The following is a 54,586-nucleotide window of genomic DNA, read 5'->3' as shown; positions in this document are numbered from 1 at the left end:
TCACCGGCACGCCGATCGAGCCGGTGATCGGGCCCTACGAAGTCTATACCGATACGCTCTACGGCACCAAGACGGCGTTCGAGGCCTACATTACCGTGCAGGACCCGCAGGCCAGCGGCGCGCTCGCCAAGTACAAGCAGCTCCTCCCCGACATGGAGCGGAACCTTCCGGTCGAGGAGCGCTACAAGAATTTCAACCGGCCCTTCACCTCGCCGATCCTGGTCGCGGACCAGGTGCGGGGCGGCGGCGACAATGTGCCGGGCGTCCAGACCATCGCCTTCAACCTTCCCAACGACGAGCGCGTCCGCGAGCAGAAGGGCGCGAAGAAGGTGATCCTCGCCAACGTGCTCGGCGCCAAATATGACCGCATCCTGGCGCCGATGGCGGAGTTCGTGCTGGTGCCGGAGCAGGCCCGGCTGGTCACGAAAAAGTATATGACCAACGAGACGCTCTTCCACGAGCTGTCGCACAGCCTCGGGCCGGGGACGATCACGCTCAACGGCCGTCAGACGACGGTGAACGCAGAGCTGAAGGACGTCTATTCGGCCTCCGAAGAAGCCAAGGCCGACGTCATGGGCGTTCACAACATCCTCTACATGATGGATCGTGGCGAGCTCCCTGCCGCGGAGCGCGAGCAGGCGCTCGCCACCTATGTTGCCGGTATCTTCCGCGCCGTCCGCTTCGGCATCGACGAGGCGCACGGCCGCGGCGCCGCGCTCCAGTATAGCTATCTGAAGGAGAAAGGCGCATTCGCATGGGTGCCCGCGCAGCGGCGCTTCCGGATCGATTATGCGCGTCTCGCAAGCGGCATTCGCGACCTCACCGCCGAGCTCGTCCGGCTGCAGGGCAATGGCGATTATGCCGGCACCAAGGCTTTCTTCGACCGCTATGCGAAGCTGGACGAAGAGGCGCGGACGGTGCTCGCCGCCACCGCCCACATCCCGACCGACATCCAGCCCGATTATCCGGAGCGCATCTAAATTCCGGTCCGCTCCTGAAACAACCGCGCCCGTCAACCATTGGGGCGGCAGGAGGGCCTGAATGGATTATCAAGCCATTGTCGACGAGGCGCTGAGCGCGGCCGAAACCTATCGTGGCCACGGCGACGTTGCGAGCCACATTCCGGCGCTTGCGACGGTCAATCCGAAGAAGCTGGGGCTGGCGCTCGTGCTCCGCGACGGCACCACCTACTGCGCGGGTGACGCGGACGAAGCCTTTTCGATCCAGAGCATCTCCACCGTCTTCACCCTTTCATTGGCGCTGCAGCATGTCGGCGGCGCGCTCTGGAATCATGTCGGACGGGAGGCGTCGGGTTCGCCACTCAACTCGCTCGTTCAGCTCGAAAGCGACAAGGGAAAGCCGCGCAACCCGTTCATGAACGCGGGTGCGATGGTGGTCTGCGACCAGCTGATCGGCAGCGACGACGCCGAGACCGCGATGCAGGAGCTTCTCGATTTCCTCCGCGAACGCGCGGGTGAGGACGGCATCATGGTCGATGAGCGTGTCGCCATGTCGGAATCGAAGGCGGGGGCGCTGAACCGCAGCCTTGCCCACTATGTCTCCTCGTTCGGCAACCTCCGGAACCCGGTGGACGAAGTCGTCTCCGTCTACTTCCGCCAATGCTCGATCGCGATGAGCTGCCGGCAGCTTGCCACTGCCGCTCTCTACCTTGCCTGCGACGGCACCGACTGCCGCACGGGGACGCCGGTGCTCGGGCCGGAGCGGACGCGGCGCATACTCGCGCTGATGCTGACCTGCGGCCACTATGACAATTCGGGCGACTTCGCCTTCCGCATCGGCCTTCCGGGCAAGAGCGGAAGCGGCGGCGGCATCCTTGCTGTAATCCCGGGTGTCGGCGCCGCCTGCGTCTGGTCGCCCGGCCTCAATGCGGCGAGGACATCACTGGCGGGCGCGGTCGCGCTCGAGCGGCTGGTCCAGAGAACGGGCTGGTCGGTCTTCGTCTGACGCGAAAAGGCCCCGTCGGCGAAAGGGAGAAACGCCCAGACGGAGCCTAATAACTCGGAGGCTGCCCCCCAGCTTCGAGTCCCCTGGATCATACCGTAAAGACCGCGAAAATGCGAACGATCTTGATGGTTAATGCGACGAGTTGCAGCGCCTGCAATCGCGCCGCAAAGCTTAGCAGGTGAACTTGTTCGGCCTCTGCGTTAAGGCGCCTTTCCGTGACCGACGCTGAAACGGCATTGCTGCTCGCGCGCATCCAGTTCGCCTTCACCGTCTCGTTCCATTTCATCTTCCCGGCCTTCTCGATCGGCCTCGCTTCCTATCTGGCGGTGCTGGAGGGGCTGTGGCTGAAGACGGGGAAGGAGCATTACCTCACCCTCTTCCGCTACTGGCTGAAAATCTTCGCCATCGCCTTCGGCATGGGCGTCGTTTCCGGCATAGTGATGTCATACCAGTTCGGGACCAACTGGTCGGTCTTCTCCGACAAGGCGGGGCCGGTGATCGGGCCGCTCATGGCCTATGAGGTGCTGACCGCCTTCTTCCTCGAAGCGGGCTTCCTCGGCGTGATGCTGTTCGGAATGGAGAAGGTCGGAAAAGGACTGCACTTCACGGCAACTCTGATGGTCGCGATCGGCACCGCTATCTCCGCTCTCTGGATACTGAGCGTCAACAGCTGGATGCAGACGCCGACCGGCTGGGCGCTGAACGAGGTCGGCCAGTTCGTGCCGGCAGGAAGCTGGTGGGACATCGTCTTCAACCCGAGTTTTCCCTACCGCCTCGTCCACACGGTGATCGCCGCTTATCTGACCACGGCGCTGGTGGTCGGCGGCGTGGGGGCATGGCACCTGCTGAAGGGCGCCCGCGATAACCCGGCCGTCCGCACCAGCTTTTCGATGGCGATGTGGATGGCCGCGCTCGTCGCCCTGGTGCAGATTTTCGTCGGCGATCTTCACGGCCTTAACACGATGGAGCATCAGCCCGCCAAGGTGATGGCGATGGAAGGCCATTTCGAGAGCCATCCAGATGGCGCGCCCCTCATTCTGTTCGGCCTTCCGGACGACGAGGCAGAAAAGACGCATGTGCTGCTCGAAATACCAAAAGCCTCGTCGCTGATCCTGAAGCACGATCCCGATGCACCGCTCGAGGGGCTGAAGACTTTCCCGAAGGAAGACCGCCCGCCGGTCGAGATCGTCTTCTGGTCCTTCCGCATCATGGTGGGGCTTGGCTTCCTGATGTTTGCGCTTGGCCTGTGGAGCCTTCTCGCACGAACGCGGAAGCGCCTCTACGATTGGCCCCTCCTCCAACGCTTCGCGCTTCTGATGGGGCCGTCCGGCTTCGTCGCGGTGATCGCCGGCTGGGTGACGACGGAGGTTGGGCGGCAGCCCTGGGTCATCTACGGCCTGCTGCGGACGAAAGACGCCGTCGCGCCGATCGCCACGCCCGCCGTCGCGACCTCGCTCCTCGCCTTCGTTATCGTCTACTTCATCGTCTTCGGCCTCGGCACCTGGTACATCCTCCGCCTGATGAGCCGCCCGCCGCACCCGGGCGAGCCGCAGCCCGCCGACGCGCCGATCCGCACCGCCGGCATCACGCCCGCGCCTTCGCTCGGCCGCCGCGGCGCTGATCCCACGCCGGATGCCAGCGAGGAGGCGGGCTGATGGACCTCACGATCGTCTGGGCCTTCCTCATCGCATTCGCGGTAGCCGCTTATGTGGTGATGGACGGGTTCGACCTCGGCATCGGCATCCTCTTTCCGGGCTTCAGGGTCGGCAAGGAGCGCGACCAGGCGATGAATGCCATTGCGCCGGTCTGGGACGGCAACGAGACCTGGCTGGTGCTGGGCGGCGGCGGCCTGCTGGCGGCGTTCCCGCTCGCCTACGCGATCGTTCTTCCCGCGCTCTACGCGCCGCTCATTGCGATGCTGCTCGGCCTTGTCTTCCGCGGCGTCGCTTTCGAATTCCGCTGGCGCGATCCCGCGCATCGTCCGGCCTGGGACGCCGCCTTCTGCATTGGATCGGTGGTAGCGACCTTCGCGCAGGGAGTGACGCTCGGCGCGCTTCTTCAAGGGATCACGGTCGAAGGTCGCGCTTATGCGGGCGGCTGGTGGGAATGGCTTTCGCTCTTCAGCCTCCTTACCGGGATCAGCCTCGTCATTGGCTATGCCTTGCTCGGCGCCTGCTGGCTGATCTGGAAGACAAGCGGCGCACTTCAGGAAGATGCCCGCCGCTATGCCAAACGCGCGCTCCTGATGCTGATCGGCGCGATTGCGCTGGTGAGCCTCGCCACGCCGTTCCTGGAAGAGAAATATTACGAGCGCTGGTTCGACTGGCCGGGCCTGCTCGTCGCGGTCCCGATGCCATTACTCGTCGCGGGCGCAGGCTACATGCTCTGGCGCAGCCTTCGGCGGGACGTCGACTGGCATCCCTTTGCCTGGGCGCTCAGTCTCTTCCTGCTGTCGATGATGGGCCTCGCCGTCTCAATGTGGCCCGACGTGATCCCCGGCCGCGTGTCGATCTGGGAAGCCGCCGCGCCGGAAAGCAGCCAGGCCTTCATGCTGGTCGGCGCCGCGATCCTCATCCCGGTGATCCTCGCCTACACCGCCTGGGCCTATTGGGTCTTCCGCGGCAAAGTTGACGAAGAAGGTTATCATTGATGCGCGCAAAGCAGCTCGCCTGGTTCGTCGGGCTATGGGCGGGCGGCGTCCTGATGGTCGCCAGCGTCGCCTATGCACTCCGCTGGTGGCTGAACTGATCGCGGCACCCAGACCCGCAAAACAGCCTTAACTTGATGTTTAGAGCTGTCGTTTCATTTCCCCGCTGCAACGAAAAAGTTTGCTCTTTGGGGGGAACATGATTGGCAGCAACGGTAATCCGGCCGTGAAAGCGGCTTTGATCCTGTCGGTCTGTGTCGCGGCTCTGGCCGTGCAGGGCTGCGGCGGTGGTAGCGGAGCTGGTCCCCAGCCTAACCCGCCCGCGCCCCCTGCGCCCCCTCCTCCTCCGCCGCCTCCTCCGCCTCCTCCGCCACCTCCGCCGCCGCCTCCTCCGCCTCCTCCGCCTCCTCCGCCGCCGCCTTTGCCACCGGCGAACTTTGAGCACGAGGCGGCGCGCTCCAGAGGGTCAAACTCGTCAAAAGCAACAGCGGCTTATCAAGCTGGTGCCACCGGCAAGGGTGTTAAAGTCGCGGTCGTCGACACTGGTATCGATCCCAATCATCCAGAGTTCGCCGGACGCATTGATCCGGCGAGCCGTGACGTGGCCGGCAACAGGGGCCTGTGGAACCCGGATCTTGACCATGGGCTTCTTGTTGCTGGTGCGCTGGCCGCCGCAAAAGATGGCCAGGCGGTATACGGCGTTGCCTATGAAGCGACCATACTTGCGTTGAGGACCGACTGGATTTGCGTACCCGGCGGAAGGCCCTGCAACGGTCTATCCGATAATGATGACGTAGCTCGCGCCATCGATATCGCGCGCGAGCAGGGTGCTAGGGTGATTAATCTCTCGGTAGCAAACGGAAACAGCGACACTGAACTTATGGGCGCGATTTCGCGGGCCGCTGCAGCCGGAATCGTCATGGTATTGTCGGCGGGCAATGAAGGCCTGCCTTACGCTGACAGTTACGTGAGCCAGAATCTCGCGGCCGGTGATGGGCTCCTCATCGTTGCCGGTGCTAATGACGAACAGGGGCAAATCGCCTCCTTTTCGAACCGAGCGGGGTCAACGGCGGCATCGTACCTAAGCGCGCTTGGCGTATATGTTCTCACACCGAACGAAACCCCTGGAAGTTACAGCTCCGTGAGCGGAACTTCTGTTTCGGCGCCGCTCATCAGCGGCGCTGCAGCCTTGTTGGCCGGTGCTTTTCCGAACCTGACCGGGCGACAAATTGTAGAAATTCTCCTGAACAGTGCCGACGACGCCGGCGCTTCTGGTACGGATGAAGTCTACGGTCGCGGAATCCTCAACATCGAAAGAGCATTCCAACCCATGGGAAAGAGCTCGTTGGCAGGAGCCGCTGTGGGCGTTTCTTCGCTCGCTGAAGTAGAGGCATCGCCCGCCATGGGAGACGCCAGCGGAGCCCTAAAAGGGGCGATCATTCTAGATGGCTATTCCCGTGCCTTCACGATGAATTTGGAAAAAACGCTTTCGGCGGCGGCGGCGGAGCAGCCGCTCGGCCAGTCGATAAACAGCTACGATTATTCGACCGGCGGCACCGACCTCGGCGGCATCGCAGTCTCGATCACGACCAGGAACGATCTTCAGGGCCGTCCCGAAATCGCAGTGTCGCAGGCCGGGCTTACCTATGAGGACGTCCGGAAAGCGAAGGCCGTGGCCGGTCTGGCATTAAGCCGGCTTTCGCCGAAAACGGCGCTTGCGCTCGGCTTTTCCGAGAGTGGCAAGGCCCTCGCCCAGAGGCTTGCGGGCCAGAGCGGCGCGTCCTTCCTTGCTGCGCGCGATCCGATGACGCGGACGGGCTTTCAGGCAACGGGCAACAGCAGCCTTGCCATCCGGCACTCGATTGCTGGTCTTGGCTTCACTATGACGGCGGAGCGCGGCGCGGTCGGGCGACCGGGCGCCGCGCGCTTTGACGACGAAGCCTATACGATCAGTTCGCTCACGGCAGACGGAAGGCTCGGTCCCGCCCAGTGGAGCCTCGGCATCTCCCGTCTCAGGGAGGAAAAGACCGTTCTCGGCGGGCGCTTCTCGGAGGCCTATTCAGCAGGCGGATCGACGAGCAACTTCGCGGACGCAAGCCTCCAGCTGCCGCTCGGCGCGGGCTGGGATGCGCTTGCCAGCTACCGCTTCGGGCGTACGGCGATGGGGGGCACAGGCGCGCTTTCAAAGGGCGGGCGCCTCTCCTCAGACGCCTTCTCGTTCGACCTTGTTCGGCGAGGCGCTTTCGATCCCACCGATCAGCTGGCCTTCCGCGTGACGCAGCCGCTTCGGGTCCGCTCGGGCGGATATGCGCTCAATGTGCCGGTTTCCTACGATTACGCGACCGGCGCGGTCGGCTATGAAGCACGGCTCCTGTCGCTCGCGCCGACGGGCCGCGAGATCGATTATGAAGTCGCCTACGGCGTCGCTTTCCTCAATGGCTATCTCGGTCTTAACGCCTTCCTCCGCACCGAGCCCGGTCACGTCGACGCGAACAAGGACGATAAGGGCGCGGCAGTGAAGGTCAGGTTGAGCTTCTAGTCTTCCGGTATCGTGGCTTCCATCCAGACGTCGGGCCGGCGCGCCGCTTCCCATTCGTGCTGGCCAATGACGGTCTCGGGCACGGCTCGTCCGGACGGATCAAGCGCGGGGCGGTAGCGGAAGCGCCGTTCGATCAGGCGGCAGGTGGTGGTGTCGAGGTCGCGGTTGCCGCTCGACCGGGTGACGCGGCAATTGCTCACGCGGCCGTTCGGCTGCACGACAAAGCGCAGGTAAACGGTGCCGCCGATGCCGCGCGCGAATGGGCCCGGCGGATAGTCGCCATCGTAAATGCCGCCCGCTATGTGCCGGGCCCGCGATGCTCGTCCGCCGCCGCCGCCGCCGGTGCCGTTGCCGAAAAGGCCGCTGCCGAGGCCGGTGCCGATCCCGCCGCTTCCGGTCCCCGGCCCCGGGACATTAGCCGCGCCCGCGGCGGGCGCATTGCCTTGCCCCGCAGCCGGCGCCGCAACTACGGGCGGCGGGATGGGAATGACGATCTTCGGTTTCGGCGCCATGATCGGCGACGGCGTGTCTTTGAGGTTCGCGGGCGAGGCAGCGCCTTCCGGATCCTTGGTCTGGCGCTTTTCGGAAGGCGCTTCGTCGGCGGGCGGAGGCTCGGCGGGCGGCGGCGGCGGCTCTTCCGTCACATCGAACATCTTCATCCGTTCCGTCACTTCCGCCGGAAGCTGAAAGCCGAAGCTCGTGATCAGCACATAGCCGAGCGCCGCGTGGAAGAGCCCCACGGCGGTCGCCGAAACCATTCGGTCGCGATTTTGCCGACTGATCTGCATCTGCACCCTTTGCAGCGGCATTTACGCGCCCGAACCTGACTCTAGCCTGTCCGCCTGCCTTGCCCCTGCCGCATTGTCCGGTTAAGGGCGCGGCGACATTTCCCTCATCCTCGAGAGTTTAATCCCATGAGCCTCCGCAACGTGGCGATCATTGCGCACGTCGATCACGGCAAGACGACCTTGGTCGACCAGCTGTTCCGCCAGTCCGGCACCTTCCGCGACAACCAGCGCGTGGAAGAAAGAGCCATGGATTCCAATGACTTGGAGAAAGAGCGGGGAATCACGATCCTGGCCAAGTGCACGTCCGTTGAATGGAACGACACGCGGATCAACATCGTCGACACGCCGGGCCACGCGGACTTCGGCGCGGAGGTGGAACGCATTCTCAGCATGGTCGACGGCGTCATCCTGCTGGTGGACGCGGCCGAAGGGCCGATGCCGCAGACCAAGTTCGTGACCGGCAAGGCGCTCGCGCTCGGCCTTCGCCCCATCGTCGTCGTCAACAAGATCGACCGCCCCGACGCGCGCCCCGCCGAAGTGCTGGACGAATGTTTCGAACTGTTCCTCAGCCTCGATGCGAATGACGACCAGCTCGACTTCCCGGTTCTCTACGCGTCCGGCCGCGCCGGCTATGCGGGCGAGACGGACGACGTCCGCTCGGGCGACCTGACGCCGCTGTTCCAGAAGATCGTCGATCACGTGCCGGAGCCCGGCCTCGACACGTCGGGCGAGTTCAAGATGCTCGCCACCCTGCTCGACCGCGACCCGTTCCTCGGCCGCATCCTCACCGGCCGCGTCGAAAGCGGCAAGCTCGACGTCAACATGCCGATCGCCGCGATCGACGTGGATGGAAATCCCGTGGAATCCGGCCGCGCCACCAAGGTTTTCGCCTTCCGCGGCCTGGAGCGCGTGCCCGTGGACAGCGCGGAGGCGGGCGACATCATCGCCATTGCCGGCCTCACCAAGGCGACCGTGTCCAACACCATCGCCGCGCCCGGCGTCACCGAGCCCGTCGCATCGCGCCCGATCGACCCGCCGACGCTGGCGATGAGCTTCGCGGTCAACGACTCTCCGTACGCGGGCAAGGACGGCGACAAGGTGCAGAGCCGCGTCATCCGCGACCGGCTTGAGCGCGAGGCGGAAACCAATGTCGCGATCCGCGTCACCTCCGCGCACGACAATGACGCGTTCGAAGTGGCCGGCCGCGGCGAATTGCAGCTCGGCGTCCTCATTGAGACGATGCGCCGCGAAGGCTTCGAGCTGTCGATCAGCCGCCCCCGCGTCCTCTTCCGCGACGGCCCCAACGGCCGCGAGGAGCCTTATGAAACGGTCGTCGTCGACGTGGACGACGAATTTTCGGGCACGGTCGTGGAGAAGATGAGCCTCCGCAAGGCCGAGATGACGGACATGCGCCCGTCCGGCGGCGGCAAGACCCGCCTCACCTTCTCCGCGCCCTCACGCGGCCTCATCGGCTATCATGGCGAGTTCCTGTCCGACACGCGCGGCACCGGCATCATGAACCGGCTGTTCGAGAAATACGGCCCCTATAAGGGCCCGATCCAGGGCCGTCAGAACGGCGTCCTCATCTCGATGGAGCAGGGCGAGGCGGTCGCCTATGCCCTCAATGCCCTGGAAGAGCGCGGCATCCTCTTCATCTCGCCCGGCGACAAGCTCTACGAAGGCATGATCATCGGCGAGAATGCGAAGCCCCAGGACCTTGAGGTCAACCCGCTGAAATCGAAGCAGCTCACCAACTTCCGCGCCAGCGGCAAGGACGAAGGCATCCGCCTCACCCCGCCGCGCCGAATGACCCTGGAACAGGCCATCGCCTACATCCAGGACGACGAGCTGGTGGAAGTGACGCCGAAGGTGATCAGGCTGCGGAAGCGGTATTTGGATCCCCATGAGCGAAAGCGGCAAAGCCGCAAGAGCGAGGCCGCGTAGAGACTTTCATCGCTAACGAGAGCGCCCCCTAGCGCGCCTTGATGCGAGTCCTAGCTGTCCGGGGTGGCAACGGCGCGCCTGCTTCGACCCAGGGCAGCTCGTCGAAGGAAGGCTTGTAGCCGCGCCAGCGGTAGAGCTTTTCGCTGATGTTGAACGCGATGCTGCGGTCGTTAACGAAAGCCGTGTGGGTGTGGCCGTCGGCGCCGCGCAGCCGATATTCGCCGGTTCCGTCCATGTTTGTTTCCTCGTTGCGCAGTGCCGCAGCCGAAAGGCCGTGCACGCTTTCCAATCAGGCGGGCCGGATCATCCGGCCGCCGCGTCAATCCGTGCTTTGACCGCTTATGCTCCGGCTCCTGACCCCGTCCTGCAGCAAGGCGGCGAGCTGGTCCGGTGCGTAGGGCTTAGGAAGAAAAGCCCCGTGGTCGGGGATATCCTCCTCCGCCAGGGTCTGGGCACCGGAGGTGATGATCAACTCTACTTCCGGCCGGACTTCGTGGACGAGCTGGGCAAGAGCCAGTCCGTCCATGGTGCCCGGCATGTTGATGTCGGTGAAGAGAATGTTCACCTGCGGATGTTCCTCGAGCACGTCCAGCGCCTCAGCGGCATCGCCCGCCTCGAAGCTTTCGAAGCCGAGATCGGTGACGGTGTCCACCGCCGCCATCCGGGTGAAGGCTTCGTCCTCGACGATGAGAACAGACCGGGCATTGGGCTGGGGTGTCATGGCGGGTCAACATAGGCTAGAGTAGTTCGTTCCACTGCACCTCGGCGGATGGGGTAGGCAGAGGCTGCACGGCAGTCAGGCCAACCCGGACTCTCCCTTGAGAACGCTGGACGCGCAACCAGGCAGACCAGCCTGTGCGCAAGAGGGCCTCACCTTGAACAATTTCGAAGAGAATCTCGCCGACACGCCGGCCCGCACCAGATCCGAGCTCCGGATCGACAATGTGCGGGAGCAAGGCGGCTTTTTCGTCGACGCGGTACGGATCACGCGCATGCCGATGATCGTCACCGACGCCACCCTGCCCGGCAATCCGATCATCTTCGCCAACGAAGCCTTCATCAAGCTGTCCGGGTACACGCCGGAGGAGCTGAACGGGCAGGACCCGCATTTCATGAACGGGGACGGCACCGATCCCGCCTCGATCCGCCAATATGAAGCGGCGATGGAGGCGGGGCGGGACGAAACGCTGGAGCTCGTCCAGTACAAGAAGGACGGCACGCCGTTTCACGCGATGCTGTTCGCCAGTCCCTTGGACGACGGGCAGGGCAAGGTCCTTCACCATTTCATGTCCTATCTCGACATCACCCGCCGGTTCGAGGCGGAAGAGGATCTGCGCCTGCTCACGCGCGAGCTGGAGCACAAGGTCGAGGAGAGGACGCGGGAGCTGCAGCGCGCGAACGATGTGCTGACCCGCCTGGTCGGGGAGAAGGAGATGCTGCTGGCGGAGGTCAATCACCGGGCCAAGAACAGCCTCTCCATCGCCTCATCGCTGCTGGGAATTCAGGGGCGCCGCCAGCAGGACCCTTCCGTCAAGGCTCTGTTCGAAGAAGCGCAGGACCGGCTGATGGCGATGGCGCGCGTCCACGACCTTCTGAGCAAATCCGAAACGTCGCAGCGCGTGGATCTCGCCACCTACCTCGGCGATCTCTGCGAGGCGTTGCGGCCGATCACCGAGCATGACGATTGCATTGAGCTGCGCACGCAGTTGGAGGAAAATATCCTGGTCCATGCCGACGTCGCCATACCGCTCGGGATTGTCGCCACGGAGCTCATCACAAATGCGGTGAAGTACGCCTTCCCACATCCCGATTGTGGCACGATCCTCGTAGAGGCTGCTCGGGAAGGCACATCGCAGGTCCGGATGACGATCTCAGACGATGGAAAAGGGATGTCGGGCGTACGCGAAGGATCGCTTGGCTTTGGCATAGTCGAAGCCCTGGTGCGTCAGATTAGGGGCAAGATGAATGTGGAGAATGATCCTGGCGTGACGGTGACGATCCTGTTCCCCTTGCCTGGGGAACACGCCGCCCAGAATTAGGGGTGGTCGTAATCCAGGACGGAGTTCCTATATTGAGGATATCACCTGATCCCTCAGCAAGCATCTCGTGACAGAGAGACACTCATGTGCTCCCGCTTGCACATCTAAGGTGATTTCCATGGAAAAGGCATTTTGGCTCCGCAGGCAGCAGGAGTCGCTGGATATGGCGCAGGACGCAAGCAGCGCCGAGGCGCGTCTGGTCCACCTCGAGCTGGCCGGCCGCTACAGCATCGAAGCAGCAGCTGGCGGCGGTCATTCGAAAGGTCCGGAGCAAGGACCGGCCCGAGAGCCTGGCGTCGAAGGGGAGCCCCGGCGATGAGATCCTGGTCCAAGACGCGGATTTCAGCTCCACCTCTTTCGCTCGACGAGAAGGTGCGGCAGGGTAAGGCGGTTCGTTCCGCTCAGCTCGCTCTTACATCCACCGACGCGGTTCGCGCTTTCCTCAACACGCACCAGAAGCTCCTTGGCGGAAGGCCTATCGACCTGGCGATTGAAAGCGCTGCAGGGCTGATCCGTGTGGAGCAGTTCCTTGAGGGGCAGGCGGAGATCGAACGAGCCGGTCTGCTAAAATACGTCCACCAGCCGGAAGCTAACGCACCTGCTCAAGCAATGGGAGAACCGAGATGATCACATCGTTTAGTAACTCCCGCCGCAGCGCCGATGAAAGTCCCGAGGCCCACGCGGACCGCATGACGAGCAACTTTTCGGAGCGGGCCTCGGACGGATCATTCTGCGGGCGCCGCGGTCTTTTCGAGCATCATGCTCGAGTGCTTCGGCAGGCACGTGCCGAGCTAGGAGGTACCGCGCAATGACCTCCTCCACCCACGCGCAGCCCAGCGACACTTCGCCGGCCGAGATGGATGCGCAGATGAAGAAGCATGGCATCATACGAGTGCCCGCCGACTACTTCGAATATGGCGGCTACCGCTACACCAACCTCAAGGACGCAGTCGCGGAGGCTCTCCGGCGGCACGCAAAGACCACCTGAGCAGATGCTTCTTTTGACAAGCGCTTTAGCTTCCGCGCTTCCTGTATCCCCGTTCGTTGAACAGCCGTCTCTCGCGGCGGCGATACCAACCTAAGCCGAGGAGAATGGCGGCCACGGCAATGATGGCCGCTATAAGCGAGTAGGCGACGATGAGTCTGGTTTCCATTCCCCCGCAACGTATGTCCGTCCAGAATGGGCCCGCTGAGACGGGACGGTCGGAGGAAGATGCCGTCACGAAGTAATTTCCTGACGTTGGCCGGTTCGGCTAAAGCCAACGCTAGCCGAAACGCCTGCTCTCTCTCTTCGCCCTGCTTCGGCGGCTGCGTTGCAGCCGGGGCGCTGCGCTTGGGCAGCCTTATTTCGGCCTGCCGCTATACCCCGCCGCCTTCCGCAACTCGTCGCCGTCCATCACATAGCCGTCGCTGACCACAGTGAGGACGCGGCGGAGGGCGCCGATTTCCTTTGAGGGGTCGCCGTCCACCAGCACCATGTCGGCTTCCTTGCCGACCGCGATCGATCCGGTGCGCTTGTCGGCGCCGACGACGCGGGCGGGGAGGATGGTGACGCTCTGTAGCGCCTCGGCGGGGGTGAAGCCGGCCTGTTGGTAGATTTCAAGCTCGCGGATCAGCTCGATGCCCCAGCCGTCGGTGCCGCCGAGGATCGGGACCCCGGCCTTGTGCAGCTTGCCGACCAGCTGGACCATCTTCGCATAGCTTGCGCGGTAATCGTCGCGGGTGAAGCCATCGACGAGCGGATAGCCGCCGGAGGTGAATTGCGAGCGCTCCAGAACCGGCGAGATGATGCCCATATAGGGCGCGTAGGCCGGGTGGGGCTTGCCGCCATCCTGCGTCAGGAAGCCTTCGAAGATGACGAGCGTCGGATCGACCAGCGTCTTACGGCGGGCGAGATCCGCGATGAAGTTCGTCATCAGCGGCCCGTCGAGGTCGACGTCCTTGAACAGGCGCGCGGGCCCTTCCATCCGCTGCCGGGTGTTCGCCTTGTCGATCACCTCCTTCGGCATCGATTCCATGACGACGAAATTGAGGTGCGTCAGCTCGTCATAGCCGGCGGCGACGGCTTCGCTGGGCTTCATCGTCGCCGGCACGTGGCCGTGGACGTGGAGGCCCAAGCGATGCGCCTCGGCCGCAGCGGGGGCGATCCAGGCGGGATTCATCGAGGTGTAGAATTTGACGCCCCAGAGGCCCGCATCCTTGATCCTGCGGACGGTGGCGATCGCTTCCTCCTGGCTGCTGACCACTTCCGCGCCCTGGGCGGCGAGCGGGTCCTTCTTGTCGATGATGACCGAGATGAAGGGTTCGCCCATCAGGAGGTCGCCGGAGGCGCGGCGCTTGGTCGCCTCGACAGCGCGGTCGAAGGTGGTGCCGGGGCTCCGGAAGCTGGTGATGCCGTTGGCGACGTTCGACAGCACGCTCCAGTCGTCGCCGATATGAAGGTGGCTGTCCCAGATGCCGGGGACGAGCGTCTTGCCCCGGCCGTCGATGGTGCGCGCCCCGGCCGGCGCCTTCAGCGAGCCCGCGGCGCCGATCGCGGCGATCTTGCCATCCTGCGCGAGCACGGCGCGCGCGGCGAGGAAGACCCCCTTGTCGGCGTCGAACAATTGCACGTTGTCGAACAGCACCGGCGCCTTGGCGGCGGTGGTGAGGAAGCGGGAAGCGACCGATTTCACTTCGGCGGCCGTCGCACGATCCTGCGCGTCGCGAAGCTGCTTCAGAGCGTCCTCGTAGCCGGCAGGGATCGTCGAGATGTAATCGATGCTGGCGAAATAGCGCTTGTTCTCGTCGAGCCAGACCGGGATCGGCGAAGGCAGGATGCCGCGCATGAAGGCAAGCTGGAGCTTCTTCGGCCCGCTGGGTCCCTGAACGGTGACCGTCTCGCCGAAGCTCATCCGCCCCTTGCCGCTGGGCAGGAAGTCGACGCCCGCGTCGCCCGCCGCGGCGAGCTTCTCGATCAACGGCGCATTGGCGATGCCGACGCCGCCCGCGGGGATGTACCAGCCGCCGGCCGACGCTTCGCCGCTGTCGGTCGCCGTCTTCCAGGTCGCGCGGCCGTTTTCGACGCGGAAGGTCTCGGCGGCGTCGCCGGAGAGCGTGACGCCGCGGACTTCGAGCGCCTGAACCGTCCCATCCGGCGCGAGCGTCTGCACCTGGTCCATCTCGGTGATCCAGCCGCGTAGCTCCTGCGACCAGCGATAGGCGGTGCGGCCGTCGGGAAGCTGCCAGCGCCACTGGTCGCCATGCTTCCCCGCCTCGGACACCACCACATAGTGATCGGCGTCGGCGGGCGGCTTCAGCAGTTGCTCCTTAGGGACCGGACTCGATCGGGCGGCAGGCGCCTGCGCCTCATGCGCCTGCACGGCAAGTGGAGCGACAGCGGCAAACATCGCGGCAAGCAGGATCGAGCGCATGGAACATTCCCCCTTTGAAACGGCTTAGTGTGACGAGCCGACATGGAGATAGCAACCCGTATTGAGGCGGGCGGACCATTGGTCTTTCCGATGGGCGCGCGCTGTGGCACGAACTCAAAATTACTTGGAATAGCTTGGATATTGGGGCATTCTCGCCGCGCTATAGGAGGATTATCGATGAGGATGTTGCTCGGTTTCGTCGCATCTGGAGCTTTGCTCGCTCCAAGCCTCCCTCTTCCCGCAGCCGCGGCAGAGACTGGCTCGTCGAATAAGGCAAAGGATCCGAACAAGGTGATCTGCGAAAATCAGACGGTCATCGGTTCGAGATTGGCTGTTAAGAGGAAGTGCCTCACAAGGGCGCAGTGGGAGGAGCATCGCTTAGCTACGAAGGATGCGGTTGACTCCCTACAGCGCGGAGGCAGCACCTGCACTCTTGAGAAGAAGTGTTGAATTGACAATGGAGCCCTAGAAATAATCCCTTTGCAGTTATCTGGCCCGTCAAATCGGACGAAAATGCTTGGAGTAGAGTTTTTAGAAGAATGGGCCGGCAGCCGGAACGGAAGGAGTTTTCATTGAAGAGTGCCCTCCACTTTTTGACGCGTACAGCCTTGCTCACACATGTCCTCACCATGCCCGCCAACGCGGACGAGCCGAAATCTTCTGAGAAAAAGAGCGATGGTGACAAAATCATCTGCGAAAATCAGACTGTTATCGGGTCCCGGCTGGCGACGAAGAGGAAATGTATGACCAAGGCGCAATGGGCCGAGCACCGCCTCTTGACCAAGGATGCAATCGAGGCGGCGCAGCGCACCGGTTTGAAACCTGTACAATAAGGAGAGATTGGCTTCCTTAGCCTGCGGGGCGGGCCGTCGAACGGCAGCGCGCAGGTGCAATCTGGGCCGCGACTAGCGGCTCAGTTCTTTTCGCTGGCGAGTGAGAGTATCTTCTTCCACTCCTCATCCCGCACCAGTGACACTGATAGGCGGGATTGGCGGATGAGCTCCATCCCGGCGAGCTTTGGTTCGGCCTTGATCTCGGCTAACGTGACGGGGCGGGGAAGCGGGCGGACGGGTTCGACGGGGACTTTCACCCAGGCGCCCTCAGGGCCATCGGGTTTGCCCTCGCCCGCGATGCGCATGATGCCGACCACCGCCTTTCCTTCGTTGCTGTGGTAGAAGAAGGCTTCGTCGCCCGGCTTCATCGCGCGGAGGTGGAGGCGGGCGGCATTGTTGCGGACGCCGTCCCAATCGGTGGCGCCGTCGCGGACGAGATCGTCCCAGCTATATTTGTGCGGTTCCGACTTCATCAGCCAATAGGCCATCTTGAGTACGCGCCTTTCGCTTAAGGGTGACGCGGAATGGCTAGGCTGGATTTTGGCAGCCGCGCAAGCCAGAGTGAGGTTATGCGCAGCGCCATCCTCCTCGCCCCCCTCCTTGCCGCCGCCTGCGGCGAGACCGTTCAGGACAATCACTTCGCCGACGACATCAAGGAGGAAAGGCCTGTCTCCGGCCCGGTCCGAAGCGCGGCCGTGCCGGTGCGCGTGGGCGAGCTCGGGCCGAGCTTCCCGGCCTGCGGCGCGGCAGGAACGACGCGGAACGTGCCGGCGGGCGCAGGGCTTCCGGTCCGGGCCGCTCCCTTCGACACGGCCGACGAGGCGGGGTCGGTTCCTGCCGGCAGCCGCTTCTTCATCTGCACGCGAAGCCACGACCAGAAATGGTTCGGCATTGTCTACGACGCGGCGGGCGCGAGCCAGAGCTGCGGCGTTTCCGAGCCTGCCTCCAGCCGCCGCAACTATCAGGGACCCTGCTCCTCCGGCTGGGTCTCGAGCGCCTTCGTACGGCTTACCGCCGGAGTAGATCAGGCGGCTCCTCAGGTGGCCGAAAGTGACGCTGGAAACGCTTCTTAGCCACAGATTCTACAGCATTTATCCACAAGCGAAGTGGTTGAGTTTACTTAGAAAACGCTAAGTTCCATGGATTTTGGAACGTTCATCTCAGGATGCGAACGGCTCATCGACGGACGGGGTGCATTTGCTTGCGTCGAATCGGTGAAAAGGTCATTAACCATGCATCCCAAGAGCGGGGGCCACCCGGGGACTGAAGAGCAGGGTGGCCGCAAAGTCCGGGGGCGATCAGGCGCGGTTCTCGCGCCCTAGAAGATCAGCCGAAGGCATAGACAAGAGAGAGCTGGATGATCAAATTCGCCCGTGCCGGCGGCATTGCCGCGGCTGTGCTTGCCCTTGGCCTGACGACAGGCTTCGCCGGACCTTCCCAAGCCTCCCGTATCGATGTCGCGCCGCAGGGCGCCAGCTACCTCGACCACGCTTCTGCGACGATGGGCGAAGGCGCCCTCAACGAAGCCGGCGACATCGAGGCGATCACCAAGACCGTCATGCAGGCCGCCGAGGCCGCCGTGCCGCGTCCCCGTGCCCTTCCCGAGCTGGTCAGCGCCTATGAGGCGACCGACGTCTCCGACCAGGAGCAGGATTGCCTCGCCAGCGCCGTTTACTTCGAAGCGCGCGGCGAACAGATCGAGGGTCAGCTCGCGGTCGCCGAAGTGGTCCTGAACCGCGTCGCTTCCAAGAAATATCCCGACACCATCTGCGAAGTCGTCGAGCAGCCCTGGCAGTTCTCCTTCGTCAACGAGACGGGCCGCATTCCGGAAGCGAACCGCGCCTCCAAGGCCTGGAAGAAGGCCGTCGCCATCTCCGAAATCGCGCTCAAGAAGGCCGCTGCCGAAGTGAGCGAGGATGTCCTCTGGTACCATGCCGATTACGTCGCGCCGGTATGGCGGAAGAACCTCGACCGCGAAAAGAAGGTCGGCGTTCACATTTTCTACAGCTAAGCCTGAGCGGCATAGCAGGGGCAAGGGACCGGGTCGGGGGCGATCCGGTCCCTTTTCCATGTCGCGATGACGCATATTACCGGACTAAAGGCTTCAATGAAGAAGCTTTTGAACCTTTGGCGCCTCCGGTCGTTAGATAGCCGCGGGACCGTGAAGGTTGCCGCCGCTTCATCTTGGCCGCAGGAAATCTCATGACTAATCAAGAACTCTACCTCGCCCGTGCTGCAGAAGCCCGTGCCGAGGCCGAGATCGCTTCGCTCACCAACGTCCGCGACCGCTGCCTCCGGGCCGAGGCTGCGTGGCTCAGCATGGCCGCCCGCGCCGAGCGTACCGACCGGATGCGCGCCCGGCTGGAAACGGAAAAAGCCGCCAAGGCCGAGCCGCAGCCCCAGCCCGTACTCGCCTAAGCTTCTCTAGGCGCGGCCTTCACCGCCGGGGCTTGCGATCCCGGCCGGCCCCGTGCCGCTGCCGCCGCCGCCAAGGTCGCCTTTGTCACCGGGCGTTCCCGAACCCGTCTCACCGCGGCGCGCGCCCTGTCCGATCGCCTCCGCCCCGGTGGGGCCGCCGCTCAGCCGTTCGGCGCCGCCCTCGCGCTCCGCCGCGTCGGCAAGGCTGCCATGGGCGGTGCCGAGCGCCGCCGCTTCCGCCGCAATGCCGCCGCCGTCGAGCCCCGCCAGCGCGCCGGCGCCCGCGCCCATCGGCGTTTCGCCGCCCAGCATGTCGCCAGGCACGCCGCCTTCCGTTCCGCCGGTGCCGCCAGTCGTGCCGCCGGAGGGCTCGCCGCTGCCGGCGATCGTGCCGCCGCCGCTGGATCCGCCAGCGCCGCCCAGATCTTCCTTCTCCGTGTCCGCGAGCGCGGCTTCGTTGATGCCGCCGCCCTGGTTCTGCTGTGCCATTGCCTCTTTCCTTCCGGCGCTATCAACGCCGGAGGAAAGAGCGCGGTTCAGCGGTCTGTCGGGCCCTCGGCCCCTTTCGCCTTCCTGCCGTCGTCACCCTGGCCGCCGCTTTCGCCGCCTTGGGGCTCGCTGCGGCTGAGCCTCTTTTCGCCGCTATCGTCGTCATAGCGTTCGAGAAGTTCGCGCGCCGCGTCGATCAGCACCTTCTTTACCGCCTTGCCGATGGCCGCGCCCGCAGCCTTCGTGTCTTCGGCGACGTCGCTGGCCTCGCCCCGGACGGCGTTCCGAACCTTGCGGTTGGTGAGGGAAGCTGCGGCAGCCATCAGTGCTGCGGCGACGGCTTCGGCCACGACCGGCTGCTCGGCCAGCTTCTGCGCGGCCTTACCGGCCGTCTTTCCGGCGTCCTTGACCTTCCCGGAAATCTTCGAGCGGCGCTTGCCGCCGCGTCCGGATGTGTTGGCGCCTTCCGCGCCCTCATTCGCTGTTCCTGCCTTCTTTGCCTTTGCCATTCCTGAAAAGCTCCTGCGATTGCGGTCCAGGGGACCTGTTTCGGGCTAGCAACGTGAGCCCAGGCAGAATGTTTCGGCGGCACCCTCAGGTAAAATCGTTTCGCAGCCTCATCTTCGCACCATCTCCTTGCGAAAACTGCTATAATCGCTTCCGACGAACGGCGACTCGCCTCCGGAAGCCCACCCCGATGCGCCTGTCGCCAGCCCCGGCAGGGGAGGCCGGGGCCCCGTCCATCCTAAAGCTTTTCGAGCAGCTCGGCTGCGAACAGCGACAATGTGTCGTCGCGCGCGCCCATGACGATGATGCGGTCGCCGGGCCGGGCAAGTTCGGCAAGCCGCTCGCCGCAGGCCGCGCGTTCGGGAATATGCTCGGCCTGCCGCCCGGCCGCCCTGACGCCTTCGATGATCTGGGCGCTGCCGACGCTCCGGTCCACGGTGCCGCCATAATAGACCGGATCGGGCATCAACAGCACGTCCTCGGCCTTCATCCGCTCCGCAAAGCAGGCGACAAGCTCCCGTCCCATCGTCTTCAGCGGGCCGTAGCCGTGCGGCTGGAACAGGATGAGGAGCCGGCCCGGAAAGGCGTTGAGCGTGTCGAGCGTCGCGGCGATCTTGTCGGGATTGTGCCCGAAATCGTCGATGACGCTGATCCCGCCCTTGGTGCCCACCACTTCGAAGCGGCGGCGAAGTCCCTTGAAGCCGGAGAGGGCCGCGGACGCGGTGGCGAGATCAACGCCGGCTGCGGACGCAGCGGCAAGGGCACCTAGGGCGTTTGAAGCATTGTGCCGCCCCGGCACCTGCAGCCGCACCTCGATCGCTTCACCCGTCGCGCGCCTCGTGGCGGAAAAGGAGATCGCGAGCGGCTCTTCCGTCACGTTGCCGCCGAGAAGGTCCGCCTCCTCGTCCGAGAAGCTGTAGGTCATCAGCCGCTGGGGATCGACCTCTCCGGCTAGCCGCCGCGTCTCCTCATCGTCGAGGTTCAGAACCGCGGTTTCGGCCTTGCCGATGAAGCCGCGGAAGAGGCCGCGAAGCTCGTCCATGCTCTTATGGTCCAGCGTGACATTGCCGAGCACGGCGATGCGCGGCCGGTAAAGCGCGATCGAGCCGTCGCTCTCGTCCACCTCGCTTACGAACGCATCGCCCTTGCCGACGAGGGCGCTTGCGAACGGCGTGTCGGGGGTCACGAAATTCTTCATCACGGCCCCGTTCATGACGATCGGGTCGCGACCGGCTTCGTGCAGGATCCAGCCGATCATCCCGGTCGTAGTCGATTTGCCGCTGGTCCCTCCGCAGGCGATGCTGAGTGGCGCCGCGTTAAACAGTTGGGCGAGCAGCTCCGGCCGCGTCACGCGGCTTGCGCCGACGCGGTTCGCCGCCTGCACGTCCGGCACCGTTTCCTCGATGGCTGCGGAGGTGACGAGCAACTGGTCGGGGCTGGTGACGCCGCTGCCGTCCTGCGGAAACAGGCGGATGCCCTGCCGCTCCAGAAAAGCGAACTTGTCCGCGACGCGCCCCTGGTCGAGCGACCGGTCTGAGCCGGCGACGTCGGCACCCTGCCCGCGCACGATGCAGGCGAGCGGCAACATGCCGCTGCCGCCGATGCCGCAAAAGAAATAGGATTTGGCGCGATTCATGCCGATGCCCTAGGGAGAAGCCTCGGCCATTTCAAAGGCTTTGAGGGGAGCGGACATGCGGATCGGAGTGGTTGCGCCGTCGACGCCGATCACGCGCGACGTGGCGGAGCGGGTTACCGCCCTCGCCGCCGCTCAATTTCCATCCGCCGAGATCGTCTTCCACGCGCAATGTTTCGAGGTGCACAACCACTTCGCCGGCACCGATGCAGTGCGGGCGAAGGCTTTCCTCGAGGTCGCCAACGATCCTGCCTTCGACGCGCTCTGGTTCGCGCGCGGCGGCTACGGCTCCTGCCGCATTGCGGAGGAGGTGCTCGGCCGGCTCGCCCCTGCGGCGCGAGAGAAGCAATATCTCGGCTATAGCGATGCCGGCTATGTGCTCGCCGGCCTCTATGCGGCGGGCTTCGAACGGGTGGCGCATGGGCCGATGCCGAAGGACATCCTCCGTGACGGCGGCGATGCTGCAGTGCTTCGGGCGCTGGCCTGGCTGGTTGAAGCAGATTCCTCCTCGCTAGAGCCGAACCTGTCCGGAACGGACAAGACTGTCGCCTTCAACATCACCGTCTTCAGCCAGCTGCTCGGAACCCCGCTCCAACCGGACGTGACGGACCATGTGCTGATGATCGAGGACGTGTCCGAACATATGTACCGGACCGACCGGTCGATGTTCCACATTACCAGCAATCCCGGCGTCCGGCGCGCGGCGGGCATCCGCCTTGGCCGCTGCACCGACGTTCCGGAAAATGACGTCGACTTCGGCGAGACCGAGGAAGAGGTGGTCCGCCATTGGTGCGAGCGGGCGGGAATAACCTATGTTGGAAGGGCCGATATCGGCCACGATGCGGCCAACAAGGTCGTTCCCTTCGGTCTTACCCACAAATTCTTACGGTAAATGGCGCTGGAAGCCCCTTGCGCGAGGAACGGCTTTGCGCTCTACCGGTAACAAATTTTCAGAGGAGGGCCCAAATGGCAAAAGGAAATAACGCGCTGCAGCAGCCGCTGAAGCCGTCGAACGAACTGGCGGCTGTCACGGGTTCGGGCAACATCGCCCGCGCCGAAGTGGTCAGCAAGATGTGGGACTACATCAAGAAGAACAATCTTCAGAACCCGCAGAACAAGCGCGAAATCATGGCCGACGACAAGCTGAAGCCGATCTTCGGCGGCAAGGACAAGGTCAGCATGTTCGAAATGAACAAGCACCTGTCGAACCACCTCAGCAAGCCCTGAGCTTCCTGAAGGAATGAGATCAAAGGGCCCGGAGGCGATGCTTCCGGGCCCTTTTCATTTGTCTCCAGGGGCGCGGCGGGGATAGGTCAGGTACGATGCTGAAGACCTATCACGGAAGCTGCCACTGCCGCGCCTTGAAGTTCGAAGCGGAGATCGACCTTTCCGAAGGTATCCGCCGCTGCAATTGCAGCTTCTGCCTGAAGACCGGCTACAAAAAGGCGCTGATCCCCTTCGACCGGCTCCGCTTCACCGGAGGCGAGGACGACCTTCGCGATTACAAGGCGCGGCCGTCCGCCTGGCCGCCGGGCGACATCAACCATTATCGCTGCGCCCGCTGCGGCTGTCACACTTTCTCGCGCGGCTATCTCGACAAGATGGGCGGCAATTTCTGGGCCGTGAACGTCTCCTGCCTGGACGATGCCAGCGAAGAAGAACTGGCCGCCGCCCCGATCATCTACGAAGACGGCAAGAACGACCGCCAGGACCGGGCCCCGGCGGTGACGCGGCACCTGTAACGCCTTGCTTTTGAGGGCTCCCGCACCCATCTCCGATGGGCTGCGCCGACTCTGTCAGCCGCACTTGCCACAATAGAACAAATCTGGAACAACTCAGGCTATGCTGACTCATCTTAGCGTCCGCGGCGCGCGCGAGCATAATTTGAAGGGCGTCGACATCGACATCCCGCGCGAGACGCTGACCGTCATCACTGGCCTGTCCGGTTCAGGCAAGTCGTCGCTCGCCTTCGATACCATCTATGCCGAGGGGCAGCGCCGCTACGTGGAGTCGCTCAGCGCCTATGCGCGGCAGTTCCTCGAGATGATGCAGAAGCCCGATGTTGACCACATCGAGGGCCTGTCGCCTGCCATTTCGATCGAGCAGAAGACGACCAGCCGCAATCCGCGCTCCACGGTCGCGACGGTCACTGAGATCTACGATTATATGCGCCTGCTCTGGGCGCGCGTCGGCGTGCCCTATAGCCCCGCCACAGGCCTTCCGATCAGCGCGCAGACGGTCAGCCAGATGGTCGACCGCGTCATGGCGCTCCCGGAAGGCACGCGCCTTTACCTGCTCGCGCCGGTCGTGCGCGGCCGCAAGGGCGAGTATCGTAAGGAGCTGGCCGAGTGGCAGAAGGGCGGCTTCACCCGCGTCCGCATCGACGGCCAGTTCTATGACATCGAAGACGCGCCGGCGCTCGACAAGAAGTACAAGCAAGACATCGAGGTGGTCGTGGACCGCCTCGTCGTCCGCGAAGGCATCGAGACGCGCCTCGCCGACAGCTTAGAGACCGCGCTGAAGCTTGCCGAGGGCCTCGTCTATCTCGATCCCGCCGATGCCGGCGCTCTGACCGACCAGCCGGAGGGCAAGGTCGTGCTCGGCGACAACGCGCCTGAAGGCCGCATCGTCTTCTCCGAGAAATTCGCCTGCCCCGTCTCCGGCTTCACCATTGCCGAGATCGAGCCGCGGCTCTTCTCGTTCAACGCTCCGCAGGGCGCCTGCCCGGCCTGCGACGGCCTTGGCGAAAAGCTGCTGTTCGATCCTGAGCTGGTCGTTCCAAACGAGAATCTGTCAATCAAGAAGGGCGCGGTCGTTCCCTGGGCCAAGTCGAACCCGCCCAGCCCTTATTACATGCAGGTCCTGTCCAGCCTCGCCCGCGAATTCGACTTCAGCCTCGAAACGCCGTGGAACGAACTCTCCGACGAGGTCCGCCGCATCATCCTGTTCGGCACCGAAGGCCGCCCGGTCACGCTCCGCTTCATCGACGGCCGCAAGTCCTACGAGGTGAAGAAGCCGTTCGAAGGCGTTATCGGCAATTTGAACCGCCGCATGCTCCAGACCGAAAGCGCCTGGATGCGCGAGGAGCTCGCCAAATATCAGAGCGCCGCGCCCTGCGAGACCTGCAAGGGCGCCCGCCTCCGCCCGGAGGCACTCAGCGTCAAGATCGCCGGCGAGGACATTTCGATGTCCACCCGCCGCTCCGTCCGCCATGCGCTGGAATGGTTCTCGACACTGGAGGAAAAGCTCTCCCCTCAGCAGCGCGAAATCGCCCGCGCCATCCTGAAGGAGATCAACGAGCGGCTCGGCTTCCTCAACAATGTCGGCCTCGATTACCTGAACCTCGACCGCACCTCCGGCACCCTGTCGGGCGGCGAGAGCCAGCGCATCCGCCTCGCCAGCCAGATCGGCTCCGGCCTTTCCGGCGTCCTCTACGTGCTCGACGAACCCTCGATCGGCCTCCACCAGCGCGATAACGACCGGCTGCTCGTCACGCTGAAGCGCCTCCGCGATCTCGGCAACACCGTGCTGGTCGTCGAGCATGACGAGGACGCGATCCGCAGCGCCGATTACGTCATCGACATGGGCCCCGGCGCCGGCGTCCACGGCGGCGAAGTCGTGGCCCACGGGTCGCTGAGCGACGTCCTTAGTAATGAAGCGTCACTGACTGCGGACTATCTCACAGGCCGCAGAGCCGTTCCCCTCCCTTCCAGTCGCCGCAAGGGGACTGGAAAGAAGCTTACCGTCCGCGGCGCCCGCGCCAACAATCTGAAGCAGGTCAGCGCCTCGATCCCGCTCGGCACCTTCACCTGCATCACCGGCGTGTCGGGCTCGGGCAAGTCGAGCTTCACCATCGACACCCTCTATGCCGGCGCCGCCCGCGCGCTGAACGGTGCCCGCCTCGTCTGCGGCCCGTGCGAGAAGATCGACGGCCTCCAATATCTCGACAAGGTGATCGACATCGATCAGTCGCCGATCGGCCGCACGCCGCGCTCCAACCCCGCCACCTATACCGGCGCCTTCACCAACATCCGCGACTGGTTCGCGGGGCTGCCGGAGGCGCAGGCGCGCGGCTACAAGCCCGGCCGCTTCTCGTTCAACGTCAAGGGCGGCCGGTGCGAGGCGTGCGCGGGCGACGGCCTGATCAAGATCGAGATGCACTTCCTCCCCGACGTCTACGTCACCTGCGACGTCTGCCATGGGCAGCGCTACAATCGCGAGACTTTGGAGGTGAAGTTCAAGGGCAAGTCGATCGCCGACGTGCTCGACATGACGGTCGAGGACGCGGTCGAATTCTTCAAGGCGGTGCCGCCGATCCGCGAGAAGATGGCAATGCTTGCCGAGGTTGGCCTAGGCTACGTCAAGGTCGGCCAGCAGGCAACGACCCTGTCCGGCGGCGAGGCGCAGCGCGTGAAGCTCGCCAAGGAACTCTGCCGCCGCGCCACCGGCCAGACCCTCTACATCCTCGACGAGCCCACCACCGGCCTTCATTTCGAGGATGTGCGAAAGCTCCTGGAGGTTCTTCACGCCCTCGTCGAACAGGGCAACAGCGTCGTCGTGATCGAACACAATCTCGAGGTCATCAAGACCGCCGACTGGATCATTGATTTAGGTCCGGAGGGTGGTGACAAAGGCGGCGAAATTGTCGCTGAGGGCACACCGGAGCAAGTCGCTCAGGAACCCCGCTCATATACCGGCCACTATCTCGCGCCGCTGCTTCAGGGCACGCGAGCGGAGGTGGTTGCGGCGCCGGTCAGGAAGAAGCGGGCGAAGGCGTCAGTGCGGGAGCGTGAGGCGGCGGAGTGATGCCCCTTCGCATGTTGCGAAGTCAGATAAGCTCGCGGATTGCGGCCCGGAGATTCCGCACGTACTGTGCTGTCTATGGACGAACAATCCGAGCCATCTCTAAGCTCTGAAGCGGACGCCGTACGCCTTGAGGCTTTTTCAATTGTTGGATTGCACAAGGCGCAGACGGTCCAACTCATCTTTGCACCGGATCATTCGATCTTCATTGCCGATAACGGTGCGGGTAAAACGACAGCCCTTTTTGTTCTACAGAGTATCCTCGCCGATAATTGGAAGGGCATACTTCGCTATCACTTCGATAAGATAATTCTCCAGTTCTCTTCTGGAGACACCTTTTCGGTTCCACGTCGGGATATTGCAGATCAGCCAAGCTTAGGGCTCTTTCGTCGGCTGGCCGGGGAAGGTCTGCTAACCGAGGGCGAAATCGCCTATCTGGCCAGACGTTCTCGACATACGTCCCTATCCGAGCTTCGGAATGACGCATTATTCCAGCAGATTTACCGACGTAGCAGGATGCCGACGTCGAAATTATACGAACTTCTGGTGCGATATGCGTCATATTATGATGACGACGTTCCCCTATTAGGCTCCGGAATCGACTCAGATTTGAGCCGCCTTAGAGCCTTTCTCAAGGCGGCCTTTCGACATTCCGTTATTTATCTCCCCACTTATCGGCGGGTCGAGCAAGAACTACGCATGCTCATTGAAAAGGCCGATAACGAAGACGTATTTGCCGACGCTATTCGCTTTGGCATGAAAGACGTCGAGAAGCGGATCGAAGCTCTCGGAAAGCGTATCAGGGACCACTTGGCTGTCACGTATGGCAAGGTTAGTGGCGAGATGCTCCACCAACTTGCGCGCTCCACTGATCTGTCCAAAGAGATGCAGAGGGTCCTAGGAAATCGGGACGATATTGCTGCCGTTCTAACTAGATTATCGGATTACGTCTCTGCAGAGGATCGCGATCACATTCTCTCGTTATGCGACGACGGACTGCTGATTGAAAATCAGCACCTAGCATTCTTCTTATACAATCTCATCGCTGCATATGAAGAAATCAGGCATTTGGAGAGGTCGCTTCAGTCTTTTGGAGCCAAGTGCAATCAATACCTGATTCGGAAGGAATTTCGATATGATGCGGCGACTGCTTCGTTAAAACTTTTCCACAGGGCATCTGAAGCTGAGCCACTCAGCCTGAATGCGCTCTCATCAGGAGAAAAGCAGATAGTCGGTGTACTATCCCAGGTATACCTTGGAAAGGAAGCCAGCTATGTCGTGATCTTCGACGAGCCGGAACTATCTCTATCTGTTGAATGGCAACGTAAGATTTTGCCGGACATCATTGCTTCCGATAAATGTTTTTCTCTTATCGCAGCAACGCATTCTCCTTTCATTTTCGACAATGATCTTGACAGCCGCGCTAGAAGCCTGACGAACCTGGAATACAGCTCCGAGCCCGAAGCGAACGATGGCTTCAAATCCTGACGCTTTGCGAGAATTACGAGGCGCGTACGTTGTAACCTACAGGGAGGTGATCAATGTATATGCACGTGACCCAACTACCCTCATCTGCCTAGTCGAAGGGAAGGACGCTGGGTATTATCGCCCAAGAGTTTCACAGTGGATGGTGCAGCGAGCGCTCGTTCATCCTGTGGAGCTCCTGAACTGTGGAGGCAAACGAGCCGTCCTTCTTGTCAGGGACGCTGTAGATCGCAATGATACCTTAGCTAGCGTGAAGTGCATTTTCCTGGTTGACCGGGATTTCGGCGACGAGGCCGATGCACGTGTCGATACATACGTTACTGATGGGTATGCCGTAGAGACGTATTACTTCGGACGCGAATTCGCTCGAAATGTCATTCATGATGTTTTCTTCAATGGAGAGGTGGCGGGAGACAAGAGGGCCACCCTGGACACAGTTGTTGAAACATACGAGAAGATGGAAGCTGCCTATCTCGCGTCAGCGCAATCATTTAACCAGTGGGCATATGCGCTTAGAAGGCGCCGCGGACCAGGCGTCAAATTGGATCCGGTCGACACCATGGGATGCATCGTCCTAGATCTAGCGGCGCAGACCGCATGCTTTGCTTACACTACTGAGGAATTGAACGCGTTGATAGAACCTGCGCCGGCCGTCGAAGGTGATGAGTTGGCTAGCGCAGAAGAATGGATTGGCCAAGCTAACCCCCGCATGGACTACAGAGGCAAGCAGCACCTGATTTTTATGTTAGCCTTTCTCGAAAACTGCGCTTTACGTTGCCGAAAAGGCGAGATGCCGTTTGAGGAAAAGCTGAAGGTAGCCCAGCGCTTCTCGCCAAAGACGGTCCTAAGGGATCTTAGCGCTTTTGCGACTACGCCACACTCGCTGTTGGATTTCCTAAACCGGTATCATGATGAAAAGCTCGCCGCCTAGCGCGAGCGTTGACTCACGTCGGTAAGCCGCACCGCGCCGCAATAACAGCTTCCCTAGACTTCGCTCATCTCTTCCCTCCTCGATCACCGCCGCTGCCACTTCATTCCGTCCTTCCACTGCCGCTCGGTCGGCAGCGGCAGCGGGTCGCCGGTGAGCTTTTCGCGGGTGAGCTCCACCTTCGGGCCGCCGATAATCACGTCCCGTTCCTTGAAGCAGGGCACGCATTTGCCGTAGCGCTTCAGCTCCATCAGGTGATCTGGCTTCCCCTTCAGCGACATCTTAAGCCAAAGCGCCGCCGCGTGCAGCACCCGCACATGCCCGCAATTCCAGCAGGTGAACTTCACGTTCCACCCCAGCCGCGCGGCTTCGAAGATGCTGGTGACGTTCGGCGGCTGCTCGCGAGACTCGGACATGCGGAACAGATAGCGAACATCGGCATTGAAAAATAGGATCGCGCCTGATCTATCCTTGCGGATGAACGAAGCTGCCGCTTTCCCTTGTTCCGGCCAGTCCGCGAGCGGCCCCGCAGGCGTCGCTCACCTTCCGCGGCTCCCGGGCCGGGACGAATGGCATGTGTCAGCTTTGCAAGCTTCACCGCCGCCACGCGCCCCCACCGCGCGTAAAAGCCCCGGTGGAAACACGTTTTGGTGTGACCTTAGTGTGACCTTTCAGGCTACCAACTTGCGCCATCGACCAGCCGCACCTCGACGGCGCCGGAGTCGAACCCGTCCAGCAGCCGCGCGTGGACACCCATCTTGCCGAAATCCTCGCCCAGCGTTTTCCAGTGCGTGCCGCATCCGCAGATTGGGCAATGGTGGATGCCGATCATGCGGTCTCCCCAGACGTACGGCACCGTCTCGCCCTCCACCGTCACCGCATCGTCAGGATAATAAGCCACCAGCCAGCCGGTCTTGGTGCACAGCGAGCAATTGCAGCTCGCCACCCACTCCGGCGCATGCGGCACGCGAAGCCGCACCGCCCCGCAATGACAGCTTCCTTCGACCGCGCCGCCGTCCACCATGCCTTCCCTCCTCGATATAGCTTCGCCGCCCGCGACCTTCGCCTGCACAGGAGTGCCTTAGCGCCAGGCTTGTCTCAATTCCTCTTCCCAATTTTCGGAAAGGCCGAGCGCAGCCCGCTCCTGAGGCGTCTTGGCCGCAAGGCGGGCGATCTGCAGGTCGAGCGAGGCCTGCCTGATCTTCACCGCCTCGGCATCTGCGATCCGCTGCAGCTCTTCGGAATCTGGCTGGTCCAGCCACGCTTCCAGCCATGCCTCAAGGCTCGGCGCCGCCAACGTGAACGACCGCTCCCAGGCTTCGGCGAAGCTCCCGGCCGGGACATAATCCTCATCCTCGTCGCCTTGCGAAGGCGGCCATGCCAGATCCGCATCCCACCGGATTGCTGTCGAACTTCGGAGCCCCTTCATACCTTCACGCCCGCGATACGCTTCCGAGGCTTTCGTCACTTTAGCCCTCTTGCCTCTGCGAGTGTCTTTCCATCTGAAAGACAGAAGCGGCCGGCGCTGATGTTCCTTCAAGCTCGCGGGACGCCGAGACTCGGCGCCAGCCGAAACGGGAGCTAATCTAGATCAGGAGTGTTGCCCCAAAAGTGGGAGAAGCCGATGCTGAAGGATCATGACAGCTCCGCCATCATAGCCGTGTCCGATCTCGCACGCGCCCGCGCCTTTTACGGCGAGGTACTGGGCCTGGAGCTGGACGAGCAAGGCGCGGAGGAGGGCGTGCTCGTCTACCGCACCGGCGCCACTCGCCTCGTCGTCTACCACTCCGAATATTTCGGCACCAACCGTGCCAATGCGGTCGTATGGGGCGTGGGCGAGGACCTCGACGCCATCGTCGCCGCGCTGGAGGCGAAGGGCGCCACATTCGAACATTATCCCGGCATCGGCCGCCTCGAAGGCAACGTCCATGTCGCGGGCGATGCGAAGCTCGTCTGGCTGAAAGACCCCGACGGCAATATCCTCCACATCAACTCGATGTGAAGTTTGCCGGTCACGGGTGTTGTCGATGTAGGTAGCTACACGCCACCTGCCGTTCGTCACTAAACTCCTGCTCTTCGCCCCATAAATCTTCGCCGCCGCTTCTGCGCCCGTCAAAGGCGGAGCGGGTTCAACAGACGGCTGAGGCTATGTCGATCGATCTTGCTCCGGCGCTTCGTGTGCTTGGAATCTGCGCCCTTATCGGCGCGCTCACCACCTTTCTGAATACAATGGCGCCGCCCTTCTACAGCGCCGACAGCTTCGAAAGCAGCATGGCGCTGATCCATAATCCAATCTACGCGATGCGGCAGTGGGTGCTGCTGGTGCATCCGGTCTTCACTTTGATGCTGCCGCTCGGCATGGCGTTCGCGCTGGTGCGACGCGCGCCGGGTCGGGCGGCATCCGGTCTGATCTTTGCGGGTGTCGAGAAGATGACCGAGTTTCTTCTCGGCGTCACGATCCTGTTCGTCGTCAACGGCGTCTGGAAGGTCGACTTCCTCGCCACGATGGGAACGCCCGCCGCGGCCGAGAGCCGCCACCTTATCGAGACGTTCAACCAGTGGCTGAACGGCATCTATTTCCTGCTCTGGGCCATGTTCATCCTCTCGACGGGGCTGCTGGCATCGGCGCTCGACCGGAGGGACCGGCTGGAGCTTTCGGTAATCGTCACCGCTGGCGTCATGATCGTCCTGACGGCGATGATGATCCTCGGAAACTATGCAGGACAGGAAAGCTGGACCACTCCGGTCATCCAGATCGCATACGGGCCGCTGCTTACCCTCCACCGGGCGCTGATCGGCGTCTGGCTCCTGCGCGAAGCCCGCCGCCTGAGGAGCTGAGCATTTCTCGCCAATGTAAAAGGATCGCCGCAGCATCTGATTGGAAGCGCATCCTCTTTCTGATAGCGCCTCCCGGATGCCGACGACCTCTGCAGCCTCCGCTCGCGAGATACTGACCGGCCTTCACGAAGTGATGGCGTCGAAGGGCGGCGCACAGGCGAAGCTCAACAAGGTGGTGAAGATCATCGCGGAGGCGATGGCGAGCGAGGTCTGCTCCATCTACCTGCTCCGCGACGGCGCGCTGGAATTGTTCGCGACGGTCGGCCTCAATCAGAGCGCGGTGCATGTGACGAAGCTCGCGCTTGGCGAAGGCCTGGTCGGCACGATCGCCGAGCAGGTCGAGGTGCTGAACCTCGACGAGGCGTCGCGGCATCCGGAATTCGCCTATCGGCCCGAAACCGGCGAGGAGCTGTTCCACAGCTTCGCAGGCGTCCCGATCGTCCGAAATGAGAGGGCGATCGGCGTCGTCTGCGTCCAGCATGCCGATCCGCGCCCCTATGACGAGCTGGAGATCGAGGCGCTGCAGACGGTGGCGATGGTGCTGTCGGAGCTGATCGCCGGCGCTAAGCTCGTCGACAAGGCGAGCGCGGCCTCCGACAGCCGCGACACGGCGATGACGCGGCTCCCCGGATTCAAGCTCGTCACCGGCATGGCGAAGGGCGTTGCCGTCTATCACCAGCCGCGGGTGATGATCGAGCATACGGTCGCCGAGGATATCGAGGCCGAGCGGCACCGCGTCTATTCCGCCTTCCGCAAGATGCGCGAGCAGATCGATACGATGACCAACCTCGCCGAATTCGGAACGGCGGGGGAGCATCAGGAGATCCTCGAGACCTACAAGATGTTCGCCTATGACGAGGGCTGGTCGCGGCGCATCAACGAGGCGATCGACAGCGGCCTTACCGCCGAAGCGGCAATTGAACGCGTTCGCCAGCGCACGCAGACGCGTATGCGGCAGATTGACGATCCGCTTCTTCAGGAGCGAATGCACGATCTCGACGATCTGTCGAACCGACTGCTCCGTATCGTATCCGGACAGCTCGGCACCGCCGCGCAGGTCGGCCTTCGCGGCGACGCAATCCTGGTCGCGCGCAATTTGGGGCCTGCCGAGCTCCTCGAATATGATCGCCGCCGCCTTAAAGGCGTCATCCTCGAAGAAGGCTCCCTCACCGCCCACGTTACCATTGTCGCCCGCGCGATGGGGGTGCCGGTGCTTGGCCGCGTTCGCGACATCCGCCGGTCGGTGAGCGAAGGGGATTACCTGCTGCTCGACGGCGACGAAGGCGTCGTGCACGTCCGGCCGACGACCGCGGTCGAAGATGCCTTCGAATCCAAGCTGCTTACCAAGCAGAAGAGGCGGGCGGAGTTTGCCGCCTCCAAGAACCTGCCGTCGGTCACGCTGGATGGTGAGCGGCTGACCGTCGCCATCAATGCGGGCCTCCGCGACGATGTCGAAGCGCTGGACGCGACCGGTGCGGACGCGATCGGCCTGTTCCGCACCGAATTCCAGTTCCTCGTCTCGGCAACGCTCCCGCGTCGTGAGGCGCAGCAGAAGCTCTACAAGGCAGTGCTCGATGCCGCGGGCGGCAAGCTCGTCGTATTCCGCACCCTCGACATCGGGGGCGACAAGGCGCTCCCCTACCTCCACGCGGAAGAGCACGAGGAGGAGAACCCCGCCATGGGCTGGCGGGCGCTCCGGTTATCGCTTGATCGTTCGGCGCTGATGAAGGCGCAGGCGCGCGCACTTCTCGAAGCCGGCGGCGGCCGCGAGATCCACATCATGTTCCCGATGGTCTCGGAACCGTGGGAGTTCGATGCCGCCAAGGCTCTGATCGAGGAGCAGCGCGAATGGCTTGCCCAGCGCAAGAAGCTCCTCCCCCATAAGATCAATTACGGCGCGATGCTCGAGGTGCCGGCGCTCGCCGAAACGCTCGACCTGCTCCTGCCGAAGATCGACTTCCTGTCGATCGGCACCAACGACCTTACCCAGTTCCTGTTCGCCGCCGATCGTGCCCACCCGAAGCTTGCCGAGCGCTACGATTGGCTTTCGCCAGCCATCCTCCGCTTCCTGCAACGGGTTATGGACATGGCGAAGGCGCACAAGGTGCCGGTGGCCGTTTGCGGCGAGATGGGCGGGCGCCCGCTCGAAGCCATGGCGCTGATCGGCCTCGGCATACGCCGTCTTTCGATCACGCCTGCCGCCGTAGGTCCGATCAAAGCGATGATCCGGTCCGTGGACCGGTCGAAGCTGATCCCGGTCGTCGAAGACATGCTGCGCGACCCGCCCGCCGATCTGCGATCGGCGTTGGCCGACTGGGCCGAGAAAAACGGCGTCGTTACCGGCTGAACCCACAGGAAAGTCGGGGCCTTCCGGTTGACATTGTCCGCCCGGTGCGATGACATGATCCTAATCAACATAAAGCTCCGGGAGGGGCGGCAGGGGTCAAGTGCATGAGTGATGTGAGCGAGGGCAGCGTCTCTTCCATCGGCGACCGGCTCCGTGCCGCGCGCGAGGCCAAGAAGCTGAGCCTGGACGATCTTGCCGCGCAGACCCGGATTCCGATCCGGCACCTCAAGCATATCGAGGATGAGGAATGGGACGCGCTTCCAGCGCCCACCTACACAGTCGGCTTCGCCCGCTCCTACGCCAATGCCGTCGGGCTGAACGGCAATGAGATCGGCGCCGAGCTTCGCGATCAGATTGGCGCAGCGCGTCCGGTCTATGAGCCGCCGCAATCCTATTACGAGCCTGCGGATCCGGCGCGGGTGCCGCCTAAGTCGCTTGCCCTCATCGCGGGCGCGATCGCCCTTGCCCTGATCCTCGGCTACGTTATCTGGCGCAGCGTGACCGTGGGCGGCGAGGACGTCGACGCGGTCGAGCAGGCCGCCGCCCCGCAGCAGCAAGTCGTCGCTCCGCAGCCCCAGCAGCCACAGCCGGTGAACGCCACCGGTCCCGTAATCCTCACCGCCACGGACGAAATCTGGCTGCGCATCTATGAAGGCGGCACCGGCGCAAACCTTTTCCAGGGCGTGATGCAGGCGGGACAGCGTTACGAGGTCCCTGCCACTGCGCAGCAGCCGCAGATCCGCACCGGCCGCCCGCAGGCGCTCCGCGTCACCGTCGGCTCTACGGAGATTCCGCCGCTGGGCGCTCCCGAAACCACGATTGACGATGTCAGCCTTCGCGCCGCCGACCTTGCAGCGCGTGCACAGGGCGGTGTGGGCCAGCAGCCGCAGCCAGGGGCAGCGCCCGGCTTTACGCCCGGTCCGCAACCTGCGCCTGCCCCTGGCACCGTGGCACCGCCAGCACAGCCGCAGTAAATTTCTTCATCCTGGCGACAGGGACATGCAGGCATGATAAACGCCAGGGAGTTTCAAGGCGGGGAATAATCATGCGTTTTCATGTTGTTGGGCTGATGCTGCTCGGAACTGCGGCGCCGCTTGCCGCGCAGAATGCGGGCTATATCCAGCCTGAAGTCCGTACCGGCATTCAGCAGACGGTCCCCGGCGGAATTCCCGCAAGCAGCGCGGTCGCCGACCTAACGGCCCGGCTCGATGCGATGGAGCGCCAGCTTGCGACCCTCACCGGCCAGGCCGAGGAAAGCCAGCACCGCATCCGTCAGCTGGAAGGCGCGCTCGAACAATATCGCCGCGCCGAGGAAGCCCGCGTTGCCGCCGCTGCAGCGGCGCCCCAGTCGGAGACGCCGCAGGTTGCCGAAGCCGAGCGGCCCGAGCCGAAGCGGCTGGCCGACGCCGCGCCTGCCGCTGCCGCAGAAGCGCCGTCCACCGGCGACCCTGCCGAGGACGCCTACCTCGTTGGTTTTCGCCAATGGGAGGCGGGTCAGTTCGCCGAAGCGCAGAAGTCGCTGGAAGCGATGGCGAAGAAATATCCGAAGCACCGCCGCGCCAGCTACGCGCTGAACCTCGCCGGCCGCGCTTATTTGGACGAGGGCAAGCCAGCCTCCGCCGCGAAGATCCTGCTGTCCAGCTATCAGGCGCATCCGAAGGGCGAGCGCGCCGCGGACAGCCTCTATTTCCTCGGGCAGGCGCTGATGACGCTGAAGAAGCCGGCCGAAGCCTGCAAGGTCTATGAGGAACTGCAGGCGGTCTATCCGACTATGCGCGACTGGGTGAAGCAGCGGCTTCCGAAAGCGCGGCAGGACGCGAAGTGCAGCGCATAGGAAGACGCGCCGCTTGAAGCTACAAGGCGGGAATGACGCCCGCGCCCGAGCTCGTCCAACGCTTCAAGGCTGATCTCGAAAGGCTGATCGGTACGCCCGACCGGCTAGGCATTGCGGTGTCGGGCGGGCCCGATAGCCTCGCCTTGCTGTTGCTGGCGACCGCTGCCGTTCCCGGGCAGGTTGAGGTTGCGACGGTCGATCATAATCTGAGGGCCGAAAGCGCGGGCGAGGCAGCGTTCGTTGCCGACATCTGTGGTGATCTTGGCTGCCCGCACTCGACGCTCGACGTGGTCGTGCCGAACAGAAAAGCCGGGCTACAAGCAGAGGCGCGCCGCGCCCGCTATGCAGCGCTCGCTGGCTGGGCGCTGGAACGCGGCATCAATGTGCTTCTCACCGCCCATCATGCGGACGATCAGACCGAAACCTTGCTGATGCGGCTTCAGCGCGGCTCCGGCATCGGCGGCCTTGCCGGCGTTCGTGCAGTTAGGGCGGAAGGCGCGCTCCGCATCGTCCGGCCTTTGCTCGGTTGGACGAAGGCTGAGCTTGAGGCGGTGGTGGCCGATGCGGGGCTCATCGCCGTCGACGATCCTTCGAACCGCGACACTCGCTTCGACCGCGCAGCCATGCGCGGCTTCCTTGCCGCCAATCCGCAATTCGAGGCGAAGCGGCTTGCCCGAACGGCCGCCGCGCTTGCCGAGGCCGAGGAGGCCCTCGATTGGTACGCTCGACGCCTATTCAACGAACGCTGCCGCAAGGAAGGGGGCGAATGGCGCATCGATCCAGAGGGTCTTCCGCGCGAGCTGAAGCGTAGGCTTCTCCGCCTCGTTATCGCCAGGCTTCACGAGGCGCACAGCCTCACGCCCGCCTGGGCCGGTTCGGAAGATGTGGAAGGCCTGCTGACGGCGCTGGAGAGAGGCGAAGCCGCCACGCTCAGTGGCGTGGCGGCGCGTGGCGGCTCCCTTTGGAGGCTTTACCCGGCACCGCCCCGCCGGAGCGTTTCGAAAGCTAGCTGATGGTTTCGTCTACCACCAGCTCGGCCTGAACGGACTTCGCGGCAGCGGCCTTTTCAAGGTCGGGAAAGACGATGTTGCAGCCGCGATCCTCGGACGTGATGCGGAGCGCCTGATAGTCGCCCTTCAGCTGCGCGAATTCGGCTGCCTTGGTGCCGTTGCCCTTGATGAAGAATAAAGCCGGAAGGAAGATCGTGCTGCCGAGGCCCATCTTCACCGCGTCGCCCTTCGCCCGCTTCCGCAGCGAGTGGTAGAGGATATTGGCGCGATACTCGACGGCGGTCCGCTCGATCGCGAGCTGATCGCAGGTGAAGGCTTGATACTTGATCGGCGACACATAGGCCGCCTCGATATTCTTTGGGCTCGAGGCGCAGGCTGACAAGGCGGCGGTCGCTGCCGAAGCGGCCACGGCTTTCAGGATATTACTCATTACTGCCCCCTTCACGCGCCTAATGACGTCGCACGGGAGAAGCTAGCCGCTCATTTCTGAACGTGCGGCAACCGATCGAGACTTAGCCTGGCATGCGTGCGAGCGGTTGCGTGAGACAATGGACGCCGCCGCCGCAGCGCGTGAACTGGTCGATATCCACGGCGATCACGCGGTAGCCGAGCCGCATCAACTCCATATTGATGCGCACATTGTCGGCGGATGACAGGATCCGGCGCTCGCCGAGGCTCAGGAGGTTGGTACCGAGCCGCTGCACTTCGAACGGCGTCACCGGCAGGATCTCGATGCCGAGCGCCTTCACCTGTCCGATGAAGGCGGGATCGAGCGCCTCGATGCAGGCGACCGCCCGCTTCGCGTCGATCATGGTGAAGAGCGTGTCGAGGTGCAGGAAATAGGAGTCGAAATGGGTGAGGATCGCCTGCCAGCCGCGGCTCTCGAAAACATGCTTCAGCGCCAGCGCGCCTTCCTTGCTGGTGCGCTCTCCCGACCAGCCGATTGCGACCAGGCCGGGACGGAGGAAGCAAACGTCTCCGCCCTCAATAATCCCGGTTTCGATCGCGCCGAGATAGGGAACGCCCCAGCCGCGTGCATGGGCAACGACATGCTCCACTTCGGCGCGGCGATGCTCGGCACCCGGGCGGAGCGCGAGCAGGCCCCAAGGCGTCATCAACACTGCATCGCGGGTGAAGCTGAGATCGGGAAGCTTTTCCGTGGCGGGAACGGTGGCGCAGCGCACACCCTCCTTGCGAAGCGCATCGATCAGCGCCTCATGCTGACGCTCCGCGGTTTCGGCGCAGCATTCCAGGCCGCGGGCAAGCGCGTCCACGGCAACCGAATTGCAGGGCATAATCTCGAGATGCGGCGGCGGCGAGACGAGCACGTCCGTCAGGCGGCCATATTCGGAATCCACCGACCAGCGATGCTTTACGTCCTCGCGGAGCGGCGCTGCTTGGATCAGCGCGTCTTCTGCGCTGGTGTCCGCAACGGAAAAATCGAAAAGCATGGCTGCCCCCCCTAATTGCCGCTGGCGCGGCAGGCTCGAGAAGGCATAACCAAGAAGCAGCGATTATGTTCCGCCGGAACAACAAGATTGATAGGAAGTTCAGCCGCTTAACCATGACAGAAAGGTGACAGCCGACGATGCGCCTCCTTGCCCTTGCCGCTGCGGCAACCTTCCTCGGCCTGTCCAGCCCCGCCTTCGCCAGCGAGATTTTCGGCGGCCTCCTCGTCCATGACGTCGACACGCCGATCACCAGGAGCGGCATCGAACGCGGCCTCGACGTGCAGCTCGGCTGGCGCGGCGACCGGATCGAAGCGCTCGGGTTCATCGGACGGCCATCTCCTTATGTGTTCGGGTCGGTGAACACAGAAGGTGGGGTCAACTTCGCCGCCGCGGGCATTAGCTGGAAGATCGGAGGACGGGCTTACTTCCGCCCCGGCATCGGCCTCGCTATCCATGACGGGCCTGGAGAGGTAGTGCCGGGCGACAACCGCATCGATTTCGGCTCCCGCATTCTGTTCGAGCCGGAGGCGGCGATCGGCTATCAAGTGAACGACCGTTTGTCCGTCGAGGCGGCCTGGGTCCACCTCAGCCACGCCCAGCTGTTCGGCGGGCAAAATCCGGGCATGGACAGTATCGGCCTTCGCGTGAATTACGGTTTCTGATCAATTGGTCTAAAAGAAGTGCTGATGAGAGCGCTGGTGGTCATGATTGTCTTCGCGGCCTCTGCCGCGGTGGAGGCGCGAGCCGCGCGTTGCACGATCACTTCTCCCGAGCAGCCGACCTATCGCGGCCCCTGCGACTTCATCGCCGACAGGAATGGCTCCTTTGGCATACTACCGATTGGACGCGACACCTTCTTCCCGCAAATCATTGGCATCAGTTTTGAAATCACGAAACCCGGTGTTGGCGACGTTCGCGGCCTGACCTCATTCGGCATCAATTCGCGCTGGGGCACCGCAATACGCTCCCGTCGGAACCCGGCCTGCTGGACAGGCGCCGATTTCACTATTTGCGTCTACCGCTGATCACCGCCCGATCATCGTCTCCGGCCGCACCACGCGGTCGAACGTCGCCTCATCCACAAGCCCTAGTTGCAGGCCCGCCTCCTTCAGGGTGAGACCGTTCGCATGCGCGTGCTTGGCGATCTTTGCGGCATTGTCGTAGCCGATCTCCGGCGCCAGCGCCGTTACGAGCATTAACGATCTGCTCATCAGCTCGGCGATGCGGTCTTCGTTGGCTTCGAGGCCATTGAGCGCGCGTTCGGTGAAGCTTTCCATGCCGACGCTGAGCAGGTGGATCGAACGCAGCACCGCCGCTCCGATCAGCGGCTTGAATACGTTGAGCTCGAAATGGCCCTGCATCCCGCCGACGGTGATCGCGACATGATTGCCCATCACCTGCGCCGCCACCATCGTAAGCGCTTCGGCCTGGGTGGGGTTCACCTTGCCGGGCATGATCGAGCTGCCAGGCTCGTTTTCGGGTAGGCTGAGTTCCCCGAGGCCGCTCCGCGGGCCTGAGCCCAGCAGGCGGATGTCGTTCGCAATCTTGGTGAGCGCCGCCGCCAGTGTGTTCAGCGTTCCCGAAAGATGCACCAGCGGATCGTTCGACGCCAGCGCCTCGAACTTGTTCTCGGCGGTACGGAAGGGAATGCCGGTCAGCGCCGCGATCTCGGCTGCAATCGCCTCGCCGAAGCCTTGAGGCGCGTTGAGCCCGGTCCCGACCGCTGTCCCACCCTGCGCCAGAGCAGTCATGCCGTGCATCACAGCTGGTGCGATGCGCCCGCGGCAGCGGTAGAGCTGGTGCGCGTAGCCCGAAAATTCCTGGCCGAGCGTCAGCGGCGTCGCGTCCTGCAGATGGGTGCGCCCAATCTTGATGATCCGGTCCCATTCCTTCGCCTTGGCGTCGAGCGCCGCAAACATCCGGTCGATCGCAGGGAAGAGCCGGTCGTTCACGGCCCGCGCCGCGGCGATGTGGAGCGCCGTCGGGAAGCTGTCGTTCGACGACTGGCTCATGTTGACATGGTCGTTCGGATGGACGGGCGACTTGCCGCCCCGCTTGCCGGTAAGGATCTCGTTGGCGCGCCCGGCGATCACCTCGTTGACGTTCATATTGGATTGGGTGCCGGATCCCGTCTGCCAGATGACGAGCGGGAATTGGTTGTCGAGCTCGCCCGCCACCACTTCCGCCGCCGCCTGCTCGATCGCATCCGCAAGAGCGCCATCGAGGCCATGGGTCCGGTTCACCCGCGCCGCGGCCTGCTTCACGACGGCAAGCGCGTGGATGATGCCGATCGGCATCCGCTCCTCGGGGCCGAACGGGAAGTTCTCGATCGAGCGCTGCGTCTGCGCGCCCCAATAGCAGTCGGCAGGAACCTCGATCGGGCCGAAGCTGTCGGTTTCAGTGCGGGTGGGGCCGGTCATCCTCTACTCCTCGGGTAGGAAGCGGCGCTTACTTCTTGCGGCTGAAGTCCACCGATACGACGTTGGATCCGTCCTCGACCGGCTCCGCAATCGGATGGTCGTTCTCGGCTTCCTCATGCTCCTGCGGGCCGCCTTCCTCACCCTGCGCCTGGAACTGGAGCGCGAAATTGACGGCTGGATCGACGAAGCCGGTGATCGCGGAAAAGGGGATGATGAGCTTGGCTGGCGCCTGGTTGAAGCTGAGGCCCACCTGAAATCCGTCCTTCTCGACCTTGAGATCCCAGAAGCGGTTCTGGATGACGATCGTCATCTCGTCCGGGAAGCGTTCCGTCAGGTGCTTCGGAATATCGACACCCGGAGCGCCAGTCTTGAAGGTGATGTAGAAATGATGGTCGCCGGGCAACGATCCCGTCGCCTCGACCTCGCCCAGAACCCGGCCCACCACCGCGCGCAGTGCTTCCTGCACGATCTCGTCATAGGGAATCAGGCTGTCAGGCGTCTCGTCGCTCATGGCCTGACTCGTAGCGGCGCGAACATTGGGGTCAAGCGCGTTGCGGCGCCACACTGATGAAGGATAAGAGTTTCGCTCCCGAAGGAGTGACGCATGCCGATCGACGCGACGAAGCCCTATGACGAGAGCAACATCTTCGCCCGTATCCTTCGCGGCGAGCTGCCCTGCACGAAGGTCTACGAGAACGAATTCGCGCTCGCTTTCAACGACATAAAGCCGGCCGCGCCGGTCCACATCCTCGTCATTCCGAAGGGGCCTTACGTCTCCTGGGACGATTTCTCCGCCCGCGGCTCCGCCGAGGAAATCGCCGGCTTCGTCAAGGCCGTTGGCCATGTTGCCCGGGAGGCGGGGTTGGTGGAGCCCGGCTACCGGCTCCTCGCCAATGTCGGCATGAACGGCGGCCAGGAAGTGCCGCATCTTCACGTCCATATCTTCGGCGGTGCGGGTCTGGGGCCGATGCTTGCCCGATAGGCCGCTACGGCAAAGCGTTACTAATTTGTTGCGCAACCCTCAGGACAGGCTAGGTTCCCCCTCCGGAACCATTAGACCGCTAGTCGGCAAAAGGAGAGTTTATGGCCAGTGTTGCCCCGGGGGGTAAAAAAGGGCTGCTCGGACAGATGTTCGCGCGCAAGTCCATTGCGCAGGTGCAGCGGGAGACAGAGACGAGCGAGCTGAAGCGAACGCTTGGCAAGTGGAACCTCCTTCTGCTGGGCGTCGGCTGCATCATCGGCGCCGGAATCTTCGTCCGGACCGGCAGCGCCGCGGCGCTTCACGCGGGCCCCGCGGTTCTCCTCGCCTTCGTGGTCGCCGGCATCGTCTGCGCCTTTGCGGGCCTCTGCTATGCGGAGCTTTCCTCGACGCTGCCTGTCTCGGGCTCGGCCTACACCTACGGCTATGCGACCTTGGGCGAGTTCGTCGCCTGGGTCATGGGCGCGCTGCTGCTGCTCGAATACGGCCTCGCCGCTTCGGTGGTGGCCGTCGGTTGGAGCGGTTATGTGGTCAGCCTCCTCGCCGACTTCGGCATCGTTATACCGCCACATCTGACCGGCCCTGCCGGCTATACACTTATGCGCGACGGCGCGCCGGTACTAGTCGATGGCCAGACGGTCACGACGATCTTCAACCTTCCGGCCTTCCTGATCTGCACGGCGCTCGCCGCCCTGCTGGTGATCGGCGTCTCGGAATCGGCGAAGGTCAACAACATCATCGTCGCCATCAAGGTGAGCGTTCTGGTCGCCTTCATCGTCGTCGGCGGCCTCATCGTTCTTTCGAACTTCGGGACGCTCAGCGCCGCCAACTGGACCCCGTTCATTCCGGAAAATCAGGGGCCGGGCCAGTTCGGCGTCGACGGCATCATGCGTGCCGCCTCGATCGTCTTTTTCGCTTATATCGGCTTCGAGGCGGTCTCGACCGCCGGTCAGGAAGCGCGCAATCCGAAGAAGGATATGCCGTTCGGCATCATCGGATCGCTCGTCGTTTGCACCGTCATCTACATGCTGGTTGCGGCGATCATGACGTTGCTCGTTCCCTACAACCAGCTCAACGTTCCGGATCCCGTTGCCGTCGTCGTCGACAATTTCGGCGCCACCTGGGGCTGGCTCGCCAAGATCATCAAGGTCGGCGCCATTATCGGCCTCACCTCGGTGGTTCTCGTGCTGATGTATGCGCAGACCCGCATTTTCTACACGATGGCGCGCGACGGCTTGCTCCCGCGGGTTTTCTCGCGCGTGCACCCGCGTTTCAAGACACCCTACATCAACACCGTTCTCGTCGGCCTGATCACGGCGATTGCCGCCGGCTTCTTCGACATCAACGTGCTGGGCGACATGACCTCGGTCGGAACGCTCGCGGCCTTCGCGATCGTCTGCCTGTCGGTCATCTACCTTCGCAAGAACGCGCCCGAGCTGCCGCGCGGGTTCAAGGTGCCGCTCTATCCGGTGCTTCCGGTGCTCGGCATCCTGTCCTGCCTCTACCTGATCTCGACCGTTCCCTGGAACGTGCTCCAGTTCTTCCTCTGGTACATGGTCGGCGGGATCATCCTCTACTTCGTCTACGGCATGCGCAATTCGAACCTGCAGCATGGCGAGCCGCAGGACGATCTGCCGGACCTTCCGGTCTATCCGGAAGATGCGGACGAGGTTCGCGGCGAGCCCGTGATCCGGCCTTAAAGGCAGAGGTCTCGAACAAGGGAAGGGAGGCTTCGGCCTCCCTTTTCTTTTTGGCAGCCGGGCATCGTTCGCGCCGGGCCGGCGTTGCTCTCCCAAAGGAGAGAAAAGAATGGCTACGCAGCCCCCACCTGAATTGCCGCCTCAGCCTTCTCAGCCCGGCCAGCCGGATGCGCCGCAGCCGGAACTGGTGCCGCCGGGACCGGACATAGACGTGCCCGATCCGGCACCGGATACCAGCCCCGGCACCGCACCGGCATCGCCGACGGCCTAACTTTGCTTAGCCGAGCTTTTCGGCGACCAGCTTCTTGAGGTCCGCTTCCGGCCGCGCGCCGAAATGAGAGATGATCTCCGCCGCGGCGATAGCGCCCATGCGGAGGCTGTCCTCGACCGAGCGGCCCTGCGCCTGACCGGTGAGGAAGCCGGCGGCAAACAAGTCGCCGGCGCCGGTCGTGTCCACGACGCGCTCGACCGGCTCGGCTGGCACCGCGATGCGCTCTCCATTCTGGGTGGCGACGGCGCCATGTTCGCTTCGCGTGACGACGAGCAAGGGCACCTTGTTCTCGATCGCCGTGACCGCCGCTTCCCAGTCGGGGGCCTCTGTCAGCGCGACGATCTCTTCTTCGTTGGCGAAAAGGATGTCGATCAGGCCGTCGTCGATCAGCGCCTGAAAGTCGGCGCGATAGCGAGCGATCACGAACGCGGCCGAAAGCGTGAAGGCGACCCGCCGCCCCGCCTCACGTGCAGTGATGATGGCGGACCGCATCGCCGCACGCGGCTCTTCCGGGTCCCACATATAGCCTTCGAGGTACAGGATGGCGCCGGACGCGATCAGCCCCTTATCGAGCGCGGCCACCGGCAGATAATGCGAAGCGCCGAGGAAGGTGTTCATCGTCCGCTGCCCGTCGGGCGTGACAAGGATCAGGCAGCGCCCCGTCGGCGGCTCGCCCTCGCGCGCCGGCACCTCGAAGGTGACCCCGGTGGCGCGGAGATCGTGGATGAAGACCTGGCCGAGCTGGTCGTTCGCGACCTGGCCGATGAAGCCGCAGCGCGCGCCCATCGCCGCCATCCCGGCAAGCGTGTTCGCCGCAGAACCGCCGCTGATCTCCCGGCCCGGGCCCATCCGTCCATAAAGGCCGGTCGCCTGCTCGGCATCCAGCAACTGCATCGATCCCGCGGTCATTCCTTCGCGCGTGATGAAGTCATGGTCGGCCTGTGCGATCACGTCGACGATGGCATTGCCGATCGCCACCACGTCATAAGTTGCTTCGCTCAAAGGAAAGTCGCTTTCGAATGGAAGGAGAAAGGCGCCGCCTAGCCGCCCGGACCTTCTCCGGTCAACCAGAGGCGATTGACGCTGCCACCTGCTTCGGCGAAGGCTCGATCAAAGTCGGAGGTGCGTATGAGCGGTGTTTCGCGGAAGCTACAGACGTTGGCGCCCCTTCTGCTAGTCGCCGGATGCGCCTCCGCCCCCAAGGCGGCGCCGGTGGTTACCGCCACCTCCAGCACGACGATCTCAGTGGCGGGTCTTCAGGCAGTGATGGGCGCCGACGCCCGCACCCTCATCCAACGGTTCGGCAATCCCGACCTCGACGTGCGAGAAGGAACCGCGCGCAAACTTCAATTCTCGAGCGCCGCTTGCGTGCTAGATGCCTATCTCTATCGACGCACCGCCAATGCGGAGCCAGTCGTCACCCATGTCGACGCACGCTTCCCCGACGGTCGCGACATTGACCGCGCCTCCTGCGTCGCCGCGCTTATCGCACGATCGCAGGCGCGCTGAGCCGCTCCACCGCCCAGCTCGCCGCTTCCGCAACCACCGGATCAGGATCTCGGGTCAGCGCCTCCAGTTGCGGGATCAGCGTCGGCTGGCCACTGTTTCCAGCCGCGATCGCCGCGTTGCGAACCATTCGGTTCCGCCCGATCCGCTTGATCGGCGAACCCGCGAAGATCTTCCGGAAACCGGCATCGTCGAGCGCCAGCAGATCGGCGAGCGCTGGCGCGGTCAGCTCCGCGCGCGGCACGAAGGCCTGGTTCCGCCGCGCGGTATCGGCGAAGCGGTTCCAGGGGCAGACCGCGAGGCAATCGTCGCAGCCGTAGATGCGGTTCCCCATCGCCTGCCGGAACTCATGCGGGATCGGCCCCTTATGCTCGATGGTGAGGTAGGAGATGCAGCGCCGCGCATCGAGCCGAAATGGCGCAGGAAAGGCGTCGGTCGGGCAGGCGGCGAGGCAGGCATTGCAGCTCCCGCAATGGACGCGGTGCGGAACGCCCGGCTCCAGTTCCGGCCCTAATTCCAACGTAGTGTAGATCGCCCCGAGGAACAGCCAGCTGCCGTCATTCCGGCTAACCAGATTGGTATGCTTACCCTGCCAGCCGAGGCCAGCCGCCTCCGCGAGCGGCTTCTCCATCACCGGCGCGGTATCGACGAACACCTTCAGGTCGCATCCTGCCTCCTCCACCAGCCAGCGGGCGAGCGCCTTCAGCGCCTTCTTGATGACGTCGTGATAGTCGGCGCCCTGGGCATAGACTGAGATACGGCCATGCTCCGGCGCACTGCCAAGCGCCAACGGATCGGCGGCAGGGGCATAGCTCATGCCGAGGGAGATCACCGACCGCACCTCCGGCCACAGACCCGCGGGCGAGCGGCGCCGCTCCGCCGTCTCCTCCATCCAGAGCATGTCGCCATGTGCACCGGAGGCGAGCCATTCACGCAGCCGCTCGGCAGTTTTCGGCGCGGCGTCCGCGCGCGCGACTCCGATGGCCGAAAAGCCGAGCTCCCTCGCCTTTTCTTCCAGCCTTTCGCGCAGCTTTGCCTTGCTTTCGGACATTCGCTCTCGTTACCACGTCGGCAGGGTCAGGGGGAAATCGGCGCGTGCAGAACGGCTTAGCTATTGAGGCGCGGGGGCTGTTCAAGGCCTTTGACGGGAAAACCGCAGTCGACGGCATCGATATCGCCGTTCCGCAAGGGAGCATCTACGGCATCCTTGGGCCGAACGGCGCCGGCAAGACGACGACGCTCCGCATCCTGCTCGGCATCATCGATCCCGACGAAGGCGATCGGACGCTGCTCGGGCACCACCGCCCGCTCGAAGCCGCAGGCCTCGTCGGCTATCTGCCGGAGGAGCGCGGCCTCTATCCCGCCATGACAGCGCGGGAATCGATCGCCTTCATGGGGGCGCTCCGCGGCCTGCCGCTCGACATCGGCCGCAGGCGCGCCGAAGGCATGCTCGCGGACAATGGCCTCGGCGATTATGTCAACAAGCCGATCAAGAGCCTGTCCAAGGGCATGGCGCAGACCGTTCAGCTGTTCGGCACCATCGTCCACCGGCCGAAGCTGATCGTCCTCGACGAACCTTTTTCGGGGCTCGACGCAATCAATCAGGGCCGGCTCGAAAACCTAATCCGCGAGGAAGCGGCCGCAGGCGCGACGGTGATTTTCTCGACCCACGTCATCGCCCACGCCGAGCGGCTCTGCGAGCGGATCGCGATCATCGCCGGCGGCAAGGTGCGGTTCGAAGGCAAGGTCTCGGATGCCCGCGACCGTCTCCGCCCGCAGGTCCGCCTCAAGACCCGGAGTGCCGCCGGCCCCTGGCGCGCGGCGCTTCCCGCCGAAGCCGTTATCGAGGACGGCGCCTGGCATTTCGAACTTCCAAAGGAAGGCATCGAGCCCCTGCTCAAGAGCCTGATCGAGGGCGGCGCGGGAATCGAGGAACTGTCGATCGAACGGCCCGGTCTTCACGACGCCTTCGTTGCGATCGCCGGCGCCGCCGCCGCGCGCCAGATGGAAGAAAGCCAAGCGGGAGACGCCGCATGAGGAACATCGCCGCTTCGGCCCTGGTCATTGCCCGCCGCGATTTCGTGGTGACGGTCTTCACCAAGACCTTCCTGCTCTTCCTTCTGGGGCCGCTGCTCATCATCGGAATCTCCATTCTGTTCGGCAATCTCGGCGAACGGATGGCGCAGCAGGATCTAAAGCCGACCGTCGCCGTCATCGCCAGCGAGGCCGATTTCGCGGCCATCGCGACCATCAAGAAGCGGGTCGAACCCGCCTTCGGCGAGCGCGGCATGGCCGAACTCGTCCGCTACGAACCCGATTATGTCATCGACGCGCAGGCGCGGGACCTTCTCGGCGCGCGCGATAAGCGCATCCTCGCCGTGCTCACGGGCGGCATCGACCGGCCGCGCCTCATCGGCGCCGTCAGCGACACCGGAAGCATCAGGGGCCAGCTCACGCTCCTCATCGAAGAAGCGCGGCACCAGCGCGCCCTTGCCGGTGCCGGGGTTCGCAGCGCTCTCCCCGCTGAAATCGAGTTCGTGAAGGTCGAGGAATCGGCTGGCTCCATCGCCTCCGCCCGCGCCCTCACCGCGCGGAGCGGCCAGCTCCTCATCTTCATGCTGACCGTTCTGCTCGCCGGCATGCTGCTTTCGAACCTTGTTGAGGAAAAGACGAACAAGGTCATCGAAGTGCTCGCCGCCGCGCTTCCGGTCGACGCGATCTTCCTCGGCAAGCTGATCGCCATGCTGGGCGTGTCGGTGGTCGGCATCGCCGTCTGGGCGAGCGCCGCCGCAGCGGGCATGGCCCTCTGGTCGCCGGGCTCGATGAACATGCCCGAACCGGCGGTCGGCGGGCCGCTCTTCGTCCTCCTGGTGACGCTCTATTTCGCTGCAAATTATTTGATTCTAGGCGCACTCTTCCTCGGCATCGGCAGCCAGGCGAGCTCCGTCCGCGAAGTGCAGACGCTGTCCATGCCGGTCACCCTCGGCCAGGTGCTCGTCTTCCTGCTCGCCTCGTTCGCAGTTGGACCCTACAATAGCCTGCTCGGCATCGGCGCCGCCGTCTTTCCGCTAAGCTCGCCGCTGGCAATGGTCGCCCGCGCCGCGCAGACGCCCGAACTCTGGCCCCACCTCCTCGCGCTCCTGTGGCAGGCACTCTGGGTCTGGCTGGTCGTGAAGCTGAGCGCAAGCCTGTTCAGGAGCAATGTGCTGAAATCCGGCTCTGGCGGCAGCGCGATGCCTTGGCGGCGGCGCTCGACTGAAGGTTAAACGTCGAGCGCAGGCCCGAGCTGCTCCCAAAGCTCGATCTTAATGCCGTCACAGTCGAGGATCCACGCGAACTTGCCGTAATCCTCATACTGCGTGCCGATTATCTCGATCCCCTTGGCTTTCAGCACCTCCATCATCGCCTCGAGATCGTCGACGCGGAGGTTGATCATGAACCCCGCTAGGCTGGGGTCGAAATAGTCTGACGAAGCCTTGAACGGCGACAGCAGGCTGAACGCCTCGCCCGTCTCATCCTTCTTCCAGGGAAACATCGCTCCCCATTCGCCGCCGACGCCGAGCGTCTCCTCGTACCAGCGGCGGGTCCGGTCCGGGTCCTCGACCTTGTAGAAGATGCCGCCAAGCCCCGTGATCCTCGCCATGTCGCTTTCCTCTTTGGTCGTGAGGAGGGCCTATAGCTCTAGTGGACGAACCGGGCGACGACGTCGCGGTAGGAGCGGCTGACCTTCACTTGGCTGCCGCTGTCGAGAACGAGGAAGCATTCTCCGTTCGTATGCGGCTTTACCTGGCGGACGAGGTCGAGGTTGACGATGGTCGAGCGGTGCACGCGCTGGAAGCGGCGCGGGTCGAGGCGTTTTTCCAGATCCTTCATCGTCTCGCGGAGGATGAGCGTGTTGTCGCCCGTATAGATGCACATATAGTCGCCGGCGGCGTCGATCTTTTCAATGGTGTCGACATCGACCCGGAAGATCTGCCCGCGATCCTTGATGTTGATGAGCTTTTCGTAGCGGCTGGACGAATGGGCGTCGTCGTCCCCGCCCACGTTGTCGACCGCGTCCGGCGCCACTTCGGCAAGCACTTCCTTGAGCTTGCCCGCTTCTTCGGCGCTCCGTTTTTCCGAGAGCCGCTGGCGCACCCGGTCCATCGTGTCGGCGAGGCGGTCTTCCTCGACAGGCTTCATCAGATAATCGATGGCGCCAGTCTCGAACCCGCGAAGCGCGTGGTCGGAATAAGCGGTGACGAAGACGAACAAAGGCGGCTCCACCTCCATCAGACCCTGAATCACCGAAAAGCCGTCGAAGCCCGGCATCTGGATGTCGAGGAAGACGAGATCCGGCTTGTGGGTCTTGATGGCGCGGATCGCCTCGCGCCCATTGAGACAGGTCTCCACGACCTCCACATCCTCATGTTTTTGAAGGCGAAGCTGCAAGCCCTGGGTCGCAAGCGGCTCGTCGTCCACAAGGATGGTGCGGATCGTCATTTGGGCTCCTCGGCTGGTTCCACTGCGTATGGAATTTCGATGATAACGCTAAACCCCCCGTTTATGTTCGTTTGAGTCTCAAAACGATGATCGGCGCCATAGGCCTGCGCCAGACGGTCCCGAATATTCGCCAGACCGACGCCGGTCGATTGCGCCGCCCGCACCGTATAGAGCGCGTCCGATCCCGGCCCGGTATCGACGACGGTGATCAGGACGCGGTCGCCCGCTCGCCGCGCGTCGATGATGATGTCGGCCCCTTCCTCCTTCGGCGTGACCGCATATTTGATCGCGTTCTCGACCAAGGGCTGGAGGAGGAGCGAGGGAAGCCGCGCCTGCGCCGCGCCCGGCTCAATATTGAACTGGGGCCGGAGCCGGTCCTCAAACCGCATCTTCTCGATCTCGAGATAGAGCTTAAGCGTCTCCACCTCCTGCTCGACCGTCACCTGCCCCGTCGGCTCGTTGACCAAAGTGTAGCGAAGAAAGGAGGAAAGCCGGCTCAGCATCGCGTTGGCGCGGTCGGTCTGCTTCAGCAGCACGAGCGTCGAAATGGAATTCAGCGTGTTGAACAGGAAGTGCGGATTGAGCTGGTAGCGGAGCATCGCAAGCTGCGCCGCGCTCGCCTGATGCTCCAGCCGAAGCAGCCGGTCGGTCTGCTCTTCCAGCAGCAGATAGTAGTTGATGCCGTAATAGAGCGCCGACCAGAAACCGAGCAGCGAGAAACTGAGCAGGATCGCGCCGAGGAACGCCAGCCCTTCGGGCCTCAACCCTGGATTGACAAAGGTCGCGTGGCTCCACGTTTCGATCGCCGAGAAAGCGGCCGAAGAGATCAGCACGATGAAGATGGACGTCGCCCAGGTGATGATCGGCTTTAGCTTGATGAGCCGCCGGTAGGCCGCGGCCATCAGCAGGGTCAGCGAATAGCCGGCCGCCGTCAGCAGCAGGGTATGGATGACGAAGCTGAAACCCATGCCGTTGGCGATGCCGCCGAGGGTGCGGAGCACGAAATAGCCCGCCCAGCCCGCCGATTGCAGGTACCAGAAGGCGCGGTTCTTGTCGTCAAAGAAGGGCTGCTGCTGCAGCTTCGGCCGGGGCGCAGGGGTCTGCGGCTCCGGGGCGGTAGAGGGCGTTATCGTTGCAGCGTTAGTCGACACCGCTCCCGCCCTTAGCGGGAAGAACGAGCATCGACCAGTCGCCAGCGTCCGTCACATATTTCGCGACCGCCGCGCGGACGTCTTCCGGCGTCAGGCCGCGATAGTCGGCGAGGTAGGACCGCACTTCCCCGATCTTGGCCGGCCGCCGCGTCCAGTCTTCGAGCGCGCCCATCCAATAGCCATTAGTGCGGACGGTGCGCTGGATGCCGCTGATGACGGGGTTCTGCGCGCGCTCGAACTCGTCGGCCTCGACCGGCTTTGCCGCGAGGTCGGCGGCGATCTCCCGAGCGGCGCGGAGGAAGGCGTCCGTGCTTTCCGGCCGAAGCTCGGACGAGGCATAGAAGATGCCCCAGTCCGGGAACTCGTCGGAAATGCTGGACCGCGCGCTCGGCGAATAGCTGGCACCCTCGGCCTCGCGGAAACGGTCGAACAGCCGCACCTGGAAAATGTTGGCGGCAAGGCTCAGCGCCCTCTTGTCCTTGATGTTACCGCTGCCGCCGAATGTGCTCCATCCAATCACGGCGAAGGCCTGATTGGCATCGCCATTATGGGTGTGGACCACTGGCTTCGGATTCGGCGCGGGCGGACGCACCTGCCGCGATCCCGCCGCTTCCGGCGCTGCGGCGCGCGGGGGCAAAGCGGCGACTGTCTTGCGCATCGCCGCCACCGCTGTCTGCAGATCAACGTCGCCGACGATGACTGCCTCGATGGGGCCGCTCGCCAGCAGCGGGTCGAACAGGGCCTGCACCTCGGCAAGACTGGTCCTTGCGATCACGTCCTTCTCCAGCGGCTGCCAGCGCCGGTCGCCGGGCCGTGCAAGGCCCGGAAATTCGCGCCCGCCGCGCGACGACGCCGAGGCGAAGGCGAGGTCGTAGCTTTGCAGCGTCGCCGTCTTGGCGCGGGCGAAAAGCGCCGGATCCCAGCGCGGATGCGCGACCTTGGTGGCCAGCAGCCGAAGCTGATCCTCCAGCTGTGTGCCGTTGGTCTGGCCGCGAAGCACGAAACTGTCCTCGCTGGTCGTGAAGCTGAGGCTGATCCGGCGGCCGGTCAGCAGCCGCTCCATAGCGTCGAGGTCGAGGTCGGCAAGCCCCGACTGGCCGATCACCGCCCCCATCTGATGGATCGACGTGCGGTCCGGCGCGAGGCCGGCAATGCCGCTGCCGAAGCGAAGCTGCACGCCGACGGAACCCTTCTCGAAATCCGTCTGCTTGAAGGTGAGGGTGGAGCCGTTGGCGAAGCGAACGATGGTGGCGTCCAGATCCTCGATCCGCTGGCGCGACACTTCGCGGCCTTCTGGCCCCAGCTTCGGAAGCACATCGAAGCTTACGGTCCGCTCGGCCGCTCTCGTCGCCGGAGCCGCCTTTTCCGCGGCGGCTAGCGCCGCACCGGCATCCGCGGTCGTGATCGCTTCCGGCGCCAGCAGCACCATGCGCGGCCCCGATCCCTTGAACAGGGTCTTCATCGTCTCGCCGATCAGCGCTGGCGTCATCTGCGGCGCAAAGCCTTCGATCAGGGCAAGGCCGGTCTCCGCCGTCGTCACCACGCTATTCCCATCGATCGCGGCGACCATCAGCTGCGCCCGCTGCTGCGAACGGACCGTGGACTCGCCAGCGACCGCGGCGGTGGCGGCGGTGCGGAGGTTGCTGATCTCACGCGTAATCTCGCTCTCGCTGGGCGGGCTTCGAAGCGCATCGGCGATGATCGCAAAGCTTTCGCTCAGCGCCTCGCGCCACTTGCCGTCCTTCGCCGTCACCGAAAGCTGAGTATAATCGGCGATCTCCCTCTCCTCGGTCTCGCCCACCCCGGCGCCGACATAAGCGGCATCGCCCCGCGCCCGCGCCTCAAGGCGGCGGTTGATGATGCGCATGGCGAGCGAGCGGGCGAGGTCCTCCTTCTCCCGCGCTCGCGTATCGGCTTCCTGCCGATAGGGCCGCAGCCACATCACCGACGCGCTGTGCGGAGCGCCAGGATAGGAAAGGGTGGCGGTCCGCTCAGCTACTTCGGCGATCCTCCCGATGTCCGGCTCGGCGGGCGCCGGGCCGCTCGCGCGCCAATTGCCGAAATGTTTGGCGACCAGCTCCTCCATCATCTTGGGATCAGCATCGCCGACCAGGATCACGGTCGCGCGGTCGGGCCGGTACCAGCGCTCATAAAAGGCGCGGAGCCCCTCGGCATTGGCGCCGTTCAGCGTCGCATCGGTGCCGATCGTGTTGCGGTCACGGAGCTTCAGGCCGGCATAAAAAAGCGGCGCGCTCACATCCCACATCTTGGTCGAAAGCTCGCTCCGGCGGCCCTTTTCCTGAAGCACGATCTTCTTTTCCGCATCGACCGCGGCCGGCGCGAACAGCGCGCTGTCCATCATCTCGGCAACCACCTTGAGGCTGGTGTCGAGATCGGCGCGGTCGGCGTCCGGAAGGTCGAGCTGATAGACGGTCTGGGTGGAGGTGGTGCTGGCATTGCTGTCGCTGCCGAAGCTTGCGCCGAGCCGCTCCCAAATATGCCGCGCCTCGCGGTCGCCGAAGCTCGCCGTGCCGCGGAAGACGAGATGCTCGACCAGGTGCGCCCAGCCCTGCTCCCGATCCTCTTCGTGAAGCGCGCCGGCGGCGATCCGGACGCGGATCGATACCTGCCCCTTGGGCATCGCATTCTGCCGCACGGCGTAGCGGACGCCGTTCGGCAGCGTGCCGAATACCCAGGCCGGATCGGGCGGAATGTCGCTTCCCCGGTAGAGCCAGCCGCTGTCCCCGATCTGTGCGGCGGCGGAAACGGGCGTCAGGAGGATGAGGAGCGCTGGCAGGCAGCTGCGAAGGAAGGCCATGGCACCTTAGCTAGTGAAGAAGCGCCGCAATGGGAACGGCAGGAACGCGCCTGCCTTCGCGCGAGGGCGATTGACTCTGCATGAATGTCTGCGGAACATAAAGAGAACAGAAGAGTCGTGAGTCGTATGTCCGCTGCCCCGCCTTCCAATGCCGAACGCCTTGCCGCCTTGCGGGCGGAGGTGCGCGCCATTGAGGCTACGGGCGCTTCGGCGGAGCGCTTATGCCTGCCCTTCGGTATCGACGAAATGGACCGGCGGCTGGCGGGTGGTGGCCTTCCCGTCGCGGCGTTGCACGAAGTTTCGGGCGAAAGGCCGCTTCTCGGCGACGACGGCGCGGCCCTGCTGTTCCTCGCCGGCATTGCCGCCCGGCGGCAGGGGGAGGTGCTCTGGGCGCTGGCGCGGCGGGACCTGTTCGCGCCCGCTCTGGCGCAGGCGGGGCTCGCGCCCAGCCGCATCCTCTACGCCGAATGCCGAAGCGACGAGGAAGTGCTTGCGGTGATGGAGGAAGGGCTTCGCCACGGCTGCCTCGGCGCCGTCATCGGCGAAGTCGTCCGGGCGGACATGACCGCCACCCGGCGGCTCCAGCTCGCGGCGGAGACGAGCGGCACCACCGCTTTCCTCCTCAAGCGCGGGCGGAAGAAGGAAGCGGATCCGATCGACTCCCCTTCCGCCGCCGTCACCCGCTGGCGGATCGGCTGCGTGCCTTCGGGCGCGCTTCCGGAGGTGGGCGACGAAGGCATCGGCCGCGCCCGCTGGCGCCTCACCCTCGCCCGCCAGCGCGGCGGCGCCCCCTTCACCTGGATCATGGAGGCATCAGATGCCGAGGGTCGCCTCGCTCTACCTGCCCAGCCTCGCCATCGACCGGCTGCCGTGGAGTTCGGCTGGACGTCATCAATCAATGGCCTGCGATATGCGAAAGCCTGAATTCTATCGCTATTTTCTTGGCTTCAGACCCTGTCTCGACCTGTGTCGTCAGCTTGCAGCGATCGGGGCACAAGCGGGCCAGCTGGTTTCACTCGAACTTTTGCATCTTACGCTCTGCGTTATCGCCGAGCCGGATGAACGCGATCATTTCCTGCTGCCGCGCGTTCGATCGGCATTGGCCGGCTACCCGCTCAGTTCCTTTCCAGTGCATCTCGGCAAAGTGGAATGTGGGCCGAAAGGAGCGATGCTCAACGCCTTAGGGCGCCAGCGCGAGGTCCAGGATTTTTATCGCGCTTTGATTTCATTGCTGGCGAGGCGAGACATTACCCCGCTGCACCGCAAGTCCGGGCTGCGGGCGCATGTCACGCTTGGGCATAGATCTTGCCTCTTTAGGCAGTTCAAGGCTCCAATCGAGTGGTTTCCC

At 63.9% G+C, this 54,586-nt stretch carries 58 protein-coding genes and 1 pseudogene (1 of these 59 cut by a window edge); 38 read left to right on the top strand and 21 right to left on the bottom strand.

What is annotated here, in order from left to right; genetic code table 11:
- The 7 genes and pseudogenes from VGD10_RS09685 to VGD10_RS09655 form a co-directional block, all read left to right on the top strand.
- Positions 1–980, top strand: the 3' portion of a protein-coding gene (locus tag VGD10_RS09685) for a dipeptidyl-peptidase 3 family protein (protein ID WP_331040613.1). The gene continues 682 nt to the left of window position 1, outside the view; 980 of the gene's 1,662 nt are visible here — the last part of the coding sequence; its start codon lies beyond the left edge, outside the window; the stop codon is at positions 978–980.
- A gap of 61 nt (positions 981–1,041) precedes the next feature.
- A complete protein-coding gene (locus VGD10_RS09680; RefSeq protein WP_331040612.1) occupies positions 1,042–1,965 on the top strand; it encodes a glutaminase in 924 nt (307 codons plus the stop codon).
- A gap of 215 nt (positions 1,966–2,180) precedes the next feature.
- On the top strand, positions 2,181–3,620 hold the full coding sequence (locus VGD10_RS09675) for a cytochrome ubiquinol oxidase subunit I (RefSeq protein WP_331040611.1): 1,440 nt from the start codon (positions 2,181–2,183) through the stop codon (positions 3,618–3,620).
- The gene (cydB, locus tag VGD10_RS09670) at positions 3,620–4,615 is read left to right on the top strand and encodes a cytochrome d ubiquinol oxidase subunit II (RefSeq protein WP_331040610.1); all 996 of its coding nucleotides are present in this window, start codon (positions 3,620–3,622) and stop codon (positions 4,613–4,615) included. Before VGD10_RS09675 ends, cydB begins: the two co-directional genes overlap by 1 nt.
- The gene (locus VGD10_RS09665) at positions 4,615–4,713 is read left to right on the top strand and encodes a DUF2474 domain-containing protein (protein WP_331040609.1); all 99 of its coding nucleotides are present in this window, start codon (positions 4,615–4,617) and stop codon (positions 4,711–4,713) included. The genes cydB and VGD10_RS09665 overlap by 1 nt, the downstream gene beginning before the upstream one ends.
- A 320-nt stretch (positions 4,714–5,033) precedes the next feature.
- Positions 5,034–5,852 (top strand): annotated as a pseudogene (locus VGD10_RS13380) (S8 family serine peptidase); the annotation flags it as partial.
- Positions 5,853–6,080: 228 nt separating this feature from the next.
- Positions 6,081–7,151, top strand: a complete 1,071-nt coding sequence (locus VGD10_RS09655) for a hypothetical protein (RefSeq protein ID WP_331040607.1) — start codon at positions 6,081–6,083, stop codon at positions 7,149–7,151.
- Here the strand turns inward: VGD10_RS09655 and VGD10_RS09650 are convergent.
- On the bottom strand, positions 7,148–7,939 hold the full coding sequence (locus VGD10_RS09650; protein ID WP_331040606.1) for an energy transducer TonB: 792 nt from the start codon (positions 7,937–7,939) through the stop codon (positions 7,148–7,150). The genes VGD10_RS09655 and VGD10_RS09650 overlap by 4 nt on opposite strands.
- Before the next feature lie 126 nt (positions 7,940–8,065).
- On the opposite strand from VGD10_RS09650, the gene typA reads away from it, so the two are divergent.
- Positions 8,066–9,883 (top strand): translational GTPase TypA, encoded by a 1,818-nt coding sequence (typA, locus tag VGD10_RS09645; RefSeq protein WP_331040605.1) that lies wholly within the window; start codon positions 8,066–8,068, stop codon positions 9,881–9,883.
- Between the two features lie 28 nt (positions 9,884–9,911).
- Here the strand turns inward: typA and VGD10_RS09640 are convergent, their stop codons facing one another.
- Positions 9,912–10,118 (bottom strand): hypothetical protein, encoded by a 207-nt coding sequence (locus VGD10_RS09640; RefSeq protein WP_331040604.1) that lies wholly within the window; start codon positions 10,116–10,118, stop codon positions 9,912–9,914.
- Positions 10,119–10,202: 84 nt separating this feature from the next.
- Complete coding sequence (locus VGD10_RS09635; RefSeq protein WP_331040603.1) at positions 10,203–10,604, bottom strand: response regulator; 402 nt, start codon at positions 10,602–10,604, stop codon at positions 10,203–10,205.
- Between the two features lie 154 nt (positions 10,605–10,758).
- Here VGD10_RS09635 and VGD10_RS09630 point away from each other — a divergent pair, with 154 nt between their 5' ends.
- The 4 genes from VGD10_RS09630 (at position 10,759) to VGD10_RS09615 (ending at position 12,910) form a co-directional block, all read left to right on the top strand.
- Complete coding sequence (locus VGD10_RS09630) at positions 10,759–11,922, top strand: sensor histidine kinase (protein ID WP_331040602.1); 1,164 nt, start codon at positions 10,759–10,761, stop codon at positions 11,920–11,922.
- A gap of 118 nt (positions 11,923–12,040) precedes the next feature.
- Complete coding sequence (locus VGD10_RS09625) at positions 12,041–12,241, top strand: hypothetical protein (RefSeq protein ID WP_331040601.1); 201 nt, start codon at positions 12,041–12,043, stop codon at positions 12,239–12,241.
- Positions 12,238–12,549: a hypothetical protein gene (locus tag VGD10_RS09620; protein ID WP_331040600.1), complete on the top strand. Its 312-nt coding sequence runs from the start codon at positions 12,238–12,240 to the stop codon at positions 12,547–12,549. Before VGD10_RS09625 ends, VGD10_RS09620 begins: the two co-directional genes overlap by 4 nt.
- Positions 12,550–12,730: 181 nt before the next feature.
- Positions 12,731–12,910: a hypothetical protein gene (locus VGD10_RS09615; RefSeq protein WP_331040599.1), complete on the top strand. Its 180-nt coding sequence runs from the start codon at positions 12,731–12,733 to the stop codon at positions 12,908–12,910.
- Positions 12,911–13,265: 355 nt separating this feature from the next.
- On the opposite strand, the gene VGD10_RS09610 is transcribed toward VGD10_RS09615, so the two are convergent.
- Positions 13,266–15,335, bottom strand: coding sequence for an amidohydrolase family protein (locus VGD10_RS09610; RefSeq protein WP_331040598.1), 2,070 nt, complete (start codon positions 15,333–15,335; stop codon positions 13,266–13,268).
- Positions 15,336–15,907: 572 nt separating this feature from the next.
- On the opposite strand from VGD10_RS09610, the gene VGD10_RS09605 reads away from it, so the two are divergent.
- Positions 15,908–16,168, top strand: a complete 261-nt coding sequence (locus tag VGD10_RS09605) for a hypothetical protein (protein ID WP_331040597.1) — start codon at positions 15,908–15,910, stop codon at positions 16,166–16,168.
- 80 nt (positions 16,169–16,248) lie between these two features.
- Here VGD10_RS09605 and VGD10_RS09600 read toward each other — a convergent pair whose 3' ends face one another.
- Entirely contained in the window at positions 16,249–16,656 is a 408-nt protein-coding gene (locus VGD10_RS09600; protein ID WP_331040596.1) for an EVE domain-containing protein, read from the bottom strand.
- An 81-nt stretch (positions 16,657–16,737) separates the two neighbouring features.
- Here VGD10_RS09600 and VGD10_RS09595 point away from each other — a divergent pair, with 81 nt between their 5' ends.
- From VGD10_RS09595 to VGD10_RS09585, 3 genes are all read left to right on the top strand, one after another.
- Positions 16,738–17,241 (top strand): hypothetical protein, encoded by a 504-nt coding sequence (locus VGD10_RS09595; protein WP_331040595.1) that lies wholly within the window; start codon positions 16,738–16,740, stop codon positions 17,239–17,241.
- Between the two features lie 284 nt (positions 17,242–17,525).
- On the top strand, positions 17,526–18,179 hold the full coding sequence (locus tag VGD10_RS09590; RefSeq protein WP_331040594.1) for a cell wall hydrolase: 654 nt from the start codon (positions 17,526–17,528) through the stop codon (positions 18,177–18,179).
- 191 nt (positions 18,180–18,370) lie between these two features.
- Positions 18,371–18,586 carry a hypothetical protein gene (locus VGD10_RS09585; protein WP_331040593.1) on the top strand — a complete coding sequence of 72 codons (216 nt, stop codon included), beginning with the start codon at positions 18,371–18,373 and terminating at the stop codon, positions 18,584–18,586.
- Between the two features lie 6 nt (positions 18,587–18,592).
- Here the strand turns inward: VGD10_RS09585 and VGD10_RS09580 are convergent, their stop codons facing one another.
- The 3 genes from VGD10_RS09580 to VGD10_RS09570 form a co-directional block, all read right to left on the bottom strand.
- On the bottom strand, positions 18,593–19,075 hold the full coding sequence (locus VGD10_RS09580; RefSeq protein ID WP_331040592.1) for a hypothetical protein: 483 nt from the start codon (positions 19,073–19,075) through the stop codon (positions 18,593–18,595).
- Positions 19,076–19,122: 47 nt separating this feature from the next.
- Entirely contained in the window at positions 19,123–19,584 is a 462-nt protein-coding gene (locus VGD10_RS09575; RefSeq protein ID WP_331040591.1) for a hypothetical protein, read from the bottom strand.
- A 236-nt stretch (positions 19,585–19,820) separates the two neighbouring features.
- The gene (locus VGD10_RS09570; RefSeq protein ID WP_331040590.1) at positions 19,821–21,218 is read right to left on the bottom strand and encodes a glutamate ligase domain-containing protein; all 1,398 of its coding nucleotides are present in this window, start codon (positions 21,216–21,218) and stop codon (positions 19,821–19,823) included.
- A gap of 55 nt (positions 21,219–21,273) precedes the next feature.
- Between VGD10_RS09570 and VGD10_RS09565 the strand changes: the two genes are divergently transcribed.
- From VGD10_RS09565 to VGD10_RS09540, 6 genes are all read left to right on the top strand, one after another.
- A complete protein-coding gene (locus VGD10_RS09565; protein WP_331040589.1) occupies positions 21,274–22,107 on the top strand; it encodes an LD-carboxypeptidase in 834 nt (277 codons plus the stop codon).
- 74 nt (positions 22,108–22,181) lie between these two features.
- Positions 22,182–22,442 carry an SWIB/MDM2 domain-containing protein gene (locus VGD10_RS09560; RefSeq protein ID WP_331040588.1) on the top strand — a complete coding sequence of 87 codons (261 nt, stop codon included), beginning with the start codon at positions 22,182–22,184 and terminating at the stop codon, positions 22,440–22,442.
- Between the two features lie 95 nt (positions 22,443–22,537).
- Positions 22,538–22,957 carry a hypothetical protein gene (locus tag VGD10_RS09555; protein ID WP_331040587.1) on the top strand — a complete coding sequence of 140 codons (420 nt, stop codon included), beginning with the start codon at positions 22,538–22,540 and terminating at the stop codon, positions 22,955–22,957.
- A 100-nt stretch (positions 22,958–23,057) separates the two neighbouring features.
- Positions 23,058–26,021: an excinuclease ABC subunit UvrA gene (gene uvrA / locus VGD10_RS09550; protein WP_331040586.1), complete on the top strand. Its 2,964-nt coding sequence runs from the start codon at positions 23,058–23,060 to the stop codon at positions 26,019–26,021.
- A gap of 75 nt (positions 26,022–26,096) precedes the next feature.
- On the top strand, positions 26,097–27,506 hold the full coding sequence (locus tag VGD10_RS09545) for an AAA family ATPase (protein ID WP_331040585.1): 1,410 nt from the start codon (positions 26,097–26,099) through the stop codon (positions 27,504–27,506).
- Positions 27,490–28,434, top strand: a complete 945-nt coding sequence (locus tag VGD10_RS09540) for a DUF4435 domain-containing protein (protein WP_331040584.1) — start codon at positions 27,490–27,492, stop codon at positions 28,432–28,434. Before VGD10_RS09545 ends, VGD10_RS09540 begins: the two co-directional genes overlap by 17 nt.
- Positions 28,435–28,517: 83 nt before the next feature.
- Here VGD10_RS09540 and VGD10_RS09535 read toward each other — a convergent pair whose 3' ends face one another.
- The 3 genes from VGD10_RS09535 to VGD10_RS09525 form a co-directional block, all read right to left on the bottom strand.
- Complete coding sequence (locus VGD10_RS09535; protein WP_331040583.1) at positions 28,518–28,847, bottom strand: hypothetical protein; 330 nt, start codon at positions 28,845–28,847, stop codon at positions 28,518–28,520.
- Between the two features lie 260 nt (positions 28,848–29,107).
- A complete protein-coding gene (locus VGD10_RS09530; RefSeq protein WP_331040582.1) occupies positions 29,108–29,455 on the bottom strand; it encodes a GFA family protein in 348 nt (115 codons plus the stop codon).
- A 57-nt stretch (positions 29,456–29,512) separates the two neighbouring features.
- On the bottom strand, positions 29,513–29,899 hold the full coding sequence (locus VGD10_RS09525) for a hypothetical protein (protein WP_331040581.1): 387 nt from the start codon (positions 29,897–29,899) through the stop codon (positions 29,513–29,515).
- A 156-nt stretch (positions 29,900–30,055) separates the two neighbouring features.
- Between VGD10_RS09525 and VGD10_RS09520 the strand changes: the two genes are divergently transcribed.
- The 6 genes from VGD10_RS09520 (at position 30,056) to tilS (ending at position 36,463) form a co-directional block, all read left to right on the top strand.
- Positions 30,056–30,433: a VOC family protein gene (locus VGD10_RS09520; RefSeq protein WP_331040580.1), complete on the top strand. Its 378-nt coding sequence runs from the start codon at positions 30,056–30,058 to the stop codon at positions 30,431–30,433.
- A 146-nt stretch (positions 30,434–30,579) separates the two neighbouring features.
- Positions 30,580–31,269, top strand: coding sequence for a hypothetical protein (locus tag VGD10_RS09515; protein ID WP_331040579.1), 690 nt, complete (start codon positions 30,580–30,582; stop codon positions 31,267–31,269).
- Between the two features lie 76 nt (positions 31,270–31,345).
- Positions 31,346–33,616, top strand: a complete 2,271-nt coding sequence (gene ptsP / locus VGD10_RS09510) for a phosphoenolpyruvate--protein phosphotransferase (protein WP_331040578.1) — start codon at positions 31,346–31,348, stop codon at positions 33,614–33,616.
- A gap of 104 nt (positions 33,617–33,720) precedes the next feature.
- Positions 33,721–34,590, top strand: a complete 870-nt coding sequence (locus tag VGD10_RS09505; protein WP_331040577.1) for a helix-turn-helix domain-containing protein — start codon at positions 33,721–33,723, stop codon at positions 34,588–34,590.
- A gap of 71 nt (positions 34,591–34,661) precedes the next feature.
- The gene (locus VGD10_RS09500; protein ID WP_331040576.1) at positions 34,662–35,450 is read left to right on the top strand and encodes a tetratricopeptide repeat protein; all 789 of its coding nucleotides are present in this window, start codon (positions 34,662–34,664) and stop codon (positions 35,448–35,450) included.
- Positions 35,451–35,482: 32 nt separating this feature from the next.
- Positions 35,483–36,463, top strand: coding sequence for a tRNA lysidine(34) synthetase TilS (gene tilS, locus VGD10_RS09495; RefSeq protein WP_331040575.1), 981 nt, complete (start codon positions 35,483–35,485; stop codon positions 36,461–36,463).
- Here tilS and VGD10_RS09490 read toward each other — a convergent pair.
- Together VGD10_RS09490 and VGD10_RS09485 are read right to left on the bottom strand one after the other, a co-directional pair.
- On the bottom strand, positions 36,456–36,890 hold the full coding sequence (locus VGD10_RS09490; protein ID WP_331040574.1) for a hypothetical protein: 435 nt from the start codon (positions 36,888–36,890) through the stop codon (positions 36,456–36,458). The genes tilS and VGD10_RS09490 overlap by 8 nt on opposite strands.
- An 82-nt stretch (positions 36,891–36,972) precedes the next feature.
- Positions 36,973–37,911 (bottom strand): dimethylarginine dimethylaminohydrolase family protein, encoded by a 939-nt coding sequence (locus tag VGD10_RS09485; protein WP_331040573.1) that lies wholly within the window; start codon positions 37,909–37,911, stop codon positions 36,973–36,975.
- A gap of 137 nt (positions 37,912–38,048) precedes the next feature.
- Between VGD10_RS09485 and VGD10_RS09480 the strand changes: the two genes are divergently transcribed.
- Positions 38,049–38,573, top strand: coding sequence for an acyloxyacyl hydrolase (locus VGD10_RS09480; RefSeq protein WP_331040572.1), 525 nt, complete (start codon positions 38,049–38,051; stop codon positions 38,571–38,573).
- 24 nt (positions 38,574–38,597) lie between these two features.
- Positions 38,598–38,936, top strand: coding sequence for a hypothetical protein (locus VGD10_RS09475; RefSeq protein ID WP_331040571.1), 339 nt, complete (start codon positions 38,598–38,600; stop codon positions 38,934–38,936).
- Here VGD10_RS09475 and fumC read toward each other — a convergent pair whose 3' ends face one another.
- Together fumC and VGD10_RS09465 are read right to left on the bottom strand one after the other, a co-directional pair.
- Complete coding sequence (fumC, locus tag VGD10_RS09470; protein WP_331040570.1) at positions 38,937–40,331, bottom strand: class II fumarate hydratase; 1,395 nt, start codon at positions 40,329–40,331, stop codon at positions 38,937–38,939.
- Between the two features lie 28 nt (positions 40,332–40,359).
- Positions 40,360–40,842 carry an SspB family protein gene (locus VGD10_RS09465; protein WP_331040569.1) on the bottom strand — a complete coding sequence of 161 codons (483 nt, stop codon included), beginning with the start codon at positions 40,840–40,842 and terminating at the stop codon, positions 40,360–40,362.
- A 93-nt stretch (positions 40,843–40,935) separates the two neighbouring features.
- Between VGD10_RS09465 and VGD10_RS09460 the strand changes: the two genes are divergently transcribed.
- The 3 genes from VGD10_RS09460 (at position 40,936) to VGD10_RS09450 (ending at position 43,281) form a co-directional block, all read left to right on the top strand.
- Positions 40,936–41,313: a histidine triad nucleotide-binding protein gene (locus tag VGD10_RS09460; protein ID WP_331040568.1), complete on the top strand. Its 378-nt coding sequence runs from the start codon at positions 40,936–40,938 to the stop codon at positions 41,311–41,313.
- A 101-nt stretch (positions 41,314–41,414) separates the two neighbouring features.
- Positions 41,415–43,010, top strand: coding sequence for an amino acid permease (locus VGD10_RS09455; RefSeq protein ID WP_331040567.1), 1,596 nt, complete (start codon positions 41,415–41,417; stop codon positions 43,008–43,010).
- A gap of 109 nt (positions 43,011–43,119) precedes the next feature.
- On the top strand, positions 43,120–43,281 hold the full coding sequence (locus tag VGD10_RS09450) for a hypothetical protein (protein ID WP_331040566.1): 162 nt from the start codon (positions 43,120–43,122) through the stop codon (positions 43,279–43,281).
- 6 nt (positions 43,282–43,287) lie between these two features.
- Here the strand turns inward: VGD10_RS09450 and VGD10_RS09445 are convergent, their stop codons facing one another.
- Positions 43,288–44,283 (bottom strand): adenosine kinase, encoded by a 996-nt coding sequence (locus VGD10_RS09445; protein ID WP_331040565.1) that lies wholly within the window; start codon positions 44,281–44,283, stop codon positions 43,288–43,290.
- 126 nt (positions 44,284–44,409) lie between these two features.
- Here VGD10_RS09445 and VGD10_RS09440 point away from each other — a divergent pair, with 126 nt between their 5' ends.
- Entirely contained in the window at positions 44,410–44,790 is a 381-nt protein-coding gene (locus tag VGD10_RS09440) for a hypothetical protein (protein WP_331040564.1), read from the top strand.
- Here VGD10_RS09440 and queG read toward each other — a convergent pair.
- Positions 44,765–45,838: a tRNA epoxyqueuosine(34) reductase QueG gene (gene queG / locus VGD10_RS09435; protein ID WP_331040563.1), complete on the bottom strand. Its 1,074-nt coding sequence runs from the start codon at positions 45,836–45,838 to the stop codon at positions 44,765–44,767. The genes VGD10_RS09440 and queG overlap by 26 nt on opposite strands.
- A gap of 44 nt (positions 45,839–45,882) precedes the next feature.
- Here queG and VGD10_RS09430 point away from each other — a divergent pair, with 44 nt between their 5' ends.
- On the top strand, positions 45,883–46,824 hold the full coding sequence (locus VGD10_RS09430) for an ABC transporter ATP-binding protein (protein WP_331040562.1): 942 nt from the start codon (positions 45,883–45,885) through the stop codon (positions 46,822–46,824).
- Positions 46,821–48,053 carry an ABC transporter permease gene (locus VGD10_RS09425; protein WP_331040561.1) on the top strand — a complete coding sequence of 411 codons (1,233 nt, stop codon included), beginning with the start codon at positions 46,821–46,823 and terminating at the stop codon, positions 48,051–48,053. Before VGD10_RS09430 ends, VGD10_RS09425 begins: the two co-directional genes overlap by 4 nt.
- Here VGD10_RS09425 and VGD10_RS09420 read toward each other — a convergent pair.
- The 4 genes from VGD10_RS09420 to VGD10_RS09405 form a co-directional block, all read right to left on the bottom strand.
- Positions 48,050–48,430, bottom strand: a complete 381-nt coding sequence (locus tag VGD10_RS09420; RefSeq protein ID WP_331040560.1) for a VOC family protein — start codon at positions 48,428–48,430, stop codon at positions 48,050–48,052. The two genes, VGD10_RS09425 and VGD10_RS09420, sit on opposite strands and share 4 nt — an antisense overlap.
- Before the next feature lie 38 nt (positions 48,431–48,468).
- Entirely contained in the window at positions 48,469–49,269 is an 801-nt protein-coding gene (locus tag VGD10_RS09415) for a LytTR family DNA-binding domain-containing protein (RefSeq protein ID WP_331040559.1), read from the bottom strand.
- On the bottom strand, positions 49,266–50,348 hold the full coding sequence (locus tag VGD10_RS09410) for a sensor histidine kinase (protein WP_331040624.1): 1,083 nt from the start codon (positions 50,346–50,348) through the stop codon (positions 49,266–49,268). The genes VGD10_RS09415 and VGD10_RS09410 overlap by 4 nt, the downstream gene beginning before the upstream one ends.
- Before the next feature lie 61 nt (positions 50,349–50,409).
- Positions 50,410–53,238, bottom strand: coding sequence for a M16 family metallopeptidase (locus VGD10_RS09405; RefSeq protein WP_331040558.1), 2,829 nt, complete (start codon positions 53,236–53,238; stop codon positions 50,410–50,412).
- A 126-nt stretch (positions 53,239–53,364) separates the two neighbouring features.
- On the opposite strand from VGD10_RS09405, the gene VGD10_RS09400 reads away from it, so the two are divergent.
- Both VGD10_RS09400 and VGD10_RS09395 read left to right on the top strand, forming a co-directional pair.
- Positions 53,365–54,162 carry a protein ImuA gene (locus VGD10_RS09400; protein ID WP_331040623.1) on the top strand — a complete coding sequence of 266 codons (798 nt, stop codon included), beginning with the start codon at positions 53,365–53,367 and terminating at the stop codon, positions 54,160–54,162.
- Positions 54,149–54,586 (top strand): hypothetical protein (locus tag VGD10_RS09395; RefSeq protein ID WP_331040557.1); only part of this gene is annotated, 438 nt, incomplete at its 3' end. The genes VGD10_RS09400 and VGD10_RS09395, both read left to right, overlap by 14 nt.

The organism is Allosphingosinicella sp. (assembly GCF_036402135.1).
Classification (GTDB): domain Bacteria; phylum Pseudomonadota; class Alphaproteobacteria; order Sphingomonadales; family Sphingomonadaceae; genus Allosphingosinicella.
The sequence above is the reverse complement of the archived record's forward strand: the minus strand, read 5'-3'. Positions and strand labels throughout refer to the sequence as shown.

What these genes read in the sequence shown, in the direction of transcription:
- VGD10_RS09680 (WP_331040612.1), top strand. Translation starts at nt 1,042, where the DNA reads ATGGATTATCAAGCCATTGTCGACGAGGCGCTGAGCGCGGCCGAAACC.
- VGD10_RS09475 (WP_331040571.1), top strand. Translation starts at nt 38,598, where the DNA reads ATGAGAGCGCTGGTGGTCATGATTGTCTTCGCGGCCTCTGCCGCGGTG.
- cydB (WP_331040610.1), top strand. Translation starts at nt 3,620, where the DNA reads ATGGACCTCACGATCGTCTGGGCCTTCCTCATCGCATTCGCGGTAGCC.
- VGD10_RS09425 (WP_331040561.1), top strand. Translation starts at nt 46,821, where the DNA reads ATGAGGAACATCGCCGCTTCGGCCCTGGTCATTGCCCGCCGCGATTTC.
- VGD10_RS09585 (WP_331040593.1), top strand. Translation starts at nt 18,371, where the DNA reads ATGACTAATCAAGAACTCTACCTCGCCCGTGCTGCAGAAGCCCGTGCC.
- VGD10_RS09665 (WP_331040609.1), top strand. Translation starts at nt 4,615, where the DNA reads ATGCGCGCAAAGCAGCTCGCCTGGTTCGTCGGGCTATGGGCGGGCGGC.
- VGD10_RS09420 (WP_331040560.1), bottom strand. Translation starts at nt 48,430, where the DNA reads ATGGCGAGGATCACGGGGCTTGGCGGCATCTTCTACAAGGTCGAGGAC.
- queG (WP_331040563.1), bottom strand. Translation starts at nt 45,838, where the DNA reads ATGTCCGAAAGCAAGGCAAAGCTGCGCGAAAGGCTGGAAGAAAAGGCG.
- VGD10_RS09625 (WP_331040601.1), top strand. Translation starts at nt 12,041, where the DNA reads ATGGAAAAGGCATTTTGGCTCCGCAGGCAGCAGGAGTCGCTGGATATG.
- VGD10_RS09500 (WP_331040576.1), top strand. Translation starts at nt 34,662, where the DNA reads ATGCGTTTTCATGTTGTTGGGCTGATGCTGCTCGGAACTGCGGCGCCG.
- tilS (WP_331040575.1), top strand. Translation starts at nt 35,483, where the DNA reads ATGACGCCCGCGCCCGAGCTCGTCCAACGCTTCAAGGCTGATCTCGAA.
- VGD10_RS09565 (WP_331040589.1), top strand. Translation starts at nt 21,274, where the DNA reads ATGCGGATCGGAGTGGTTGCGCCGTCGACGCCGATCACGCGCGACGTG.
- VGD10_RS09535 (WP_331040583.1), bottom strand. Translation starts at nt 28,847, where the DNA reads ATGTCCGAGTCTCGCGAGCAGCCGCCGAACGTCACCAGCATCTTCGAA.
- ptsP (WP_331040578.1), top strand. Translation starts at nt 31,346, where the DNA reads ATGCCGACGACCTCTGCAGCCTCCGCTCGCGAGATACTGACCGGCCTT.
- fumC (WP_331040570.1), bottom strand. Translation starts at nt 40,331, where the DNA reads ATGACCGGCCCCACCCGCACTGAAACCGACAGCTTCGGCCCGATCGAG.
- VGD10_RS09615 (WP_331040599.1), top strand. Translation starts at nt 12,731, where the DNA reads ATGACCTCCTCCACCCACGCGCAGCCCAGCGACACTTCGCCGGCCGAG.
- VGD10_RS09555 (WP_331040587.1), top strand. Translation starts at nt 22,538, where the DNA reads ATGCTGAAGACCTATCACGGAAGCTGCCACTGCCGCGCCTTGAAGTTC.
- VGD10_RS09515 (WP_331040579.1), top strand. Translation starts at nt 30,580, where the DNA reads ATGTCGATCGATCTTGCTCCGGCGCTTCGTGTGCTTGGAATCTGCGCC.
- typA (WP_331040605.1), top strand. Translation starts at nt 8,066, where the DNA reads ATGAGCCTCCGCAACGTGGCGATCATTGCGCACGTCGATCACGGCAAG.
- VGD10_RS09530 (WP_331040582.1), bottom strand. Translation starts at nt 29,455, where the DNA reads ATGGTGGACGGCGGCGCGGTCGAAGGAAGCTGTCATTGCGGGGCGGTG.
- VGD10_RS09440 (WP_331040564.1), top strand. Translation starts at nt 44,410, where the DNA reads ATGAGCGGTGTTTCGCGGAAGCTACAGACGTTGGCGCCCCTTCTGCTA.
- VGD10_RS09490 (WP_331040574.1), bottom strand. Translation starts at nt 36,890, where the DNA reads ATGAGTAATATCCTGAAAGCCGTGGCCGCTTCGGCAGCGACCGCCGCC.
- VGD10_RS09580 (WP_331040592.1), bottom strand. Translation starts at nt 19,075, where the DNA reads ATGGCACAGCAGAACCAGGGCGGCGGCATCAACGAAGCCGCGCTCGCG.
- VGD10_RS09520 (WP_331040580.1), top strand. Translation starts at nt 30,056, where the DNA reads ATGCTGAAGGATCATGACAGCTCCGCCATCATAGCCGTGTCCGATCTC.
- VGD10_RS09655 (WP_331040607.1), top strand. Translation starts at nt 6,081, where the DNA reads ATGAATTTGGAAAAAACGCTTTCGGCGGCGGCGGCGGAGCAGCCGCTC.
- VGD10_RS09560 (WP_331040588.1), top strand. Translation starts at nt 22,182, where the DNA reads ATGGCAAAAGGAAATAACGCGCTGCAGCAGCCGCTGAAGCCGTCGAAC.
- VGD10_RS09635 (WP_331040603.1), bottom strand. Translation starts at nt 10,604, where the DNA reads ATGACACCCCAGCCCAATGCCCGGTCTGTTCTCATCGTCGAGGACGAA.
- VGD10_RS09460 (WP_331040568.1), top strand. Translation starts at nt 40,936, where the DNA reads ATGCCGATCGACGCGACGAAGCCCTATGACGAGAGCAACATCTTCGCC.
- VGD10_RS09415 (WP_331040559.1), bottom strand. Translation starts at nt 49,269, where the DNA reads ATGACGATCCGCACCATCCTTGTGGACGACGAGCCGCTTGCGACCCAG.
- VGD10_RS09480 (WP_331040572.1), top strand. Translation starts at nt 38,049, where the DNA reads ATGCGCCTCCTTGCCCTTGCCGCTGCGGCAACCTTCCTCGGCCTGTCC.
- VGD10_RS09485 (WP_331040573.1), bottom strand. Translation starts at nt 37,911, where the DNA reads ATGCTTTTCGATTTTTCCGTTGCGGACACCAGCGCAGAAGACGCGCTG.
- VGD10_RS09450 (WP_331040566.1), top strand. Translation starts at nt 43,120, where the DNA reads ATGGCTACGCAGCCCCCACCTGAATTGCCGCCTCAGCCTTCTCAGCCC.
- VGD10_RS09590 (WP_331040594.1), top strand. Translation starts at nt 17,526, where the DNA reads ATGATCAAATTCGCCCGTGCCGGCGGCATTGCCGCGGCTGTGCTTGCC.
- VGD10_RS09545 (WP_331040585.1), top strand. Translation starts at nt 26,097, where the DNA reads ATGGACGAACAATCCGAGCCATCTCTAAGCTCTGAAGCGGACGCCGTA.
- VGD10_RS09405 (WP_331040558.1), bottom strand. Translation starts at nt 53,238, where the DNA reads ATGGCCTTCCTTCGCAGCTGCCTGCCAGCGCTCCTCATCCTCCTGACG.
- uvrA (WP_331040586.1), top strand. Translation starts at nt 23,058, where the DNA reads ATGCTGACTCATCTTAGCGTCCGCGGCGCGCGCGAGCATAATTTGAAG.
- VGD10_RS09610 (WP_331040598.1), bottom strand. Translation starts at nt 15,335, where the DNA reads ATGCGCTCGATCCTGCTTGCCGCGATGTTTGCCGCTGTCGCTCCACTT.
- VGD10_RS09400 (WP_331040623.1), top strand. Translation starts at nt 53,365, where the DNA reads ATGTCCGCTGCCCCGCCTTCCAATGCCGAACGCCTTGCCGCCTTGCGG.
- VGD10_RS09650 (WP_331040606.1), bottom strand. Translation starts at nt 7,939, where the DNA reads ATGCAGATCAGTCGGCAAAATCGCGACCGAATGGTTTCGGCGACCGCC.
- VGD10_RS09455 (WP_331040567.1), top strand. Translation starts at nt 41,415, where the DNA reads ATGGCCAGTGTTGCCCCGGGGGGTAAAAAAGGGCTGCTCGGACAGATG.
- VGD10_RS09575 (WP_331040591.1), bottom strand. Translation starts at nt 19,584, where the DNA reads ATGGCAAAGGCAAAGAAGGCAGGAACAGCGAATGAGGGCGCGGAAGGC.
- VGD10_RS09540 (WP_331040584.1), top strand. Translation starts at nt 27,490, where the DNA reads ATGGCTTCAAATCCTGACGCTTTGCGAGAATTACGAGGCGCGTACGTT.
- VGD10_RS09505 (WP_331040577.1), top strand. Translation starts at nt 33,721, where the DNA reads ATGAGTGATGTGAGCGAGGGCAGCGTCTCTTCCATCGGCGACCGGCTC.
- VGD10_RS09620 (WP_331040600.1), top strand. Translation starts at nt 12,238, where the DNA reads ATGAGATCCTGGTCCAAGACGCGGATTTCAGCTCCACCTCTTTCGCTC.
- VGD10_RS09640 (WP_331040604.1), bottom strand. Translation starts at nt 10,118, where the DNA reads ATGGACGGAACCGGCGAATATCGGCTGCGCGGCGCCGACGGCCACACC.
- VGD10_RS09570 (WP_331040590.1), bottom strand. Translation starts at nt 21,218, where the DNA reads ATGAATCGCGCCAAATCCTATTTCTTTTGCGGCATCGGCGGCAGCGGC.
- VGD10_RS09600 (WP_331040596.1), bottom strand. Translation starts at nt 16,656, where the DNA reads ATGGCCTATTGGCTGATGAAGTCGGAACCGCACAAATATAGCTGGGAC.
- VGD10_RS09465 (WP_331040569.1), bottom strand. Translation starts at nt 40,842, where the DNA reads ATGAGCGACGAGACGCCTGACAGCCTGATTCCCTATGACGAGATCGTG.
- VGD10_RS09595 (WP_331040595.1), top strand. Translation starts at nt 16,738, where the DNA reads ATGCGCAGCGCCATCCTCCTCGCCCCCCTCCTTGCCGCCGCCTGCGGC.